At 56.1% G+C, this 57,671-nt stretch carries 45 protein-coding genes and 2 pseudogenes (1 of these 47 running past the window's edge); 28 read left to right on the forward strand and 19 right to left on the reverse strand.

Annotated elements, in window-relative coordinates:
• Nucleotides 1-93 precede the first annotated feature (93 nt).
• The 3 genes from serC to aroG all read left to right on the forward strand — a co-directional run bounded on the left by serC (nucleotide 94) and on the right by aroG (nucleotide 3,898).
• Nucleotides 94-1,182 carry a 3-phosphoserine/phosphohydroxythreonine transaminase gene (serC, locus tag AC3WR3_RS01970; protein WP_492291008.1) on the forward strand — a complete coding sequence of 363 codons (1,089 nt, stop codon included), beginning with the start codon at nucleotides 94-96 and terminating at the stop codon, nucleotides 1,180-1,182.
• Nucleotides 1,183-1,353: 171 nt separating this feature from the next.
• A complete protein-coding gene (aroA, locus tag AC3WR3_RS01975) occupies nucleotides 1,354-2,634 on the forward strand; it encodes a 3-phosphoshikimate 1-carboxyvinyltransferase (RefSeq protein WP_492291009.1) in 1,281 nt (426 codons plus the stop codon).
• A 208-nt stretch (nucleotides 2,635-2,842) separates the two neighbouring features.
• Entirely contained in the window at nucleotides 2,843-3,898 is a 1,056-nt protein-coding gene (gene aroG / locus AC3WR3_RS01980) for a 3-deoxy-7-phosphoheptulonate synthase AroG (RefSeq protein WP_265437431.1), read from the forward strand.
• Between the two features lie 82 nt (nucleotides 3,899-3,980).
• Here aroG and AC3WR3_RS01985 read toward each other — a convergent pair whose 3' ends face one another.
• Nucleotides 3,981-4,703, reverse strand: coding sequence for a TerC family protein (locus tag AC3WR3_RS01985; RefSeq protein WP_404838290.1), 723 nt, complete (start codon nucleotides 4,701-4,703; stop codon nucleotides 3,981-3,983).
• A 118-nt stretch (nucleotides 4,704-4,821) separates the two neighbouring features.
• Between AC3WR3_RS01985 and AC3WR3_RS01990 the strand changes: the two genes are divergently transcribed.
• The 3 genes from AC3WR3_RS01990 (at nucleotide 4,822) to AC3WR3_RS02000 (ending at nucleotide 8,088) form a co-directional block, all read left to right on the forward strand.
• Nucleotides 4,822-5,937, forward strand: coding sequence for an ATP-NAD kinase family protein (locus tag AC3WR3_RS01990; protein WP_492291010.1), 1,116 nt, complete (start codon nucleotides 4,822-4,824; stop codon nucleotides 5,935-5,937).
• 108 nt (nucleotides 5,938-6,045) lie between these two features.
• On the forward strand, nucleotides 6,046-6,324 hold the full coding sequence (locus AC3WR3_RS01995) for a YfcL family protein (RefSeq protein WP_005332956.1): 279 nt from the start codon (nucleotides 6,046-6,048) through the stop codon (nucleotides 6,322-6,324).
• Between the two features lie 99 nt (nucleotides 6,325-6,423).
• Nucleotides 6,424-8,088 (forward strand): AMP-binding protein, encoded by a 1,665-nt coding sequence (locus tag AC3WR3_RS02000; RefSeq protein ID WP_492291011.1) that lies wholly within the window; start codon nucleotides 6,424-6,426, stop codon nucleotides 8,086-8,088.
• Between the two features lie 128 nt (nucleotides 8,089-8,216).
• Here AC3WR3_RS02000 and cdd read toward each other — a convergent pair whose 3' ends face one another.
• From cdd to AC3WR3_RS02015, 3 genes are all read right to left on the reverse strand, one after another.
• Nucleotides 8,217-9,098: a cytidine deaminase gene (gene cdd, locus AC3WR3_RS02005; protein WP_492291012.1), complete on the reverse strand. Its 882-nt coding sequence runs from the start codon at nucleotides 9,096-9,098 to the stop codon at nucleotides 8,217-8,219.
• A 233-nt stretch (nucleotides 9,099-9,331) separates the two neighbouring features.
• Nucleotides 9,332-10,018, reverse strand: a complete 687-nt coding sequence (locus AC3WR3_RS02010; protein WP_368230123.1) for an LrgB family protein — start codon at nucleotides 10,016-10,018, stop codon at nucleotides 9,332-9,334.
• Nucleotides 10,015-10,374: a CidA/LrgA family protein gene (locus AC3WR3_RS02015; RefSeq protein WP_139435327.1), complete on the reverse strand. Its 360-nt coding sequence runs from the start codon at nucleotides 10,372-10,374 to the stop codon at nucleotides 10,015-10,017. The genes AC3WR3_RS02010 and AC3WR3_RS02015 overlap by 4 nt, the downstream gene beginning before the upstream one ends.
• Before the next feature lie 130 nt (nucleotides 10,375-10,504).
• Here AC3WR3_RS02015 and AC3WR3_RS02020 point away from each other — a divergent pair, with 130 nt between their 5' ends.
• Nucleotides 10,505-12,220, forward strand: coding sequence for a glycoside hydrolase family 36 protein (locus AC3WR3_RS02020; RefSeq protein WP_492291013.1), 1,716 nt, complete (start codon nucleotides 10,505-10,507; stop codon nucleotides 12,218-12,220).
• A 58-nt stretch (nucleotides 12,221-12,278) separates the two neighbouring features.
• Here the strand turns inward: AC3WR3_RS02020 and AC3WR3_RS02025 are convergent, their stop codons facing one another.
• On the reverse strand, nucleotides 12,279-12,785 hold the full coding sequence (locus tag AC3WR3_RS02025; protein WP_139435331.1) for a hypothetical protein: 507 nt from the start codon (nucleotides 12,783-12,785) through the stop codon (nucleotides 12,279-12,281).
• 146 nt (nucleotides 12,786-12,931) lie between these two features.
• Nucleotides 12,932-14,347 carry an exodeoxyribonuclease I gene (sbcB, locus tag AC3WR3_RS02030; protein WP_492291014.1) on the reverse strand — a complete coding sequence of 472 codons (1,416 nt, stop codon included), beginning with the start codon at nucleotides 14,345-14,347 and terminating at the stop codon, nucleotides 12,932-12,934.
• A gap of 188 nt (nucleotides 14,348-14,535) precedes the next feature.
• Here sbcB and AC3WR3_RS02035 point away from each other — a divergent pair, with 188 nt between their 5' ends.
• On the forward strand, nucleotides 14,536-15,729 hold the full coding sequence (locus tag AC3WR3_RS02035; protein WP_492291015.1) for a tyrosine-type recombinase/integrase: 1,194 nt from the start codon (nucleotides 14,536-14,538) through the stop codon (nucleotides 15,727-15,729).
• 35 nt (nucleotides 15,730-15,764) lie between these two features.
• Here AC3WR3_RS02035 and AC3WR3_RS02040 read toward each other — a convergent pair whose 3' ends face one another.
• Nucleotides 15,765-15,974, reverse strand: coding sequence for a helix-turn-helix transcriptional regulator (locus tag AC3WR3_RS02040; RefSeq protein ID WP_492291016.1), 210 nt, complete (start codon nucleotides 15,972-15,974; stop codon nucleotides 15,765-15,767).
• 482 nt (nucleotides 15,975-16,456) lie between these two features.
• On the opposite strand from AC3WR3_RS02040, the gene AC3WR3_RS02045 reads away from it, so the two are divergent.
• Nucleotides 16,457-16,945: an SVAGG family GlyGly-CTERM protein gene (locus tag AC3WR3_RS02045; RefSeq protein ID WP_492291017.1), complete on the forward strand. Its 489-nt coding sequence runs from the start codon at nucleotides 16,457-16,459 to the stop codon at nucleotides 16,943-16,945.
• The gene (locus tag AC3WR3_RS02050; protein WP_492291018.1) at nucleotides 16,905-17,831 is read left to right on the forward strand and encodes an SVAGG family GlyGly-CTERM protein; all 927 of its coding nucleotides are present in this window, start codon (nucleotides 16,905-16,907) and stop codon (nucleotides 17,829-17,831) included. The genes AC3WR3_RS02045 and AC3WR3_RS02050 overlap by 41 nt, the downstream gene beginning before the upstream one ends.
• A gap of 237 nt (nucleotides 17,832-18,068) precedes the next feature.
• On the opposite strand, the gene AC3WR3_RS02055 is transcribed toward AC3WR3_RS02050, so the two are convergent.
• Entirely contained in the window at nucleotides 18,069-18,992 is a 924-nt protein-coding gene (locus AC3WR3_RS02055; protein WP_492291019.1) for a BrxR family helix-turn-helix transcriptional regulator, read from the reverse strand.
• A gap of 100 nt (nucleotides 18,993-19,092) precedes the next feature.
• Between AC3WR3_RS02055 and AC3WR3_RS02060 the strand changes: the two genes are divergently transcribed.
• Both AC3WR3_RS02060 and AC3WR3_RS02065 read left to right on the forward strand, forming a co-directional pair.
• A complete protein-coding gene (locus tag AC3WR3_RS02060) occupies nucleotides 19,093-19,383 on the forward strand; it encodes a DUF4258 domain-containing protein (RefSeq protein ID WP_492291020.1) in 291 nt (96 codons plus the stop codon).
• Between the two features lie 6 nt (nucleotides 19,384-19,389).
• On the forward strand, nucleotides 19,390-20,028 hold the full coding sequence (locus tag AC3WR3_RS02065; RefSeq protein ID WP_492291021.1) for an ADP-ribosylglycohydrolase: 639 nt from the start codon (nucleotides 19,390-19,392) through the stop codon (nucleotides 20,026-20,028).
• Between the two features lie 38 nt (nucleotides 20,029-20,066).
• Here the strand turns inward: AC3WR3_RS02065 and AC3WR3_RS02070 are convergent, their stop codons facing one another.
• The gene (locus AC3WR3_RS02070; RefSeq protein WP_492291022.1) at nucleotides 20,067-20,723 is read right to left on the reverse strand and encodes a hypothetical protein; all 657 of its coding nucleotides are present in this window, start codon (nucleotides 20,721-20,723) and stop codon (nucleotides 20,067-20,069) included.
• A 514-nt stretch (nucleotides 20,724-21,237) separates the two neighbouring features.
• On the opposite strand from AC3WR3_RS02070, the gene AC3WR3_RS02075 reads away from it, so the two are divergent.
• The 8 genes from AC3WR3_RS02075 (at nucleotide 21,238) to AC3WR3_RS02110 (ending at nucleotide 34,084) form a co-directional block, all read left to right on the forward strand.
• A complete protein-coding gene (locus AC3WR3_RS02075) occupies nucleotides 21,238-21,684 on the forward strand; it encodes a hypothetical protein (protein WP_492291023.1) in 447 nt (148 codons plus the stop codon).
• A 187-nt stretch (nucleotides 21,685-21,871) separates the two neighbouring features.
• Nucleotides 21,872-24,340 carry a type I restriction-modification system subunit M gene (locus tag AC3WR3_RS02080; RefSeq protein WP_492291024.1) on the forward strand — a complete coding sequence of 823 codons (2,469 nt, stop codon included), beginning with the start codon at nucleotides 21,872-21,874 and terminating at the stop codon, nucleotides 24,338-24,340.
• Nucleotides 24,340-25,674 (forward strand): restriction endonuclease subunit S, encoded by a 1,335-nt coding sequence (locus AC3WR3_RS02085; RefSeq protein WP_492291025.1) that lies wholly within the window; start codon nucleotides 24,340-24,342, stop codon nucleotides 25,672-25,674. Before AC3WR3_RS02080 ends, AC3WR3_RS02085 begins: the two co-directional genes overlap by 1 nt.
• On the forward strand, nucleotides 25,674-27,125 hold the full coding sequence (locus AC3WR3_RS02090) for a DUF262 domain-containing protein (protein ID WP_492291026.1): 1,452 nt from the start codon (nucleotides 25,674-25,676) through the stop codon (nucleotides 27,123-27,125). Before AC3WR3_RS02085 ends, AC3WR3_RS02090 begins: the two co-directional genes overlap by 1 nt.
• Nucleotides 27,118-29,205, forward strand: a complete 2,088-nt coding sequence (locus tag AC3WR3_RS02095) for a DUF262 domain-containing protein (RefSeq protein WP_492291027.1) — start codon at nucleotides 27,118-27,120, stop codon at nucleotides 29,203-29,205. The genes AC3WR3_RS02090 and AC3WR3_RS02095 overlap by 8 nt, the downstream gene beginning before the upstream one ends.
• Entirely contained in the window at nucleotides 29,202-32,306 is a 3,105-nt protein-coding gene (locus AC3WR3_RS02100; RefSeq protein ID WP_492291028.1) for a type I restriction endonuclease subunit R, read from the forward strand. The genes AC3WR3_RS02095 and AC3WR3_RS02100 overlap by 4 nt, the downstream gene beginning before the upstream one ends.
• The gene (locus tag AC3WR3_RS02105; protein ID WP_492291029.1) at nucleotides 32,306-33,019 is read left to right on the forward strand and encodes a M48 family metallopeptidase; all 714 of its coding nucleotides are present in this window, start codon (nucleotides 32,306-32,308) and stop codon (nucleotides 33,017-33,019) included. Before AC3WR3_RS02100 ends, AC3WR3_RS02105 begins: the two co-directional genes overlap by 1 nt.
• Complete coding sequence (locus AC3WR3_RS02110; protein WP_492291030.1) at nucleotides 33,020-34,084, forward strand: hypothetical protein; 1,065 nt, start codon at nucleotides 33,020-33,022, stop codon at nucleotides 34,082-34,084. It abuts the gene before it with no gap.
• Between the two features lie 137 nt (nucleotides 34,085-34,221).
• On the opposite strand, the gene AC3WR3_RS02115 is transcribed toward AC3WR3_RS02110, so the two are convergent.
• Both AC3WR3_RS02115 and AC3WR3_RS02120 read right to left on the reverse strand, forming a co-directional pair.
• On the reverse strand, nucleotides 34,222-34,380 hold the full coding sequence (locus AC3WR3_RS02115; RefSeq protein WP_162901958.1) for a hypothetical protein: 159 nt from the start codon (nucleotides 34,378-34,380) through the stop codon (nucleotides 34,222-34,224).
• A gap of 1,426 nt (nucleotides 34,381-35,806) precedes the next feature.
• Nucleotides 35,807-35,947 (reverse strand): hypothetical protein, encoded by a 141-nt coding sequence (locus AC3WR3_RS02120; protein WP_166464545.1) that lies wholly within the window; start codon nucleotides 35,945-35,947, stop codon nucleotides 35,807-35,809.
• 188 nt (nucleotides 35,948-36,135) lie between these two features.
• On the opposite strand from AC3WR3_RS02120, the pseudogene AC3WR3_RS02125 reads away from it, so the two are divergent.
• A pseudogene (locus AC3WR3_RS02125) lies at nucleotides 36,136-36,634 on the forward strand (IS3 family transposase); the annotation flags it as partial.
• A gap of 65 nt (nucleotides 36,635-36,699) precedes the next feature.
• On the opposite strand, the gene AC3WR3_RS02130 reads toward AC3WR3_RS02125, so the two are convergent.
• The 3 genes from AC3WR3_RS02130 to AC3WR3_RS02140 are packed head-to-tail and all read right to left on the reverse strand — an operon-like array spanning nucleotide 36,700 to nucleotide 41,689.
• Entirely contained in the window at nucleotides 36,700-37,548 is an 849-nt protein-coding gene (locus AC3WR3_RS02130; protein ID WP_492291031.1) for a hypothetical protein, read from the reverse strand.
• A 3-nt stretch (nucleotides 37,549-37,551) separates the two neighbouring features.
• Entirely contained in the window at nucleotides 37,552-39,483 is a 1,932-nt protein-coding gene (locus AC3WR3_RS02135) for a hypothetical protein (protein WP_492291032.1), read from the reverse strand.
• Nucleotide 39,484: 1 nt separating this feature from the next.
• Nucleotides 39,485-41,689, reverse strand: coding sequence for a hypothetical protein (locus tag AC3WR3_RS02140; RefSeq protein ID WP_492291033.1), 2,205 nt, complete (start codon nucleotides 41,687-41,689; stop codon nucleotides 39,485-39,487).
• A gap of 147 nt (nucleotides 41,690-41,836) precedes the next feature.
• Between AC3WR3_RS02140 and AC3WR3_RS02145 the strand changes: the two are divergent.
• Nucleotides 41,837-41,965 (forward strand): annotated as a pseudogene (locus tag AC3WR3_RS02145) (IS3 family transposase); the annotation flags it as partial.
• A 36-nt stretch (nucleotides 41,966-42,001) separates the two neighbouring features.
• Here AC3WR3_RS02145 and AC3WR3_RS02150 read toward each other — a convergent pair.
• Nucleotides 42,002-43,206, reverse strand: a protein-coding gene (locus AC3WR3_RS02150) for an IS3 family transposase (protein ID WP_492291034.1) whose coding sequence is annotated in 2 segments (ribosomal slippage) — nucleotides 42,002-42,888 and nucleotides 42,888-43,206 — 1,206 coding nt in all. Because the reading frame shifts where the segments join, the coding sequence is not laid out codon by codon here.
• 416 nt (nucleotides 43,207-43,622) lie between these two features.
• Here AC3WR3_RS02150 and AC3WR3_RS02155 point away from each other — a divergent pair.
• The 5 genes from AC3WR3_RS02155 (at nucleotide 43,623) to AC3WR3_RS02175 (ending at nucleotide 52,380) form a co-directional block, all read left to right on the forward strand.
• The gene (locus AC3WR3_RS02155) at nucleotides 43,623-46,790 is read left to right on the forward strand and encodes an ATP-binding protein (RefSeq protein WP_492291035.1); all 3,168 of its coding nucleotides are present in this window, start codon (nucleotides 43,623-43,625) and stop codon (nucleotides 46,788-46,790) included.
• Between the two features lie 22 nt (nucleotides 46,791-46,812).
• Nucleotides 46,813-47,502 carry a hypothetical protein gene (locus AC3WR3_RS02160; RefSeq protein WP_128318358.1) on the forward strand — a complete coding sequence of 230 codons (690 nt, stop codon included), beginning with the start codon at nucleotides 46,813-46,815 and terminating at the stop codon, nucleotides 47,500-47,502.
• A gap of 220 nt (nucleotides 47,503-47,722) precedes the next feature.
• A complete protein-coding gene (locus tag AC3WR3_RS02165; RefSeq protein WP_492291036.1) occupies nucleotides 47,723-48,583 on the forward strand; it encodes a hypothetical protein in 861 nt (286 codons plus the stop codon).
• On the forward strand, nucleotides 48,570-49,535 hold the full coding sequence (locus AC3WR3_RS02170) for a hypothetical protein (protein WP_492291037.1): 966 nt from the start codon (nucleotides 48,570-48,572) through the stop codon (nucleotides 49,533-49,535). The genes AC3WR3_RS02165 and AC3WR3_RS02170 overlap by 14 nt, the downstream gene beginning before the upstream one ends.
• Before the next feature lie 49 nt (nucleotides 49,536-49,584).
• Nucleotides 49,585-52,380, forward strand: coding sequence for an Hsp70 family protein (locus AC3WR3_RS02175; RefSeq protein WP_492291038.1), 2,796 nt, complete (start codon nucleotides 49,585-49,587; stop codon nucleotides 52,378-52,380).
• Nucleotides 52,381-53,278: 898 nt separating this feature from the next.
• Here the strand turns inward: AC3WR3_RS02175 and AC3WR3_RS02180 are convergent.
• From AC3WR3_RS02180 to AC3WR3_RS02195, 4 genes are all read right to left on the reverse strand, one after another.
• A complete protein-coding gene (locus AC3WR3_RS02180) occupies nucleotides 53,279-53,995 on the reverse strand; it encodes a metallophosphoesterase (RefSeq protein ID WP_492291039.1) in 717 nt (238 codons plus the stop codon).
• Between the two features lie 203 nt (nucleotides 53,996-54,198).
• Nucleotides 54,199-54,969 (reverse strand): ABC transporter substrate-binding protein, encoded by a 771-nt coding sequence (locus AC3WR3_RS02185; protein ID WP_139435351.1) that lies wholly within the window; start codon nucleotides 54,967-54,969, stop codon nucleotides 54,199-54,201.
• Between the two features lie 53 nt (nucleotides 54,970-55,022).
• A complete protein-coding gene (locus AC3WR3_RS02190; protein ID WP_492291040.1) occupies nucleotides 55,023-55,838 on the reverse strand; it encodes a carbon-nitrogen hydrolase family protein in 816 nt (271 codons plus the stop codon).
• An 8-nt stretch (nucleotides 55,839-55,846) separates the two neighbouring features.
• Nucleotides 55,847-56,998, reverse strand: a complete 1,152-nt coding sequence (locus AC3WR3_RS02195) for a methionine aminotransferase (protein WP_319913785.1) — start codon at nucleotides 56,996-56,998, stop codon at nucleotides 55,847-55,849.
• Between the two features lie 114 nt (nucleotides 56,999-57,112).
• On the opposite strand from AC3WR3_RS02195, the gene AC3WR3_RS02200 reads away from it, so the two are divergent.
• Nucleotides 57,113-57,671, forward strand: the 5' portion of a protein-coding gene (locus AC3WR3_RS02200; RefSeq protein ID WP_429107875.1) for a LysR family transcriptional regulator. Its footprint extends 332 nt past the window's final position; only the first 559 of its 891 coding nucleotides appear in the window; its start codon is at nucleotides 57,113-57,115; the stop codon falls past the right edge of the window.

The raw sequence follows: 57,671 nt of genomic DNA on the forward strand, positions 1-57,671 counted from the left end.
CGCTGGATCCCAAAAAGCCTTTGCCCCCACGGGGGCCTGTCGTGTAAAAACATTCAAGTCATCGATCACACTCATCCATTCACGGAAAGCGTCATGAGCAAACAGATTTACAACTTCTGCGCCGGCCCCGCCATGTTGCCGGTTGAAGTCATGGAGCGCGCCCAGCGCGAATTTTGTAATTTCCAGGGGCTGGGAGCCTCGGTCATGGAGCTGTCCCATCGCGGCAAGCCCTATATGGCGGTCGCCGAGAAGGCCGAAGCGGATCTGCGGGATCTGCTGGCGGTGCCGGACAACTACAAGGTGTTGTTCATGCACGGCGGCGGTCGCGGCCAGTTCTCTGCCGTGCCCATGAACCTGCTGGGCGGCGCCAACAAGAAGGCGGATTACCTGCTGAGCGGCGTCTGGGCCCAGAGCGCCGTGGATGAGGCCCAGAAATACGGGGAGATCCAGACCTTCCAGGGGGTGGCGAAGAACGAGCAGGGGATAAGCCACCTGTTGCCGACCCCGGCGTTTCGCGCCGACGCGGCCTATGTGCACTACTGCCCGAACGAAACCATAGATGGCATCGAGATGTTCGACATCCCGGCCACCGGCGATGTCCCCCTGGTGGCGGATCTCTCCTCCACCATCCTCTCCCGTCCCATCGACGTGAGCCGCTTCGGCATCCTCTACGCCGGTGCCCAGAAGAACATAGGCCCCTCTGGGCTGGCCATCGCCATAGTGCGGGACGACCTGCTGAACCAGGCGAGAACCGACGTGCCCTCGATTTTTGATTACCAGCTCACCGCCAAGAACGACTCCATGTTCAACACCCCCCCCACCTACGCCTGGTATCTGGCCGGTCTGGTGTTCGAGTGGCTCAAGGAGCAGGGCGGGCTGGAGGCGATGGAGGCGCGCAACAAGGCGAAGGCCGATTTCCTCTACGGCTACCTCGACGACTCCAGCTTCTACGGCAACAAGGTGGACGCGGCCTGCCGCTCCCGCATGAACGTGCCCTTCCAGCTGAAAAACGAGGCCCTGGACAAGCAGTTCCTGGCGGAGTCGGAAGCGGCCGGTCTGCTGGCGCTCAAGGGGCACCGCATCGTCGGCGGCATGCGCGCCAGCCTCTACAACGCCATGCCGCTGGAAGGGGTCAAGGCCCTGGTGAGCTTCATGGATGGCTTTGCCAAGCGCCACGGCTGAGGCCTGTTCCCCGATAGCGAGGCGCCGGGGACTCCCCGGCGTCTGTTTTTCCAGAAGATCCTGACCGCCAGCCCGGTTGCCCCGGTTTTGTGCCACAGACGGTCTTGCCGCGCGGGGCGCGGGCTGTTAACGTCCGGTCAGGTGATTTACTTGAGATTGTACAGGAAGTCTATGAATTCGTTGCGTTTGGAACCCATTTCTAGCGTGGCCGGGGTGGTCAATCTGCCTGGCTCCAAAAGTGTCTCTAACCGTGCCCTGCTGCTGGCAGCCCTGGCACGAGGCACTACCCGGCTGACCAACCTGCTCGACAGCGATGACATCCGCCACATGCTGGCGGCGCTGACCCAGCTCGGGGTCAAGTACAAGCTCTCCGCCGACAAGACGGAGTGCACAGTGCATGGCCTGGGTCGCAGCTTTGCGGTATCGGCACCGGTCAACCTCTTCCTCGGCAACGCCGGCACCGCCATGCGCCCGCTCTGTGCGGCGCTCTGTCTGGGCTCCGGTGAGTACATGCTGGGGGGCGAGCCGCGCATGGAGGAGCGTCCCATCGGTCATCTGGTGGATGCCCTGCGCGAAGCGGGTGCCCATATCCAGTACCTGAAAAAAGATGGCTATCCGCCCCTGGTGGTGGATGCCAAGGGGCTGTGGGGCGGTGACGTGCACGTCGACGGCTCCGTCTCCAGCCAGTTCCTGACGGCGTTTTTGATGGCGGCCCCCATGGCGGCGGGCGACACCCGCATCCACATCAAGGGGGAGCTGGTCTCCAAGCCCTACATCGACATCACCCTGCACATCATGAAGCAGTTCGGGGTGGTCATCGAGCACGACGACTACAAGGTGTTCTACATCAAGGGCAACCAGACCTATGTCAGCCCCGGTGACTTCCTGGTGGAAGGGGATGCCTCCAGCGCCTCCTACTTCCTCGCGGCGGGTGCCATCAAGGGCAAGGTGCGGGTCACCGGCATCGGCAAGCACAGCATCCAGGGGGACATCCACTTCGCCGACGTGCTGGAGAAGATGGGCGCCCGCATCACCTGGGGTGACGACTTCATCGAGGCCGAGCAGGCCCCCCTGCACGGCGTCGACATGGACATGAACCACATCCCGGATGCGGCCATGACCATAGCCGTGGCGGCGCTGTTTGCGAAGGGGCCCACCGCCATTCGCAACATTTACAACTGGCGGGTGAAGGAGACGGATCGCCTGCACGCCATGGCGACCGAGCTGCGCAAGCTGGGGGTGGACGTGGAGGAGGGGCACGACTTCATCGCCGTCACCCCGCCGGATCAGCTCAAGCACGCGGCCATCGACACCTACAACGATCACCGCATCGCCATGTGCTTCTCCCTGGTGGCGCTCTCCGATACCGCGGTCACCATCAATGATCCGGGTTGTACCTCCAAGACCTTCCCGGACTACTTCACCAAGCTGGCCAGCATCAGCCAGGCCTGAGTCCGTCGGGCCCGCCTTGTGCGGGCCCGTTCGTTTCTGCCTCCCGTCTTCTCCCCGGTTTGCCAACGCCCTTTAGCAGTATTATCCAAACTTGCAAGGCCCACAGATAAAATTCCTTGCCAAAGAATGTAATTTTCTATTTACACCGTCCCGGTCGCGGGCTAGATTGAAGTTTCTTCATCGCAGTCATTTAGCAGGAAACTTGGTCATGCAGCATCAAACCGACGACGTTCGTATCAGTGAAATCAAAGAGTTATTGCCCCCGGTTGCGGTGCTTGAGAAGTTTCCGGCGACCGAGACCGCCTCGTCCACCGTGTTTGAATCCCGTCAGGCCATCCACAACATCCTGGCCGGTGACGATCAGCGCCTGCTGGTGGTGATAGGTCCCTGCTCCATCCATGATCCGGTGGCCGCCCTGGAATACGGCAAGCGCCTCAAGACCCTGCGCGACGAGCTGAAAGATCAGCTGGAGATCGTGATGCGGGTCTACTTCGAGAAGCCGCGCACCACGGTCGGCTGGAAGGGGCTGATCAACGACCCCTACCTCGACAACAGCTGCCAGATCAATGACGGCCTGCGCCTGGGTCGCAAGCTGTTGCTGGATCTCAACGACATGGGGCTGCCGACCGCCTCCGAGTTCCTCGACATGATCACCCCGCAATACGTGGCGGATCTGATGAGCTGGGGTGCCATCGGTGCCCGTACCACAGAATCCCAGGTGCACCGCGAGCTGGCCTCCGGTCTCTCCTGCCCGGTGGGCTTCAAGAACGGCACCGACGGCACCATCAAGGTGGCCATCGATGCCATCGGCGCCGCCAGCGCCCCGCACCACTTCCTGTCAGTGACCAAGTACGGCCACTCCGCCATCGTCTCGACCGCCGGCAACCCGGATTGTCACATCATATTGCGCGGCGGCCGCGAGCCGAACTACAGCGCCGCCCACGTGGATGAGGTGGTGAAGGGGTTGGACAAGGCGGGTCTGCCGCAGAAGGTGATGATCGACTTCAGCCACGCCAACAGCAGCAAGCAGTTCAAGAACCAGATGCTGGTGGCCGAGGACGTGGCCGGTCAGCTGCGCGCCGGCAGCAAGGCGGTGTTCGGTGTCATGGTGGAGAGCCACCTGGTGGAAGGGCGTCAGGATCTGGTGGAAGGGTGCGAGCTCACCTTCGGCCAGAGCATCACCGATGCCTGCATCGGCTGGGCCGATACCGAGGTGCTGCTGCGCAATCTGGCCGATGCGGTCGCCACCCGCAACGCACTCTGAAGCCGGGGCGGGGATGCCCCGCTCACGGCAATAAAAAAGCGCGACCTCGGTCGCGCTTTTTGTTGGCTCGGGAAGAGGGGGCTTACTTGGCCCGCTCCTGGTGGCCACGCAGGCGGATGTTGATCATCTCCACCACCAGCGAGAAGGCCATGGCGAAGTAGATGTAACCCTTCGGAATGTGCAGATCCAGCCCTTCGGCCATCAGGGCGACCCCGACCAGGATCAGGAAGGAGAGGGCCAGCATCTTGATGGTGGGGTGGGTGTCGACGAAGTCGCCGATGGCCTTGGCGGCAAACATCATGACACCGACGGCGATGACGATGGCCAGCACCATGACAGGCACGTGGTCCGCCATGCCGACGGCTGTGATGACGGAGTCCAGGCTGAAGATGATGTCGAGGATGGCGATCTGCACCAGTGTCGACATGAAACCGGCGGTCTTGCTCACCATGCCGGGCTCCTCGGCGGCACCCTCCAGGCTCTGGTGGATCTCGTGGGTGCTCTTGGCGATGAGGAACAGGCCCCCCACCAGCAGGATCAGGTCCCGGCCGGAGATGGCTTCATTCAGCACGCTGAACAGCGGCTCGGTGAGGCGCATCACCCAGGCGAGGGAGAGCAGCAGCAGGATGCGGGTGCCCATGGCGAGCCCGAGTCCCAGAATGCGCGCCTTCTGGCGCTGGGCTTCCGGCAGGCGCCCCACCAGGATGGAGATGAAGATGATGTTGTCGATGCCCAGCACGATCTCGAGCAGGGTCAGGGTGGCGAGCGCGACCCAGGCGGAGGGGTCAGCAATCCATTCCAGCATGATAGAACCTTGGTTGAACTTTGATTGAGGGGTGAAGTCGCGCATTCTAGCAGGGGGTTATGGCTTGTCCCAGTGGCGGGAAAAGATAAAAATGGCAGCCATCCAACGGGAGGAAAACATGTTTCGATTAGGGCTCATCATCAACCCCATCGCCGGCATCGGCGGGGCCGTCGGTCTCAAGGGCAGCGACGGCATGGTGGCCGAGGCGCTGGCGCGGGGCGCCGTCCCCAAGGCCCGGGAGCGGGCCCGCCAGGCCCTGCTGCCCCTGTGCGAGCTGACCACGCCGTTCGAGCTGCTGACGGTGGCCGGGGAGATGGGGGAGACGCTCGCCGCCGAGCTGCATCTGCCTCATCGCATCGTCTACCAGCCAGCCGGGGCCCAGACCTGCGCCGAGGACACCCGGGCCGCCGCCCTGGCCCTGCGGGAGGCGGGGGTGGATCTGCTGCTGTTCGCCGGTGGTGACGGCACAGCCCGGGACATCTGCGCGGCGGTGGGGGAGTCCTGCCACGTGCTCGGCATCCCGGCGGGGTGCAAGATCCACTCCGGGGTCTACGGGGTGACCCCGGCGGCGAGTGGCCGGGTGGCGGCGCGGATGATAGCGGGTGAGCTCCTGAGTCTGGTGGATGCGGAGGTGATGGACATCGACGAGGAGGCGTTTCGCGCCGGCAAGGTGCGTGCCCGCCACTACGGCCAGCTGCTGGTGCCCGGGGATCTGCGCTACGTCCAGGCGGTCAAGCAGGGGGGACGGGAGTCCGAGGAGCTGGTGCTCGCCGATCTTGCCGCCGGGGTGGTGGAGCAGATGGAGCCCGATACCCTCTACCTGATGGGGTCGGGGAGCACGGTGGCCGCCTGCATGGGGGAGCTCGGTCTCGAAAATACCTTGCTCGGTGTGGATCTGGTGGAAAATGGCCGGCTTATCGGGCAGGATCTCTGCGCCGCCGAGATCCTGACCCGGATCCGCGGCCGTCGCTGCCGCCTGATCATCACCCTGATCGGTGGCCAGGGACATCTGTTCGGGCGCGGAAATCAGCAATTGAGTCCAGACGTGATCCGGGCCGTCGGGCGAGACCATATCCAGGTGCTCGCCACCAAGTCCAAGCTGGCGGCTCTCGAGGGCCGTCCGCTGCTGGTGGATACCGACGATCCGGCACTGAACCGGTCGTTACGTGGTTATCTGCGCATCACCACGGGATACAAGGATCAGGTCATCTACCCGGTGGCCAACCCGGAATAGGACATCAAGGATGCGGCTGGCCTGGCGCCAGAGAGCCGCGATCAACCGGATCGCGGTTCCACTCCCCCGAATTTTTTGCCGGCAATCCCGGAAATGAGGCTGCGTTAAATGACGATTCACGATTTTGAACACAAGTTGTTAGGACTGATCGACGCCATGGTCGCCACGGCCAGCGAGGACGAGCTGTTTGCGGGCGGCTACCTGCGGGGTCATATCTCCCTGGCGGTGGCGCGCGCCGAGCTGGAGGGCAAGACGCTGGTGCGGGACGTAAAGAGCTATGTGCTGCGCAGCCTGAACGAGGCCATCCTGCAGGGGGAGCTCTCCGAGCAGGACGAGGTGCTGGTGCAGGAGATGTGGAAGCGGCTGCAGCAGCAGGCGGAAGCTTGATCCCATTCGCAATTCAAACAGAAGTTTAAGTAATCTGCTTCCCTGAGTGTTATCAAAAGGTTAATAATGAGGCTCGCCTTTTGTTTCAGGGATTAAACTATGGCCTCCACCTCACGCATTGCCACCAAACTGCCGCTCGAGATGCTCTATCACTGGGAGCGGCAGTGTCCCGACCGGATCTATCTTCGCCAGACCATCCACCGCGAATACGTCGACTTCACCTGGGGTGAGGTCGCCGACGAGGCGCGCCGCATGGTGACGGCACTGCGTCATCTGGGGCTGGTGCCGGGGGACAAGGTGGCCCTGCTCTCCAAGAATTGTGCCCAGTGGTTCATCGCCGATCTGGCGATGCAGATGGGGGGCTACGTGAGCGTGCCCATCTACCCGACCGCCAACGTCGACACCATCGAATACGTGCTGCGCCACAGCGAGGCCAAGGCGATCTTCGTCGGCAAGCTGGACGACTGGAAGAGCCAGGAGGCGGGGGTGCCCGCGGATCTGCTGCGCATCGCCCTGCCGTACGACACCATGCCGGCTCCCCACCAGTGGGACGCGCTGCTCGATGCCCATGAGCCCATCCCGGACAGCCCGGTGCAGGCGCCTGACGCCCTGCTGAGCCTGGTCTACACCTCCGGCAGCACCGGCAAGCCCAAGGGCGCCATGCTGAGCGTGGAGCGCTACGCCTGGTCCTGCGAGAAGCTGGTGGAGGCGGTCTCCCTGACGGCGGCGGATCGCGGCTTCTCCTACCTGCCGCTCGCCCACATCACGGAGCGGGTCTACATCTACGGCGGCAGCCTGTTCAGCGGCGCCACCATCGCCTTCCCCGAATCCCTCGACACCTTCATCGAGGACGTCAAGCGCTGCCGTCCCACCGTCTTCATCTCGGTGCCGCGGCTGTGGGCCATGTTCCGCATCAAGATCCACGAGAAGCTGCCCCAGAAAAAGCTGGCGCTGCTGCTCAAGATCCCGCTCATTTCGGGTCTCATCAAGAGCAAGCTGCAGAAGGGGCTGGGGCTGGATCAGGCGCGGGTGCTGGGCTGCGGCTCGGCCCCGGTGGCCCCGGCCCTGCTGGAGTGGTATCACAGCATAGGGCTCGAGATCACCGAGGCCTGGGGCATGACCGAGAACCACGCCTACTCCACCCTCAACTTCCCGTTCCGGGCCGACAAGATAGGCACCGTCGGCAAGGCCGGGCCCGGGGTGACCATCAAGATCTCCGACGAGGGGGAGATCCTCTGCCGCTGCGACGGCATGATGCTGGGCTACTACAAGGATCCCGAGCACAGCCGCGAGGCCATCGATGACGACGGCTGGCTCCACACCGGCGACATGGGCAAGCTGGACCGGGAGGGCTACCTCACCATCACGGGCCGGATGAAGGACGTGTTCAAGACCGCCAAGGGCAAGTACGTGGCCCCGGTGCCCATCGAGGGGCTGCTGGGGCAGGAGCCCATCATAGAGCAGCTGTGCGTCATCGGTTACGGCATGCCGCAGCCGGTCGCCCTGGTGCAACTGGCCGAGAGCGCCATGAAGGGGGACAGGGGAGCGGTCGACGCCCAGCTGGAGGCCGCCCTGACCCGGGTCAACGGCCAGCTCGAGTCCCATGCCCGCCTGCGCGGCATCCTGGTGGTCAAGAGCCCCTGGAATATCGAGAACGGGGTGCTGACCCCCACCATGAAGATCCGCCGTCACCTGCTGGAGCAACAATACGCGGACATCGGGGAACGCTGGTCCGGTGTCCGGACCATCATCTGGGAGTCCTGACAGGGCCGACGAGGGACCTCCCAGGCCCCTCTGGGCATTTGGTAAATCAATGCAAAGCGCCACATCATTAAAAAATCAAATGACAAAGGGGAGCCAGTGGCTCCCCTTTTTGCACTCAACGAACCGGTCTAGACGGCCTGGTACTCCAGCTCCACCAGCCCCAGCGCCTTGAGGGTCGACTGGGCCGAATCCCGCTGGCTGATCTGGCCATCCTTGCTCTCCAGCAGCACGGCGCGGCGCACTGTGGTGAGCGCCTCGCCATTCAGTACCGCGTGGGCGCAGGCCATCTGCATGGGGGGCAGGCTTGGGTTGAAGGCGGCGTTCTCGGCGTAGCGGCCGCAGAAGATACGCCCGTCCTCGAACTGCAGCGCCACCGCGGCATAGCCCTGGCTGTAGGGGGCATAGCTCTGGCGGGCGGCGGCGAGCGCAGCCTGCCACAGGGGGTCGTCGCTCTCGAGCTTGAGCTCGTCGTGAGCCTGGGGGCTCATCAGGGCATCGGTGATCTCCAGATCGGCGGGGCCGAAGGAGTGGGGCAGGAAGGATTGCAGCTCGCTCAAGTCATCCGGCAGGGAGACTTTGAGGGTCTTGGCGGTGCTCAGCTCGTTCATGAACTGGCGGCAGTGACCGCAGGGGGTGTAGTTGACGGTGATTTCACTGATCCCGGTCTCGCCGCCGAGCCAGGCGTTGGAGATGGCGGACTGCTCGGCGTGCACCGAGTGGAACAGCCCCTGGCCCGCAAACTCCATGTTGGCGCCAAAATACCAGGCGCCGCTCAGGCCGCAGGCGATGGCGCCGACGAAGAACCTGGAGATGGGAGCCACCGAGCAGGCGGCCGCCAGCGGCAGCAGGGCCAGGCGCAGGGCCCGATCGTCGAGCCCGGTGGCGGCTTTCAGGGTCGCCACTTGCTCAGGGGTGAAACGGGCCTGGAAATCGTCCCCCAGCATGGGCAGCAGGGCGGCCTGGAGCGGGGCAGAAAGGGTCTCGAATGGCTTGGCAAAGCGGGGATGCATACTGTGTCCTCAAAGGCCAATTGGGGGGCCATTGTAGGGAGCAAGCGCGGCGAAATGTGTGAGCGCGCTCACGCCTTGATGGGCAAAGGGGCGGGGATGGTAAAGGAAACGTTTGTCTTTCGCAATCTGTGCGCTTGCTCGCAGCATCAGGAGAGTGGCTGTGTCCTATGGCTGTGATTGAAGGGCAAGGAGGCCATGGCCGCAGGGGCGACCATGGCGGAGGGGCGCCGGGCTCAGATCAGCCAGTGATAGAGGGCAAACAGCAGGGGGGCGACGGCGGCGGTCAGCACACCGCACACCACCATGGCCAGCGACGAGAAGGCCCCCTGGGTGACCCCCTGCTCGGCGGAGGCTGCGGTGCCGATGGCGTGGGCGCAGGCCCCCATGGCGAGTCCCTGGGCCTCGGGGTCGGTCACCCGCATCAGCCTGAGCAGGGGATAGCCTATCAGGGCCCCCAGTATCCCCACCACCACCACCACGGCGGCGGCGATGGCGGGAATACCGCCGAGGGACTGGCTGACGCTCATGGCGAGCGGCGTGGTGATGGACTTGGTGGCGATGGAGGCGAGCAGCGCCGGATCCGCCCCCATCAGGTGGCCAATGCCTAAGGTGGTGCAGACCGAGATGAGCACAGAGGTGAGGGTGCAGAGGACGATGGGCTTGAGCTTGTCGCGGATCTGGCGGGCCTGCTGGTAGAGGGGCAGCGCCAGCGCCACCACGGCGGGCTCCAGCAGGGCCGTGATGGGGGCGGTGCCACGCTGGTACTGATCCAGCGGCAGATCCAGCCAGAGCAGCAGGCCTATGATGGCGGCGGTGGGGATCAGCACCGGATTGATGACGGGCCAGGGCAGGCGGCGGTAGAGGGCCCGGGTCATGAAATAGAGTGCCAGGGTCAGGGGCAGGGCGAACCAGAACATCATTCTCTGTTCATCCTCTGGTAGAGGTGACCGACGGCGCCCAGGATCAGCACTATGCCGAGCACGACGCAGAGCATGATGAGGCCAAACGACTGGCGCAGGGGCTCGAGCCAGGCCACCAGACCGACGGCGACCGGCACGAACAGGACCCCCATGTGACGCAGCAGCAGGCCGCCCCCCTGCTCGACCCAGGAGAAGCGGATCAGCTGCAGGGAGAGCAGCACGAACAGCAGCAGCATGCCGAGGATGCTGCCGGGGAAGACGAAGGGCAGCAGGGCGGCCAGGGCCTTGCCCGCCAGCAGGCAGGCGATGATGACCAGAAAATCACGGAGGTAGCGCAAGGCGCGTTGCAACAACACGGGGGCCTCATCTTGGCAACTGTGAGCGAGGTCGCAGTTTAACAGGCACGGGGGGCATGGAACAGGGTCAACTGACCCGCAGGGGATACAATGGCCCCGGCATCATCCCCATTCACCAGAAGGAGTTCCCATGTCGTACACCTCTCTCCTGGCCAGGTTGCGCCAGTTGCCCGCCGATCCCGCCCTGCCTCCCCAGCTGCTGCAAACCCGTCAGTGGGACGGCCCCCTGTGCCGGGTGAGGCTGGACAACAGGGGGGACAGCCCCGAGGCCGTGCGCCACTGGCGGCTGTTTGAGGGGGATCTTGGCCTCTCTCCCGACGCAGCCATCTACGGGGAGGGGTTCCAGATGCTGGCCCAGACCGGGGGACGCTGGAACGCCCCCGAGCACCTGGGCCGCTGCCCCGATGCGTCTGTCTATCGCATCACGGACGACGACGGCTACCACACGGTGCACAACCTGCTGCTGGTGGCGCAGGAGGGGGGCTGGCTGCTACTGGCGTTCGCGAGCTGCCAGCGCTTTGGTGGGGAGTTTCGCCTCTACCCGGACGGGCGCCTCGAGATAGTGATGAACGCCGAAGGGCGCACCCTCGCACCCGGCCAGCACTGGCAGAGCGAGGCGCTGATCTGCCTGGAGGGGCCGGACAGGGAGGTCCTGCTGGGGGCGCTGGCGGACTATATCGAGGCCGAGCACCCTTCGCTGGTGAACGAGGTGCCCGCGCGCCCGAATGGCTGGTGCTCCTGGTATCACTACTATGCGGACGTGAGCGCCGCCGACATTCGCGAGAACCTGGCGGTGCGGGCGATGCGTTTCCCGGCCCTGCGCTACGTGCAGATAGACGACGGCTATCAGGCGAAAATGGGGGACTGGCTCACCCCTTCCCCCAAGTTCGAGCAGGGGGTGGCAACCCTGGCCGGGGAGATCCGCGCCGCCGGCTGCGAGCCCGCGCTCTGGGTCGCCCCCTTTATCGCCGAGCCGGGCTCCCGGGTTTTCCAGCAGCACCCCGACTGGTTCGTGAAGGGGGAGGATGGCCTGCCGCTCCCCTCGGAGCGGGTCACCTACGGCGGCTGGCGCTGCACCCCCTGGTATGTGCTGGACGGCACCCATCCCGAGGTGCAGGCCCACCTCGAGCAGGTGTTTCGCACCCTGCGCGAGCAGTGGGGCATCCACTACTTCAAGCTCGATGCGAACTTCTGGGGCGCCATCCACGGCGGGCGCTTCCACGACCCCGCCACCACCCGGGTCGAGGCCTATAGACTCGGCATGGCCGCCATCCTGCGCGGGGCGGGGGAGGGGGCCTTCCTGCTCGGTTGCAACGCCCCCATCTGGCCAAGCCTTGGCCTGGTGCACGGCATGCGGGTGAGCGATGACGTGGAGCGCCAGGGCCGGCGTTTTCGCCAGATAGCGCGGGAAGCCTTCTGCCGCGCCTGGCAAAACGACAGGCTCTGGGCGCTGGATCCCGACTGCGTCTGCCTGCGGGATATCCCGGGCCAGCACGCCAGCCGCGCCGAGTACGACTTCCACCTGGCCGCCCTGGTGGCGAGCGGTGGCATGGTGCTGGCGGGGGACCGATTGCAGGATCTGGACGAGGGGCAGGGGGCGCACCTTAGCAAGCTGCTGGCCCTGTGCGCGGCGCGCACCCCGGCGGCCCGCTTCGATGACATGGGGTTTGGCCGCGCTCGGGTGGCCCTGCCGGGGGGCGGCGAGTTGCTCTGCCTGTTCAACTGGGACGAGCAAGCCACAAAGATGGTGCTGCCGGCGGGGGGCAGGGATTTCTGGGACGACACCCCCCTGGGGGAGACGCTGGAACTGGCGGGGGGACAGGGGGCGGTGATCCGCTACTCCTGAATGCCGCACTCAGCAAAAAGGCTCCCTCGGGAGCCTTTTTATCGGGTGGGGTTGACCCCTAGAAGTGCCACTCCATCCCGATGGCGTAGTTGGCGGAGCCATAGCCCGGGATCTCGTTGCTGGAGGCGAGCGCCTTGAGGGTCAGGCGGGCGCTGAGGGGAATGCCGAGCCCCATGCCGATGGCGACCTCGTCGCTCTGATCCCCCATCATGTCCACCCGCAGGGTGCGGTAGAGGGAGAGATCCTGGCTCATCTGGGCATAGATCTGGGACGACTTGTTGTAGAGCTGGCCGAAGATCTCCATCTGGAAGCCGTTCTGGGGCGTGATGGCCAGGGGAATGCCGGCGAAGCGATAGAGATCCGAGTGGTTGAAATAGCTGTTGGTGATCTGGGGGGTGAAGTCGGTCTGCTGATAGAGGGTATTGAAGTTGCGCTCGATGAGCCGATAGGTCTGCTCCGGCAGACGCAGCAGATAGTCCGGCACTTCGAAACGTACCCCGGCCAGGGTGCTCTGGGGCAGCAAGGCACAGGCGACAAGGGTGAGAGCAGGCAGTACTGAGCGCATAAAACGTGAGATCCCCAACAGTCGAGGCGCGGCATCCATGCCGGCAGCGCATGTAATTATCAAACTATCAGGAGCTTGGCTCCCCTGCTCATTATGTCGCGAGCGCGGGGAGCCGACAGGGTTTTATGTGTGAAACGCCTCACATCTCATAGATCTTCCAGGTAGTGATAGAGACTCTTCAGGATCGCAAAGTTCCGTTCGTTACCCTGATTCTGCTCCGCCAGCGCCTCGAGACGGGGCACATAGTCCGGCAGACGGCGGCTGAAGTAGTCGCTGCAGTGCAGGCGCCAGCGCTTCTGCTCCGCCTCGCTCAGGGTGTGGGGCCAGTTGCGGGCGCGGTAGCGGAACAGCATCTGGGGCAGGCGCGGGTCGCTGAAGGCAAACTCCCGCTCACCCAGCAGCTCCGCCGGGGTGGCGCGCACCAGATCCATGGTGGACTTGTCGCCGTGGCCGAAGAAACCGGCGTAGAGCTGGGTATCGGGATCGCCGTCGTTGCTGCCGGCAAACTCCTGATTGAACACCTCCACCAGTTTTTCCCGCACCTCTGGGTGGGCCCGCAGCAGATCCAGGCTCTTGCGGCACTGCTCCCGGTCGATGCCAAGCTGGTCGGCCCGCTCCGGGGTCAGGGTGGCGGCTGGCGCCAGCACCGGACACTTGTTGATGTGCACCAGCTTCACCGGAATACCCGCCAGATCCCCCAGCTCCTCTTTCCTGGTGTAGAGGCGCTCGCGGATCTCCTCGCTCGTGAGCTCGATGAGGGGGGTGGGGTCACGGGTCAGATCCACCATGATCACCGCGTTCTGGTTGCTGGGGTGCCAGGCGAGCGGCGACACCCAGCTTGCGCACCCCTGCCAGGGGGAGAACATGCCGGAGACGTGCACCAGCGGCTTCATGGTCACCACGTCGATGAGGGCCTTCACCTTGTTCTTGTTGCGCAGGGCAAACAGGTAGTCAAACAGCTTGGGCTGGGCCTTTTTCACCAGCTTGGCCATCTCTATGGTGGCCAGCACGTCCGAGAGCGCATCGTGAGCGTTGGCGTGGGCCACGCCGTTGGCCACCGTCAGCCTCTCCAGCTTGAAGCTCGGTTTGCCCTCGTCGTCCTGGGCCCACTCTATCCCCTCCGGGCGCAGGGCGTAGCAGGCCCGCAGCATGTCGAGGATATCCCAGCGGGAGTTGCCGTTCTGCCAGGCGTAGGCATAGGGGTCATAGAAGTTGCGATACAGGGTGTAGCGGGTCACCTCGTCATCGAAGCGGATGCTGTTGTAGCCCAGCACACAGGTGTTCGGGGTGGCGAACTGCTCGTGGATCTGGCGAATGAAGTCCGCCTCGCACAGCCCATCCTTCATCGCCTTCTGCGGCGTGATGCCGGTGATGAGGCAGGCTTCCGGCTCCGGCAGGTAATCCGCCGGCGGCTTGCAATAGATCACCAGCGGCTCGCCGATGAGGTTGAAATCCGCGTCGGTGCGAATGCCCGCAAACTGCGACGGCCTGTCCCTGGCGGGACTGATGCCGAAGGTCTCGTAGTCGTGGAAATAGAAGGTAGGATTTGTCTGCTGGTTCATTTCGTGGTTCTGAATTGTGTCTATATGCTTGAAAAACAAGTCGTTATACGGAGTGTTATCTCAGATTGTCTCACTTTGTCCGATCTTGATTCAGTCCGTTTCAGACCAGTTTGGTACATATCTGTGTACACGTTAGGACGCGTTAATGTGTCAGTGAAAAATCAGATGACCAGTCACAGGAGAGTCATATGCCACTTACTGATACGAAGCTACGGGCCCTCTATGGTAAGCCCTACTTTGGCAAGACGGAATTGTCAGACCGTGATGGACTGTCAGCTCGGGTCACCGAGCGAGGCACCATCTCGTGGCAATATCGCTATCGCTGGCAAGGAAAAGCAGCGAGACTCAAAATTGGACGCTATCCCGACCTTAAACTCGCTGATGCCAGGGCGTTGATCCCTGCTATCCGTGGTGTACTTGAGCGTAATGAACATCCCAGAGTTTTCTGGGATAAGCTCCACCAGAAGCATGATGTCACACTGAAACAGTGCTGCGAGCATTTTCGTGAGCACCATCTGCCCAAGCTGCGGCCCCGTACGGTCATGCTCTATGAGCATACCATGCAGCGCTATTTCGAACCTCTGTTTATTGGTATTCCGGTTGAACAGATCCCGTTTTCGAGCTGGCTGGAGTGGTTTGATAAGATTGGCAAGAAAAAGCCGAAAAACGCTGGGCATTTATTGCGCAGGTTAAAATCCATTCTTAGTTTTTGTATTCGGCGTAATCTCATTGGCGGTTCCCCGGTGTTGAAATTACGCACCGAAGATGTTGGCTCTCAACCTGAGAGAGGTACTCGTGTGCTGACCATGCGTGAACTCGCTCAGATTTGGATTGCATTCGAACAGAGCAGGGCCAGCCGCGGATTAAAATTGGCTGCCAAACTGGTGATCCTGCTGGGCTGTCGTAGCGGCGAGGCATTGGGGGCGCAGTGGAGTGAGTTTAATCTGGAGGAGCAAATTTGGACGGTTCCCGCTGCTCGTGCCAAAAGCGGGGCGCCAATACGTCGGCCTATTCCTACCCGGGTGATGATGTTGCTGCAAGAAGCGGCGGCGAAATCTCGGCTAAAGGGCGGCCCTGTATGTCGCTCACCTGTGAATCCAAAAATGCCATTAAGTAGTGCATCTCTTATCCAGCTTGCAGAGCGAGTGCGAGAGAAACTGGATCTTCCGTATTGGCGTATGCATGACATGCGTCGTACGCTGAGTACGCGTCTATCGGAGGAACGAGTCATGCCACAGGTAACCGAGAAAATGCTTGGTCACAGGATGGCCGGTGTCATGGCTATTTACAATCTCCATGATTGGATTGATGAGCAACGTGAGGCATATGAGTTATGGGATACAAAAATAATGGAGGCAGTAAAATCCTTGCAGGATATTTAAATATAACTGAACCATAAGATGGTGTGATTCATCATCTAAGATGAGTGTTTTTCCCTTGATATCCAGCTATTTACCGCTGCGGCCGAATAAAAGCCTTTATTGATAGGTGGTGGAAATTTGTCTTCTTTAATCCATCTGTACAGCGTCGATCTGGATATGCCAAGTTTTTTAATAATGTTTTTGTCCTTATTAGTGCTGGTTCGTTGTTGTTCATATAGCCTCCTGTTTTTTAGGAGGTTAAACATGATTGGTATATGTGTCAATTTACCATATTTTTAGACGGCTTGCTTTTATGATATAGAAAAACAAGTCGTCATTTTCATACTGCTAAAATCAATTTAATAATTGTTTTTGTGTATTATAGAAGCAATAAAAAAGGCTATGGAACAATATGGCTTATGGTCATGACATGTAAATTTTAATAACAATTATGGCTCGTTTTAGCTCTCGATAGTTGGGTATAGAGTGTGTTCGTGTTGTTAAGTCAACGGGTGGCTCTATTCATTATTGGTAAAGTTGTAAAAGTGATTGGATAGGTTAGCCCCGAGGGGTAATAAAGTGGGGGTTAAGCAGAGAGTTAATAAAGTCTTTGTGTTTCATGGGATTGTGAATCCGTTCACAAATCATGACGTTTTTTTAAAAACATCATGCCACGCATTGCAAATGGGATTCGTTGGAATATTGTTTGCGGTTTCATATGGTTATACTAGTTCCGGAGAAACTATTGATGTCAAAGCTACTCCTTATGGCTGCAACCTTGGTTGCAAGCAATGCGGTGATGGCCACTACGGTTATTGATGTAAACGTAATGGTTCCTAAATCCATCGTTGATCAAGATGGTGCCGAAAAAGTGTTTAACACTATTCACCAGCGCGTAGCGGCTATGGACGAGTATTACACTAGTCAACGCACCGGCATCGTCAAAAATGGCAATCCTGAGAACCTGCATTTCGAGGTGAAGCAGATCCTCGTTATGAGCGATACCGTCCTGAACCCGACGTGTAAAACAGGCTACTCAGCCGCGGTTGTTCTGCTCAACGAAAAGGTTATCGGTGTTCGTAGCTCATATGGCCCGAACTTCGGCATCATGGCGCCTCCGCTGTGGGACGGTGTATGCACTAACGAGCAGGACATTCAAGACCTGACCTTCGCTGCGCACAGCTCTGGTGCCGATTATGTGGATCACCACCAAGGGCGGCCCAGATGGCAAGTTTGATGGGATGGCTACTTCCGGCGCTGATTTTATGGTGAGTCGTTATGACACCACCCCTGATACCTACGCACATGAAGCATTCCACCTGTTCGGCGCAGAAGATCTTTACAACCGTAAAGGTGCAGAAGGATTCTGCGACCAAGGAGGCATCTGGGCTGGTCGTCTGATGTGTGGTTACGGTGATCTGACCAAGAACAACATGTTCGGTGGCAGTCCTTCTGCCATTGACCAAGGGGATATTTACCCTTACGGTCCAAGCGAGAGGTATTTACTCCAAAACTTCTACAACAACCCTGACAGCCCTGATGCCGCTCGCCTGTTGACGATGCCAGATGGCAACCTCCGCGCTTACTACGGATGGACAAAAGGCACTGGTGCAGGCGTCATGCCGAGTGCAGACGTTGCTGATCGCACTTTCACAATGAAAGTAGACAGCACTACCCTGACTAATGCGAAGCCGTACATCGATGTTACCATCACTGCCTCTGGCACTGATGCTGCCGGTAAGCGTCTCTCTGTAGAGCTGTATAGCGAGTCTGGCAGCGCGGTTGTGGGCCAGCACTACAACGATGGTATCTCGCAACTGGTGCGCTTTGACCCGACTACTGGACAAACTGCACTGGATGCCGCAGGCAACCCGACCTACACAGTGCGCGTGACAGCGCGTGACCTGGCGTTCGTCGGTTCCAAGAGCTTTACCCTCGGCCTGCGTAGCGGTACTGGCGGTAATGTGATTACCCAGCCAATCGTTATCACTGTGCAAGGTGCCAACACTGATGATGGTCGCAACGATGGTGGTGACAACGGTGGCGGTGGTTCGACAGGACCGATCTCATTGCTGACTTTGGTTATCTGCGGGTTGGTTCGCCGGCTTAAAATGAGCCGATAAGCCTTGTACCAATACCTTTCATCAATATGGCAAGGTGGCCAAGCTGCGTTGGCATGGTGAGTCGCCAAAGCTAAGAGATGTTATGAGTGTTGCCGGGAATCATTACGGGTGTCCCCATAATACGAATTCCGATTAAATGTTTTATTACAATCAAGGCTCCCGCCATGTCGGGAGCCTTTTTTATTTCTATCTCTCTTTGCCGGATGTGCGGAGAAGCCGGACATCATGGCGCCAGGGTTAACCTGGTCGCATTTGTAGGTCTGCACTCTTGAGCTTGAAGGTACAGCCTTGCTGGATGAGCTCCTCCCGGTTGGCCAGCACCAGCGGGTAGAGCAGGGGATGTTGTTGGTGTTCACCGTTATAGCTCACTTGCATCCGTTCTAGTGCATAGTGCATCAAAGGGATGCGCTGGCTGATCAGCATCTTGCCATCTGGCATGGCGTAGTCGCTGGCAATGATGGCTTGCTGCCCTTGACTAAGACTTGAATTGGGAACGACTACCGCAGTCACCTGGGTGTTCCACTCCAGATCCTGCTCCCGGCCGTGAGGAGAGGCATCCAGCAGATCCGGTTCGCCCCGAAAACGACTCATCACAAAATCCAGATATTCCCCTTTCTTCTCGCAGTAGGCACGTACGTGCCAGCGGATCCCGTCATAGACCAGAGTGTGAGGCACGATATTGCGGCCGCTCTGCTCCTCTGAACTGAGGGATACGTAATCGACATCGACCCGCAGTTGGCCGCGCGCCGCCTGCACCAGACCCCGCACAATCTTGGGGTCGATATGGCGGTTCGGCACATCCAGGATCTCGATATGGCCGTAGCGCAAATCCATCAGCGGCAGCGTTAACAGGCCCGCTTCATGTTGGCGCTGGTGCTGCTTTTCACGGTGTAGCAGCATCAGGTACTCATCCACTTTTCCCTCACTAAAGCGCGGGACAAAGTGCTCTGTGGGTTTGTATCCCTTCAGGCTTCTGTCATAGACCAGCCCTTCCGGTGAGTAGTGGGTCAGGTAGTGGTTGATATCCCGCGACGCCTGTTGGCGGCCGATATTGAAGGCGGTCATCAAATGATTGGTGGTCAGCCGTCCTTCCCACTGCAAGACGATCTCCAGCAGACGAAAACGCAGGGTTTGATCCCAGGTGAGCTCTTTGGGTGCCATACGTGCTCCAAAATGCGACATGTTTATGTAACCAGTATCGTCATGAGTGTACAGGCTACATATAATGAGTCCATCGAAATGAGCGCCAAAGGAACATGTCATGAACGGGAAGCTGGATAGTGCGTACAGCTATCACGCCGCGTGCCGGATGCAGCAGCGCGGTATTGCTCCCGAGCTGGTAGAGCTGCTGCTGAGCATTGGACGTTCTTCTTATCACCAAGGGTGCGAACTGGTTTATCTCGATCGCAAAGGAGTGGCCATGCTGCAAGCCGAGTACGGATTGCCAGCGGAATGCTGCCAGCGTCTGCGCCGTCACTATCTGGTCCTGCAAAACGGCGAGATTGTCACCGTCGGTCATAAAACTACTCACTTCAAACGCGATCGTCACTGAGGCGCTATGAACTCAAGACTGTTATCGGATCAGGCGGCCATGCCCCTGATCAGGGGGATCTATTGCCTGCTGTCAGCCGAGCGGGCTAAGGAGCTGACCGCTCTGCTTGCCAAAGGCGCGTTTCACCAAGAGGGTGAGACTTCACCGCTGGCGGTGGTGACGGCCTTGGCTATCCATGTCGAGCAACATCGGCTGGATTGCACGTCACAGCTCATCTATCTGGGGCGTGAGCAACTGATGGCCGGTGCTGCCGATTTGCTGGGGGAGGATGTCCGCTTTGAAGAGCAAGATGCGTTTCGTCTGTTGGCGCTGCTACTCGACAAATTACTGCGGGGAGGGCGCGGCAGCCGTCAGGCCAAGCTGGATGGACTTACGCCAAGCGTGATGGAGCAGCGGGCGCTGGCGGCCACATCCCCGAATAGCGGCGCTGTGGTGCGCGGCAGTTGGCGGCGCAAGTCACGCAATCAGCTGGGCCATGCCAGCTGGCTGGATGTAGTGGAGGCAGCCCTCTGGTGCTTCTGGCATGGTGACGATTTGGCAAGCGGCGAAGTGCTACTCGGTGTGCAGCTGGGCAGGGATGAGCGGGTGCGGTTGGTCTATGGTCTGTTAGCCGGGGCTTTCTATCTGTCAGATCGGACGGATTGAAGCCGCGGAGCCATCGCAGCCCGCCATCTTGCGACTGATTAACCAGCCAGCTCAACCACCGGATAACAGGCATCTCCCCACAGGGTATCGGGATGGGTCATCATCAACTCGATGATCACCGGCACCAGTTTGCCGAGCAGGTTGGCACAATCCTTCAGTTGTTTGCGATTGACCGAGCTGTTCCAGGTCGCACCGCCATGAACTAACTGGTTGCGCAAGGTATAGAGGCGGTTAAACACCACGCCCAGCAACTGTGGGGTGTTGCTGCTGGCGAGGGCCTGGTTTGCCATCTTCTTGCCTTGTGCCAGCCGCTCCTTCCACTGGGCTTCGCTTATTTTGCCGCTGTGATAATCCCAGAAGCCTTGCAGTACAAACGGGGTATCCAGCAGTATGCGGATACTGCCAGAGAACTCCTGCCAAACCAGATGCTCGATCTTTTTGTGCTCATCCAGGTCGCACAGTTTCTCCAGAAAGCCTTTGAAGGTCTCCTGTTCAGAGAGGCGACGATCGTCATCGATTTCAGTGGCATAAGCCGCATTGAACGCAATCCAGAGAAAGATAAAGCGGCCATCTTCATCTTCGGCCATTTCAGCACGTTGCAGCCAGCTTAAGGCACGATGAACTCGCAGGTTGAGGTTGCTGGGAGAGTGTTCACGCAGAGTCCGGTGACGAGTTTTCAACTGTTCAAAATTCAACGACGATCTCCTTCTCAAGCAGATGAATTGCCAGCTTTGACAACCATACTCTCTGTCCTGCTGCTTGATCATCAGGTTGGTGAGGAACTGGCTGGAATAGCAATGTGGTGATAGCAGTGGCTACGTGCGGATGACACCCTTCAGCGTTGCAATGGCCAGCTCCACCATGGTGGCCGACGATTGTTCCAGTGGGGCATGGTGGCACTCGGGACAGGCCTCAAACCAGGTGTGGCCACGTACCATAACGTCGCTCTTGGGAACAACCGTCTTGTGCCAGCCACATGTTGGGCAGCGATAAGTAGAAGGGGGTGGTTGTATCGGCATGATATCCCTCAGGCAAGTTCCATTTGGCCTAGAGTAACACGGCTCAAATTATTGCAGTGAGCTCCTTGTTCACACTCTTTAGAGTCAAAGTTGTATCCGCCTGAAAACACGACATGTGCAAAACCCCAGTATCGAAGCTGTGCGGCTGGCCCGGTATAGTCAGCCGAGTTCACGTCAGAGGGGATATGCGATGAGTAACCAACCCGGCTTTTGGTTAGCGACACGCCAGTTGTCACTGGCCGCACTGCTGCTGTGTCTAACGCCGCAAATCGTGTTTGCCGCCGACTGCACCTATCGGGAAGATGCGTTGGGCAATACCCGTTATCAGTGTGACGATGGCAAAGAGGGCACCCTGCGTGAGGATGCGCTTGGCAACATAAAAGACTCGGGTACCGGCATTACTTGGCGCACCGATCCGTTGGGCAACCGCAAGGGCAGCGATGGCACCACCTACCGCAAAGACGCACTGGGCCATGTGCGCGGCAGCAATGCCAAAACCGGCGAACAGGTGACGTGGCGTGAGGATAGTCTCGGTAACCTGCGTGCCTCTGATGGCACCGTCTGCCGAACCAACGCGCTGGGGCAACTCAAATGCCGTGGCGAGAGCACACCGCCAGCCTTGCTTGAAGGCAAATGATGGCTTTTGCAGCAAACGGTCGGCGCATCACCCTCTGATGTGATATCAGGCATGGTTGCAACAGGGCCAAGTGGGTAAACTCGTCGGCAATGTTTGGCACCGCAACCGGTAAGGTTGTGAAGCTCTGCCTCTTTTCGTTTTCCATGCGCGCTTGGCGCAAACTGACTCTTATCGGAATACCTGACTCATGGCTATCAAGAAGAACGAACTCTACTCCTCCCTCTGGGCTGGCTGCGATGAGCTGCGCGGCGGTATGGATGCCTCCCAGTACAAGGACTATGTGCTGACCCTGCTGTTTGTGAAATACGTCTCCGACAAGGCCAAGGGCAACCCGTACGCCATGATCGAGGTACCAGCCGGGGCGAGTTTTGACGACATGGTGGCGCTCAAGGGCAGCAAGGAGATAGGCGAGGGGATCAACACCATCATCAGTGCGCTGGCGACCGCCAACGATCTGCAAGGGGTGATCACCATTGCCGACTTCAACGACGAGGACAAACTCGGCAAGGGCAAGGAGATGATCGACCGCCTCTCCAAGCTGGTGGCCATCTTCGAGGGGCTGGATCTGTCGGCCAACCGTACCGAAGGGGATGATCTGCTGGGTGATGCCTACGAATACCTGATGCGCCACTTCGCCACCGAGTCGGGCAAGTCCAAGGGGCAGTTCTACACCCCGGCCGAGGTGTCTCGTATTCTGGCCAAGGTGATTGGCATCAGCCGTCAGACCCCGCAAGATGCCACCGTCTACGACCCCACCTGTGGTTCTGGCTCCTTGCTGCTCAAGGCCAGCGACGAGGCTGGCCCCAAGGGACTGAGTATTTACGGACAGGAGATGGACAACGCCACCAGTGCGCTGGCGCGGATGAACATGATCCTGCACGACAATCCCACCGCAGCAATCTGGAAGGGTAACACCCTGGCCGCGCCCCAATGGAAGGAGGGCAACAACCAGCTCAAGACCTTCGACTTCGCCGTGGCCAACCCGCCCTTCTCCAACAAGAACTGGACCAGCGGTCTCGATGCCGAACACGACGAGTTCGGCCGCTTTGTCTGGGGCGTGCCGCCAGAGAAAAACGGCGATTACGCCTTCTTGCTGCACATCATCAAGAGCCTGAAGAGCACCGGCAAGGGTGCCGTTATCCTGCCCCATGGTGTGCTGTTTCGCGGCAATGCCGAGGCGCGTATCCGCGAGAACCTGCTGAAGCAAGGCTATATCAAGGGGATCATCGGTCTGCCTGCCAACCTCTTCTACGGCACCGGTATTCCCGCCTGCATCATCGTCATCGACAAAGAGAGCGCCCACACCCGCGCCTTCAATGGATTGGCTGACCATGACCATGAGCAAGGGCTGTTTATGATTGATGCCAGCAAAGGCTTTATTAAAGATGGCAACAAGAACCGGCTGCGCGAGCAGGACATCCACAAGATTGTCGATACCTTCACCCGTGGCCTGATGCTGGAGGGTTACAGCCGCTGGGTACCGCTCAATGAAATCGCCAGCAACGACTACAACCTCAATATCCCGCGCTATATCGATGGTAGCGAAGGGGAAGATCTGCACGATCTGGCCGGTCACCTGCAAGGGGGGATCCCCGAGCGCGATATCGCGGCACTTGGCCCCTACTGGCGGGTATTCCCGACCCTCAAGGCCACCCTGTTTGCCCCGCTGCGACCCGGTTACAGTGAGGCGCGAGTAGCCGCCGCCAAGGTCAAGGGCACCATACTGGCCTGTGAGGAGTTTGCCCGCTTCAAACAGGCGGCGCTGGCTCCGTTTGATAAGTGGTTTAGCGAGTGTCAGTTCGGCGAGTTTGCCAAGGGCGACTCGCCCAAGGCGTTGATTGACGAGGTAAGTGAAGCGCTGCTTGAGCACTACCGCGTGAGCGCCGAGGCGACCGGTGAGCTGCTCGACCCCTACGCCATCTATCAGCTGCTGATGGACTACTGGCAGAACCAACTGCAAGACGATCTTTATGTGCTCTCTCAGGATGGCTGGTCAGCGGGTCGGGTACTGCGCGAGCTGATTGCCGACAAGGGAGAAAAGATCAAAGAGAGCCCGGATCTGGTGATTGGCAAGGCCAAGTACAAGGCGGAGCTGATCCCGCCCGCCTTGCTGGTGGCCCGCTTCTTTGCCAATGAACAAAAAGAGCTCGATACCCTGCAAGCCGCGCTGGATGAGGCCAGTCAGGCTCTGGAGAGCTTTATCGAGGAACAGAGCGGGGAAGAGGGCGGACTGGTCGAAGCGATGAACGACAAGGATAAGGTGACCGCCGCCAGCGTCAAGGCGCGCATCAAGCTCGCCACCGACAAGGAGGAGCTGGCTGTACTCAAGCAGGCGCAGCAGCTGTTCGACGCCGAAACCCGCGCCAAGAAGACCCACAAGGAGGCCAGCGAATCCCTCGATAAAGCGGTGTTTGCCCACTACCCCAAACTGCAGGATGGCGAGATTAAAACCCTGCTGGTGGAAGATAAATGGCAGGCGAGCCTGCGTACGGCGCTGGAAGCCGAGATTGAGCGGGTTACCCAGCAACTGGCGAATCGGGTCAAGGAGTTGGAGGAGCGCTATAGCAGCTCCCTGCCACAACTCACCCAAAACGTCAGCGAGCTGGAGGCAAAGGTGGCAGCCCATCTAAAGGCCATGGGGCTGGAGTGGGCATAATGGCAGATCAGATGATGCAGCATAAAGCAGATGAATTGGCCGCCAAGCAAACTATTCCGGCAGGCTATAAGCAGACCGAGGTGGGAATCATCCCGAATGATTGGGGAGTTAAATGCTTAGGTGAACTAGTTGAAATATCTAGTGGTGAGAGTCCATCTAAGTTCACATTTAATTTATCTGGAATTCCATATTTCAAGGTGGAGCAACTAAATAATGGTTTGGTATATGCTGAATCAACACCTTATTTTATCGATTCTAGAAAGAAAATAACTTCAGGGAGTTTGATTTTTCCAAAAAGAGGTGCGTCAATCTTATTGAATAAGATTCGAGTTCTTAAGTATGATTCATATATGGATACAAACTTAATGACGCTGACTTGTTCGTCAGAGTTGAATGAATTTTATCTTTATAATCAGCTGATTTATAAAGAGCTGAGTTCAGTTGCAGATACGACCTCTATCCCTCAAATTAATAATAAGCATATAGTTCCCTACACAATCCCTTATCCGGACAAAGCCGAACAAATAGCTATAGCTACGGTTCTTTCCGATAGTGATGCACTGATTGTTGGCTTGGAACAGCTGATCGCCAAGAAACAAGCCATCAAGACAGCCGCCATGCAGCAACTGCTGACCGGCCGTACCCGCCTGCCGCAATTCGCCCTACGCTCCGACGGCACCTCAAAAGGTTATAAATCCAGCGAACAGGGGAAAATCCCGGAGGATTGGGAGTCATACTCTGTTAGGGATATAGTTCAGCGAACACAACTCGGTGGAAACTATGAAAATACAGAGACTGCTACAAACTATCCATTAATTAAGATGGGTAATTTAGGTCGAGGCTTTATTAGTTTAGATAAAATTGAGTTTATATCTGGCGTGCCATTATCTAAAGATCGTCTTTTCTTTGGTGATGTTTTATTTAACACGAGAAATACGCTGAACTTGGTGGGTAAAATTGCAGTCTGGAGAAATGAATTTGATGAGGCGTATTTTAATTCAAATATTTTGAGGTTTGACTTTAACAAGGATTTGGTTGCGGATCACTTTTTTATGAATTATGCCATGAATACCAAGGAATTCATAACTCAGCTATCAGGGATCGCTACTGGAACAACAAGTGTCGCGGCAATATATACTAGGGATTTGTTTTCATTGAAAATTGCTATGCCGGGAAAAAAAGAACAAACCGCCATCGCCACCATCCTTTCCGATATGGATAGCGAGCTCACTGCGCTGGAACAGAAGCTGGCCAAGGCCCGTGATGTGAAGCAGGGAATGATGCAGCAGTTGTTGACCGGCCGTATCCGCCTGCCGCTACCGCAGGAGGCGTGATGGAGAACATCAACAATCAGGTGCGGTCGGTACGCCAGTTGCTGGCCATTCCCCAACTGGCCATCCCAAGCTATCAGCGACCTTACCGCTGGGGCGCCAAGAATATCTCGGATCTCTTCACCGATCTGGCGACCCATCAGGACAAGAGCGCCTACCGGCTGGGCTCGGTGGTGTTTCATCAGCACACCGATAGTGAGCAGGGCGAGATGCTTGATATCGTCGATGGTCAGCAACGTACCCTGACCCTGATGTTGACTGTCAAGGCGCTGATCGAGGTGCTGGATGGCGAAACTCGCAGTGGCAAAGAGAAGAGTATCCGGTTTCAACGTCAGGATCTGCGTGAGCAATTGCAGACCTTGCGTGGACCTATCGATGCGTTTATGCAGCGCCAGCGCTTCCCCAGCCGGGATTCGGAGTACAACCTCAGACGCAATTATCTGGAACTGCGTCGGCTGGTGGCCCGCCCTGAATTTGACGAGCAGCAAATCGACTTTCTGCTCAACCGCTGTCAGGTAGTCTGCTTTGTGCTGCAGGATATCTCGGAGGCGTTCCAGTTCTTCGATTCGCAAAATGCCCGGGGACGCGATCTGGCCCCCCACGATTTGCTCAAGGCATTCCACCTGCGCGAGTTTGCCGGTCATGAGGCCAACCTCAAGGCCGAGGCGGTCGCCCATTGGGAGCGCCTGCCAAGCGACGAGCTGGCCAATCTATTCGCCCTCTATCTCTATCGGGTACGCCAGTGGGCCGAAGGGAAGTCGGCTCGCTACTTTGGCAAGGGGGAGGTTGATCTCTTCAAGGGGGTCAACCTCGACCGGGTAGGGCACTTCCCCTACGTGGAGTCGCTGCGCATCGCCCACCACTTTGTCGATGAGTACAACGGCCAGTACCAGCGCAAGATAGACGGCCAGCGGATGACGTTTCCCTTTCATCTCGACCAGATGATCATCAATGGCCGGCGCTTTTTCGAGATGGCCGAGTACTACCAGACGCGGGTCGCCGCCATCGTGGCCGAGGAGTCTGACTCCGGCAAGACGCAATCTGCCACCCTGCTCGGCGAAACGCTGACGCCGATGGCCAGCAAGGTGCTCTCGACCTTGGGCAGCTACGAGCGCCGCCACCGCACCGGGGATCGTTATGTGAGGGCCATGTTCGACTGCTCCCTGATCTTCTATATCGACAAGTTCGGCAGCCAGGGGCTGTCACTGGCCATCGAGAAGTGCTTTATCTGGGCCTATCGCTGCCGCATTCGCCAGCAGGTGGTGCAACTGGCGACCATGGATAACTACGTGCTGGAGCACAATCTGGTCCGTGCCATTCGTGATGCCCGTCTGCCGGGAGACCTGCACGGCTTCCCTTTGCCGAGCATGAGCAGTCGAGAGAACAAGAACAATCGCAACGGCGCCGAAGATGAACTGGTCGGGCTGTTTCGGGAGATGAAATATTATGAGTGATGCAGGCGTTTGCCCCTTTTCCATCCGTGCACTGCTCGAAGACAGCGCCCGCTATCTGGTGCCCATGTACCAGCGCAACTATGCCTGGGGCGAGGGAGAGATCACCCAGCTGTTGCAGGATGTGCTGGATTATCAGCAAAAATTGGTCAGTGGTAAGGGGCCGCAAACCTACTATATCGGTACCCTGGTGGTGTTTGCCCGGGACGATGGCAGTTTCGAGGTAATCGATGGCCAGCAGCGCTTTACTACCCTCTCTCTGCTGGCCAATTGGCTCAAACACTACGCGAAAGATGCAGTGGATTTAAGCTGGTATCGTGCTATCAACCTCGCTTTTGAAAGTCGTCCGATATCGAGCCATACCTTCGAGCGCTTATGGCAGGGGGTGGCACCCCACGACTTGCGGGGAAGTGCCTTCAATGAAGGTCTGGTGAACGGTTTTGAACTGATTGGCAAGGCAATGGCGGATCTTGGTTTGGTGGGGGCTAAACTGACAGCCTTTTGTGACTACCTCTTCACGCATGTGCAGATCTCTCGTATTGAGGTACCCAAAGATACCGATCTTAATCACTTCTTCGAGGCGATGAACAATCGCGGCGAGCAGCTGGAAAAGCATGAAGTGATCAAAGCGCGGCTGATGGAGACGCTAAACCAGATACCCGAGGAAGAGCATCGTCGCCAAAGTATTCATATCCTGACCCGGGTATGGGATGCCTGCGCCAATATGGAACGCTATATCCAGTACGGTTTTACCCCAGAGGAGCGTCATCGCCTGTTCGGTGAGAAAGACTGGGGTCAGTTTGTTCCCCGGGATTTTGCCCATCTACTTGATCTGCTGGCACCCTCTTATTGCCCCCCTTCTGCAGATAAAAGCGATGATGATGTGATTGACGCCAGCCAGGGGCGCACCTTGTTGGCCATTTTGCAGGATGACAATCTCGATGGAGAGCAGAAGGTGGAGGAGGAGAGTGCAGGCTCCGAGCGCTTTAATAGCGTCATCAACTTCTCCAACTTTTTGCTCCATGTGCTGCGACTCGTTAGCCGCGACCCCATGAATACAGAAGGGGTGCCGCTCGATGATAAACAACTGGTCGATCAGTTTGAGCTGCGGGTGATCGGGCAGACTGACCCGGTAGCGGCAGTTCAACGTTTTATCTATGGCCTGGTAAAGAGCAAGTATCTGTTTGATCACTTCATCATCAAACGCGAATTTTACGATCGTAAAGATGGCTGGAGTTTGAAACGACTTCGTGGGTACTCAAAAGGCGATACCCAAAAAATCCATACCGTTGGCTACCTCAATACCTTCGATGAGAACGAAGGCGGGTTTGATGGTGTGAACCGGCGGATCTTGATGTTGCTATCGGCGTTTCATGTGTCGACCCCGACCCAGGTTTACAAACACTGGCTCAATGGTGCTCTGCGATATCTGTTCGACAATTGTCACCCTGAGCAACCGGTGGAGGCTGGGGCTTATCTGTCCTATCTGGAGAGTCAGGCTCGCCGCTTTGTCTTCCAGCGCTTTTTGGCGCCTGGTGAAGGGGCTTCCTATTACCAGATGCTCTTTGGTGATCATGTTTTGTTGCCCCACGCCGAGGTCAACGATCATTGGTGTGAAGCGATTAAATCCAAACTTACCTATGGCCAAATCGCGAACAACTTTGTTTTCAACTTCCTCGACTATCTGCTGTGGGTGCTGTCTCACAATCAAGATAGAAGGCACGATTGGGAGGTGTTTCACCGTTTCGAATTTACGTTTCGAAGTTCAGTGGAGCATTTTGCTCCTCAGCACCCTATTCATAATGCGCACGAGGTTGAGAATGAGTCACTCCATTCGTTTGGCAACCTTTGCCTTATCAGTCACAGCAAGAACTCGCGCCTGAGTAACTTCCAGCCCCAACAGAAGCAGGAGCACTTTGAAGCGAGCCTTGCCAACAACCAGATTGATAGCCTCAAGTTGCTCGCCATGATCCGTTTGATGAAAGAGAAAGGTCGCTGGCAGGAAACCGAGATCGCAGAACACCAGGAGCAGATGCTGGCCGTGCTGGCTACAGAGGCTGCCAAGATGAGGGAACAACCATGAGTACGGTTGGACAACGTGAACGAGCTACCCAGCAGCGAGTCGTCCGTTTTTTTAGCGAGACGCTGGGCTATCGCTATTTGGGTAACTGGCATACCCGCCCCAACAATCGCAATGTCGAACCTGCTCTGCTGACGGACTGGTTGATGGGCCGTGGTGTGGATATTGCGCTCATTCCCCGAGTCCTGCGCCAGCTGGAGCGGGCGGCCAGCCTGGGGGAGGGGCGTCAGCTCTATGATGCCAATAAAGAGGTCTACCGCCTGTTGCGCTATGGCGTGAAGGAGAAGATCGGGGCAGGTGAGCAGAATCAAACCGTCTGGTTGGTGGATTGGGCCAATCCAGAGGCTAACGACTTTGCCATCGCCGAGGAGGTGACGGTCGCTGGGGAGAATACCAAGCGGCCGGATCTGGTGCTCTACGTTAACGGTATTGCGCTAGGGGTGATCGAGCTCAAGCGATCCACCGTCTCTATCGGTGAAGGGATCCGGCAAAACCTCGATAACCAGAAACAGGATTTCATTCGCAACTTTTTCACCACCCAGCAGTTGCTCATGGCAGGCAACGACAGCCAGGGCCTGCGGTACGGCACCATCGAAACCCCTGAGAAATATTATCTGGAGTGGAAAGAGGCCGGCTCTTCGCAGGATGGAAATCCGTTGGATCGCCACCTGGCCCAGCTCTGCGAGAAGGGGCGCTTTCTTGAGTTAATTCACAACTTTATTGTCTTCGATAGTGGGGTTAAGAAAACCTGTCGCCATAACCAGTATTTCGGGATCACGGCAGCCAAGCGGTTTATTGAACGTCATGAGGGCGGGATCATCTGGCATACCCAGGGCAGCGGTAAAAGCCTGACCATGGTGTGGCTGGCCAAGTGGGTCCGAGAGAATGTCGCTGACAGTCGGGTCTTGATCATCACTGACCGTACCGAACTCGATGAGCAGATAGAGAAGGTATTTGCCGGGGTTGAAGAGGAGATCCTGCGTACCAAGAGTGGGGCCGATCTGGTTCGCCGTCTTAACGAGGCACACCCTTGGCTGCTTTGTTCTTTGGTACACAAATTTGGCCGACACACGGAAGAAGAAGATGAGACGGCTGAGCGAGATGACGATGAATTTATCGCCGAGCTCAAAGCCAGCCTGCCGGCTGATTTTGCGGCCAAAGGCAAACTCTTCGTGTTTGTGGATGAGTGCCACCGTACCCAGTCGGGCAAGTTGCATGGGGCCATGAAGAGCATATTGCCCGAGGGACTTTTTATTGGCTTCACCGGCACACCCCTGATGAAGAAGGATAAGAAGAAGTCGGTGGAGGTGTTTGGACCCTTCATTCACACCTACAAGTTTGACGAGGCTGTGAGCGATGGGGTGGTGCTGGACTTGCGTTATGAGGCCCGCGACATTGACCAACGGGTCAAGTCCCAGGCCAAGGTGGATGAATGGTTCGAGGTGAAGACCAAGGCGCTCTCCCGACTTGGTCGCCAGCAGTTAAAAGAGAAGTGGGCTTCGATGCAGAAGCTGCTCTCGAGCCGCTCACGACTTGAGCAGATCGTGGCCGATATCCTGCTCGATTTTGATCGTAAACAGCGCCTGGCGGATGGCCGTGGCAATGCCATGTTGGTGTGCGCCAGCGTTTATCAGGCTTGCAAAAGCTATGAGCTGTTCAGTCAGGCGGGATTTGCAGATAAGTGTGCCATCATCACCAGCTATCAACCCAATGCCAGTAACATCAAAGGACAGACGACCGGTGCGGGGTTGACCGAAAAGCTGGCGAAATACCATATCTATCGCAAGATGCTGGCGAACTTTTTCGGCCAGAGCGAGGATGAGGCCGGCAAGCGGGTGGAGGAGTTTGAGAAAACGGTCAAACAGCGCTTTATCAAGGAGCCTGGTCGGATGCGGCTGCTGATTGTCGTGGACAAGCTGTTGACCGGTTTCGATGCGCCGTCGGCGACCTACCTTTACATCGATAAAAAGATGGCCGATCACAACCTTTTTCAGGCTATCTGTCGGGTCAACCGGCTCGATGGTGCCGATAAGGAGTATGGCTATATCGTCGATTACAAGGACCTGTTTCGCTCTCTTGAGAAGACCGTCAAGGATTATACCGCCGAGGCCTTTGAAGGCTATGACAAGGATGATGTGGCTGGGTTGCTGAAAGATCGCTTGGCACAAGGGAAGCAAGACCTTGACGATGCCCTGGAGGCGGTGCGAACGCTATGCGAACCGGTCAAGGCACCCCGCGAAGAGTTGGATTATCAGCACTACTTCTGCTGTGCTCCGGGGGCAGACGAAGATGAACTGCTCGACAAGGAGGCGCTGCGTCTAACCCTCTATCAATACGTCGCCAAGCTTATCCGTGCGTTCACCGCGCTGGCGGGGGAGATGGAAGAGGCCGGTTATAGCGCGAGCCAGGCCGCCATAATCCGCCGTGAGGTGGAGCACTACAGCAAAGTGCGCGACATGATCAAAGTAGCCAGTAGTGATCACGTCGATATGAAGCAGTTCGAACCGGCAATGCGGCAGATGCTGGATCTCTATATCGATGCAGACCCCAGTGAAACCCTGATGGACTTTGAAGAATTGGGATTGTTGGAGCTGATCATCGAGCGGGGTGCTGAAGGGCTTGAGGGGGCACCCGAGGGGCTGCGTAAAGACCCCGAGGCCATGGCTGAGGCGATTGAAAACAACGTGCGACGGACCATCGTCGACGAGAATCCGGTTAACCCCAAGTACTACGAAAAGATGTCGGTGCTGCTCGATGAGCTGATTGAGCTGCGGCGCTCCCAGGCTATCTCTTACCAGGAATATCTGGAGAAAGTGCGAGAGCTGGCTATGAAGGTGAAACGTCCAGCCAGTGGGGGGGCAGAAACCTATCCTGGAAGTGTCGATACCTCAGCCAAGCGCGCGCTCTATGACAATTTGGGCCGCGATGAAGTGCTGGTGACCAAGATCGATACTGCCGTCAGATATACCAAAAAGGCGGACTGGCTCGGTGATCGCTTCAAAGAGCGGGAGGTTGCCTTTGCTATTGCCGAAGAGATCAAAGAGTACAATGTGACCGTCGCGGATGTGATGACCCTGGTAAAAGCCCAGCCGGAGTACCATTGATGGCGTTGGTTACCTTTGGTGAGCTGACTGTCGAGTTGCAGCGCAAGGGCATCAAAAACCTGCACATCAATGTATTGCCTCCTGATGGACGGGTGCGCGTATCCGCGCCTGCTTCTTTGTCAGATACCGCCATTCGGGTTGCAGTGGTGCGAAGACTGGCCTGGATCCGACAGCAGCAGGCCGCATTTGCCGCACAACCGCGCCAGAGCGAGCGCAAGATGTGTAGCGGAGAGACCCATTATCTTTGGGGACGAGGCTACCGGCTGGATGTGATCCCGACCGATGGTGACCATAGTGTCAAGTTACAGGGGGGCTGGATCCGTATGCGGGTGCCTGCACACTATGACGCAGACCGCCGCGAGGTGTTGCTCCTTGAGTGGTACCGCCAGTTGCTACGCCAGCGCTTGCCAGATCTTATCGCCAAGTGGCAGGAGGCGTTAAAGGTGTCACCTTCCTTTGTGGGTATCAAACGCATGAAGACCATGTGGGGTAGCTGCAAAACAGAAACTGCTCGCATCTGGATCAACCTCGAGTTGGTCAAGAATCCCCCTGAATGCCTGGAGTTTATTGTTGTTCACGAGATGGTGCATCTGTTAGAGCGAAAACATAACCTGCGATTTATCTCCCTGATGGATTTGCACTTGCCAAATTGGAGGGAGCACCGAGAGAAGCTGAACAAAATGCCGCTGGCGTTTAATCGGTGGGGGTATTAAATGTTTCTTTATGATCCATCGCAGTTTATCGAATGGCTTGGTTTTCCTTCACAAGGGGGATTTTTCAGGAAAATATCTACTTCTCCGCGCATAAATAAAGACAAGCTGCATCCTCCATGTGCCAAAACACTAAACAAGTATTTTTTATCATCAGGGGATGAGTGCCACAGTACTCAGTCAGAAAAATTCATCAAAAGATTGAAGGATATCTCAGTAGCTAGGGGGGTTAGTGCTGATTTTTTTGATACGCCATCTGAACCCATACTAATATCGCAATTTGCGATTCGTGTGAAATGGCCAAGCATCTTCAAAGGCCTTCAAATCACAGGTTATTACCCACAAACGTGTGCGCAAGCAGAATGTTTCCTATATGAATTGCAGATTTTATTGGATAGCCTAGATGGTCTTCGTGGGAGAAGTCGAGCCAAGAAAGTTTTAGAGAACGACTGGCTGAGAGCTAGTCTAATGGAGTTGAATGTAGAGTTGCGATTAAATGATAGCGATTATAACATGGGGCCTGAACAAAACAGGGTCCTGTTTAGAACTCTACATTATTTCAATGTATATCTTTTTATTAAGATGCTAGCGGCGTTTGATGCTGATTTTAACCGCCATGTGTCGATGGAACACAAACAATCGATATTTCTTAAAATGATGCCCACATCCCCACTAGATAAGTGGGTGCCTCATAGGTCTGGATTGTTCGAACCTCTTCTGAAACGTTTTGTATCCAAGTCAATAGGCTATCAGGCTTTTGCCAAGTACGCGGGTTGCAATGAAGATTCTATCGCAACCAGTTTACGTCAGTTTTATGCAAGAAAACGAAATCTAAAATTTAAAACGGTTAGAGAATGGTTACGTGGAGCGCTTGAAGAGTTAGCCAAGACAGAATATTTTGATGTCGAGGAAGTTCTTCACTATTGTGAGCCGATGTGGGGCATAGCGGATATATTATCTGGATGGATTCATGTAACTGGTGATCCAGAACTGGATCATGAGGTTGTTACATGTTTTAGCCATTACAATCGATTTTATAATGAAGCTATAGGCAGCAGGGAGCCATAGGCTCCCTGAAAAAGTCATTCATCATCTTCATCATCAGGGCGCTCATCGTAGCCCCGACTCTGCCAGTAGGCATCGTGCTCGGGGTTTAATTGACGCGAGCGGTTATCGTCGTCATCTTTTTTAGACATGTGATTTCCTTACTTTTTAGTTTCCGGTTTTGGCGGGGTGACTGCAGCGGTTTTTTGTGCACGAGCGGTGAAACTGTCTTTACTAACACCACCTCCGTTACTCCGCGCTTCAGCACTATGGATACGAGATACGGCTTCTGTGGTCATTGGTTTTTTGCTGTTGCTCATCATAGATCTCCTTGTCATCTCCAGTGGATGTACTGGATAGCGACAATGTATGAAAAATGAAGCCATCTAACAGGGGGCAAAAAATGGAAATTTCTGTAGGGTATGGTGCAGAGGGGGGGATGTCGAAATGTTGTGGTCGATAAAACTGACCCCGTTTTCAGTCTGTATTCACCAATTATCGGCTGCTTTACTCCTGAGTAGCCAAGTTGAATAGGTCTGTATATTATAATTACCAGAATTAGATATTGATGGAATCGTTGTTTTCATTATATTTCAGATGCAGACTTATTCAATTCCCACTCTGGGCAACAATACGTAATTTATTGGTTTTTTGCCAGCAGCTAAAATTCATAGCCATATCACTTACCTTAATCAAACAATCAAACAATCAAACAATCAAACAATCAAATAATCAAATAATCAAATAATCAAATATATCATCACAGTGTGACACAAAGTGAGATAATATATGTGATCACTCAGCATTCATCTTGTTTAATATGGTTTTCTATATAGGTCGTATTTCATTTTGAAATACAGGGGTGTAAATGAAGGTCAGAATGAAAAGGTATAATTCTTGAGCATCTACAAGATAGCGTCGAAGGCATACATGAAATGCATAATAAGCCACCCTTTGGTTGGGATTCGATTGGGTGCAAAAAGGGCGGCTTGGTTATAATTAATGGTATCCCATTGTACTATCTTGGAACAAGATGCTGAGATGAGTATGGAGGGGTTAGTTATTGCATACCCAGTCGCTTTATCTTCATAATTTGATGGTTTTTCTGAGTTGTCTGTATGGTGAACAGGCTCAGCAAGTCGTTGGGTATAAGTGTCTGCCACCATATGGCAGCGCCAAATGTTCATTGCCATATAGTGGCACGGATTTTTGACATTGAGATAATAGTTTCATTAGCTTAAGGCCTTGTTTTATAAAACGCCATTCTTTAATGATTAGGGTTTGTGTACATGATAAAACCATAACGATTTGCATGAAAAAATCTGGGGAATTTTTCGATAAAAATTGCCATAATATGGCAATAGACCCTTCATATGCCATCAAGCAAGGCTTGGAATTAACCTGTATGAAGAATGGTGTTTTAATGGTGCTAGCTTAGTTTGTGGATGTTACATCGCTACGTAACATCTTGCCCATAATTGGGGACAAGATCTTCTTGTTGATATTTATTGGCTGGGAGTCCGGTTAGACTGTTTTTTCGATGGCCTGTGACAACGGAATATTACTACCTTTGCTTAATGCTAATGATTTTATCAAGTTCGAGTTAAGGTTATATTTTAGGATATGTGCTATAGACCTTAGTAATTGAGAAAGTATCGTTTGGCGTTAAATTTATTTCCCAACGCAGTATTGTGCTTGACGGCCCACGCTTGATTTCTTCGTAGTGTTGTTGCCAAAATCAACCTGTCAGTTATGACTTTCTCTGACCATGTTGACCGCAGCACTCGTGGCTTTCTTGTCGACACTGACCTTGGTACAGATACTGATCTGGCGAACAGAGAGGTCAGCCTCCAACCGCAGTCGCAGCACTTCACGAATTTTACGCATTGCAATCCTCTTGACAGATATAGGCTCTTCCCTTGCAAAAGGGAGAACGTATCAAAGGTTGTTAAATCAATGCGTTAATGATGATTCCGGTGAATGTGAACAGTGATTCCGGGATGTAGAACACTGTTTCCGGAAAGGAGGAGCAAAGTGTTCAGGTTGAACCGGAATTGGTGTTCATGATCGGCCGGAATATGCAGTGGTGTGGCGATATCACCTACATCTGGGCAGGTGGTCACTGGCATTACCTAGCAGCGGTTCTTGACCTGCATAACCGGCGGGTTGTGGGGTGGGCAATGTCAGATAAACCAGATGTCGAGCTGGCCGTGAAAGCACTTGAGATGGCGTATCAGCAACGAGGTTGTCCATCAGGCGTGCTGTTTCACTCTGACCAGGGCAGCCAAGTATGGCCGCCGTGCATTTCGGCAACGACTGTGGCGCTATCGTATGACCCAGAGCGTGAGCCGATGTGGCAACTGTTGGGACAATGCGCCGATGGCGCGGTTGTTCAGGAGCTTGAAGACGGAGTGGCTTCCGGCGACGGGTTACATGAGTCTGCGGGAAGCTAAACGGGATATCAGCCACTACCTGATGGATTACTACAACTGGCAGTGTCCACATCAATACAATGGTGGAATACCGCCAGCACAAGCCGAGACTCGGCCTAACCAAATGTCCGGATTTAGTTGACCACTACATACACAACTCAAAATATAATGGCTCTATCGCGTTAGACGCCATGCGCTTTAGCCCTGTCAGGGAGCTAAATTTTTCCAGATGTCATAGCCGATATATGCCAGCGTTGAGGTAGAAAATAGGGCAAAAATGATGACAACGTAGCGGAATCCCCTCTGACTTGCGGCAATTTGCGCCTCCAGATGGCTCTTTTGCTCGCTCACCGCCTCGGTCAACGCCCGCAGGCTGGTTTGCAGATACTCAATAGCCTGGGTTGGCGGGATCAAATGCTGCGCCAGTGCAGCCTGGACGTCGGTGGACAGCGTTTCAAGGCCGCTTAACACTTCCCGCCGCTCGCTTTCTAGCCGTTCAGCCAACCGCTGGTCACGCTCTCGCGTCGACCGTTGCTCGCAGGCATTGTCGACGCTGGCGTCCTCCAGGGATTGGTTAACCGCCAGCAGTTGCTGCGACAGGGCCTCAGCGCCGTCGATAACCGTTTGCTGATACCGCTGGATTGCATCACTTTGCTGTCCAAGCACCTCTGACAGTTTTTCAAAGACCTCACCGGTCGCGGCTTTCAGCTGGCTATCATAGTGCGCCGATTGTTGGATAAGTGCGGCGCTCATATCCTGTTTTTTTTCTTCGACCTGAGTCGAAATAAACTCCCGCAGCTTGCTTATCGTCCCAGGAATATCGTCATCTTGCAGCTCACGTAACGATCTTTTCAGCGGAGTAATGATTTCTTCGGTGTTTGTGCCTACCGCATTAATGGCGTAAGTGATTTCCTCAACCTTATCTTTGGTGTCCAGAACCTCTTCATGGAGTTTTTTTAATGAACTATCAAGGGGGGTGAGCGGCTCCTTAAGTATTTTTACCATTAACTCGGCGAGCGTTTTTTCTTTGTTTTTTATTTCACTGGTCACGTTCATGTCTTATCCAGAATACTTTTCAGTTAAATTCATTAAATCTTCCCGCTGGTTTTTTAACGCAACGCAGGATAAAATTTGCAATAACGCATCACAATTATCACGCTCCTGAAAAGCCGAATCCAGGTGCGTATTTAATATATTGAGATACTCCTCATCAAGAAAGTGAACAAACTGCTCGCAGCGAGCAAGATCCTCTTGTGATTCAACGGCAATTTTCTTTAACTCGTCTTCGCACGAGGCGACCTGTTGCTCAAGTGATGTCTGCTGCCGCAGGGACTTATTCTGCTCTAACCGCAGCACATCGAGAGTCATCCGTGCTTTGGTGAGTTCGCTTTTGTATTCAGTATGGACGTTCTCTGCGGCAGCCAGCCATCGTGACGTCCACAACCGAATGACTTCTACTTTGGCATTGTCAGCGGCATTGATGACGCTGTTTTTATCAGATGAATAATTCGCCGAACTAAGATAGGTGTCGATCCAATAGTCATTGAGTGTATAGCGAATGGTGCTGAAATTTTCATCAAGAATATCCTGCACAGACTGTCTCGTAGGCTCAACATTCTTGCGGGCCACTTTTTGCCAGTAGATCGTCTTATTTCCCACATCTAACTGGATATTTTTAATTTTAGAGCAGTAGTCGGTGATCATATTGTGTAAAGTCGTACATTTTTCGCTGCTGTAACTTCCCTCCAATTTAAAGTCTGCGGCCTTTTCCGCCGCTTTGTCGATAAGCAGTTGGCTGACAGGTAACGCGTTATCTTTTAATAAAATCTCCGTTTGGTTTATTTTTTGCTGCGTTTGAGTAATAGCGCTTTCCCAAACCGTCAGTTTATCTTTTGTCTCTTGTTGCTGTTTTTTTAGCCCCAATAGTTCTCTTTCGATCGCTGCCGTTTTTTTCTCCTGGATATATTTAACGCTGAGGTGGGTATCTAGGGTGCTTCGCAGCCGTCCGAGTGGGCTGGTCGATGTTGCAATTTGTTCCAACAATTCGCTACGCAAGCGGCTGACCATGGGGGCAACCCGGGCATAAAGGGCAGTATCATTTTCGGCCATACTCAGCCAACTGCAACCAAACTCGAGCGGAAAGTAGAGGTTCCGATCTTTCGCCGCGTCACTCAGGCTGTTAAAGCGTTCAATCTGCTCAATAAGGCGCTGACGTAGCTGCGTGATATCGAAAGCCGGATCGTTGCGAATCAGCGTCTTCACCGACTGGGCTGAGTAGGAATAGGTCGTCACGATGCGAAACCGGTGCGGCATTGCCTGCCAGTCCTCAATACCCGGCAGGGTGATAACCTCCGGCTGCAGGAAGCTCAAATCGTCGCCACGCCCAATCAGCAGGACCAAATCAGCGAAGGGAAGATAGGTCTTCGCCATTTGATTTACATGCTTTTGCTCTTGCATATTGGCGGGATTATCACCAGGCAGATCCAGAATACGCACGCCGGGCGCACCCGAGGTTTGTATCCTGAAAAAACGCCCCGGAATATGCACAATACAGGGGGAATCGACAACCAGTTCCCCCCGTTCCATTTGTTGTCTCAGCTGCGCTAATGCCTGTGCCATCGCGTCGTCAGAGGTAAACCAACGCTTTTTCGATTGCACAGACAATCCCCAGCGAGCGTCCGTTGAACGGCGATACTCCATGGCGGTGGCAGTGGCCGATTTCCCGGCTTCGCGCCCGCCGCGCAGCACCTGCGATAGCGTTGCCATCTGCTGCAGATCGATGCCCATCAGGTCGAGCAGTAAGGTGGTTTTTCCGACCTGTGTCTTACCAAAGATGACCACGTACGGCTCGGCATTGCTTTCCCTGAGCTGTATTCTGTCCTGGACATCAGAACTCAATGTTTTAATCAGCCGATCGTAGGCGCGAAAAGCCCACTCCGACTGCCGTGACTCCAACCGCTGCCAGTAATCGATAATCTTCCCAGACGTCATCTCACTCACCACGGCTGGTGATTAACACTTGCAGACCCGAAGCCGATGAACCCAGCTCAGTGCGCAGGTCGTCGATGAGAGCATTGACATCGGCAATAGCTTTCGCGAGCCGATCTTTGCGCATCAGCATTTCGTCCATGTGATAACGTGCACGTAACGTTTCGCTAATCCGCTTACGCGCCGCGTTCATCGTCTCATCGAACTGATTACGTAAATGCTCAATATGGTGGTCATGAACACTGGCAAGCATGACATGTGCCTGAGTGCTCGCTTTTTTCTCGACGGTGCGCATTCGCGTGACCGCAGCCCCGGTCACGTAGGCCGCCGCCACAACGGCGGTTACCGCAACGGCAGCAGGATGCATCATCACCGGTGCGGGGGGAAGAGGTGAACCCGCCGGGTCAATGGAAGGCTGATCCTGGCCAAAAAGCGCGCCGAGGATATCAGAATCGCCGTCGCTTACCGCGTCAATCGCCAGCACCGCCGCCAGCGACTTTATTGCCGTCTTGCCAAGATCAACCCCTGCGTTGAGGGTTTGAACCCCTTCAGCAGCGATGTTACCTGCGAATGTCTCGCCGTCGTCCTGATCAAGCGTGACGTAGGGCCGCAGGTCTTTACAAATCTCAGGCATGGCGTACACAAGGCGGGTGTACTCCAGCGAAAGCACCGGGATCAATTCCACGCTTTTCCTGAACTGTTTATTCACCACCGTGGTGTTTTGCACATTCGACGTGGGGCCAGGGTTTAGCAACATTTTGATATTGTTTACTTTTTCTTCATTCAATTGTTCGTGCTGCACGGGCTGCCCGGCGCTATTCATATAGCCAAGTGCTACCAGCTTCTCCAGCTTCGGTGGTGCAGGCAAGGTTGGGCGATCGTTGCCGTTTGGTATGGGCTTGAGTTTCGCCGCAGTCAGTTGTTGCAAGCTGTTCACATAGTCGTCGAAGAAATCCGCTGATGCGTCCTGCCATGAATCCTTAACAAGTTGCTGCAATTTGCCTTTTGTTTCACTGGTGGTATCAAATGCATTCAATACCCAGTTGGCAAATCCCTCATGCTCTTTGACCAGCCTGAAGTCCATTTGCTTCTTCGCCTCTTCAAAGGTTTTAGCGATGCACGTTTTCACCTTTTTGGTGTGCTCTTCCCGCAGTTCCTGCGCGGCGCCGTCAAATACTTCCAGGGCTTCGGCTAGCACCTGGCTGCCATCGTCCTGGCCGCCTTTATCACTGTGGTAATACAGACGTGACTGGGTGCGGATCATATTCATGACGCGCGGCAGATCCTTACTGACGATCTCGGTAAGATGGGTTAACTGGAGATAACGGTTGGTTTGTCCGGAAAAGTTAAGGTCGTCAATGGCCCGGCGCAGGTGCGGCATCCATTCTGTTATGTATTCCGGATCGTCGGTGCCGGTTAAAATAATGTTTTTATCTGTATACTCGGCAGCGACATTGAATGTTTCAGCCGCGCTTTTTCTTAATTCAGCTTGCCGTTGAGGATTATGGCAATACGCTTCTGTCTTGGAGATTACAATATAAGGTTTACAATTCTTAAGCTCTTTTTCCAGCATATCTTTGACGATTTCGAGCTGCTGCTGGTTTGCCAGTCGCGTTTCGTCGGTCACGATGATACAGCCGCCTGCCGCGATCATCGCCTGACGCATCAGTTCCTGCCATTCACGATTCTCACGCTCTTGTTTTTCATAGCCAGGCAGCAGTAACCAGGCCTGGTTATTGCGGGTAAAATAACGCTGCGGTACTTTCAATACCGGCAGTAAATCCCCAGCATCAGGATCACAGACCGCGCGCTGAAACTCGTTGACGTCGACGCTGACATCCTCCAGCGTCAAATCAATTCCAGTTTCTACCAGACGGCGGACATAACCCTGCGCCACTTTAGTCTCACGACTCTCGAGGATCAGTACCGGCATTTTCTCGCCGCGTCCTTCATTACTGCGTAACCAGCCGCTACTGTCATGATGTAGGTCATACAGGCTCGCCATCAGCGTCGTTTTACCCGCTCCTTGCGAGCCGCCTATCGCTACAATCCAGGTATCGGCGAGCACCTCAGCAAGCAGCAGTCGTCGCATGACCTCAAGTAATTTTTCATCAAGCTCCTCGCCGTCAAGTGCGGAACATGCCCCACGTAAACGACGCAAAGCATTATTCAGCGCCTTGAGCTGGATTTCAGGTGATTCCATTGTCATTTGTTATCCTCGGCAGGTATTAAAATTTCGAAACCTGATTTTATCAGGCTCTGTCGCGTTAGGCTTGCGAACATCGAGGCAAGTTTCGCGCATCCAGGGGGCGGATTGGAAAACGGAAATTATCCTACGCTAAGCCTGTTTTTTTGAGAAGGCATGAGTCGGCGTGGCAACTGCTGGGATAACACCCTGATGGAGTTGTTGTTCAGAAGCCTGAAGTTAAAGTGGCTCCCGGCAACGGGATACATTAGCCCGCTGGAAGCGAAACGGGATATCAGTGGATTTGACCCCATAGATCCAGACACTTTTTCCCGCTTAGGGTTGTGATACCCGACTGCGCAGAAATTCCCGAGGTGAACGGTATCCCAAGGCGCTGTGCGGGTGGTGTTCGTTATAATGCTCAAACGCGATGGCCAAGTTGCCTACCGCTGTTCGGCTATCTGGTTTCGGCATAATCTCGATATAGTCTCGCTTCATCGTCTTGACGAAGCTCTCCGCTATACCGTTGCTCTGTGGGCTTCTCACCGCAGTCGTTCTGGGCTCCAATCCGATTTCTCGTGCAAACGCGCGGGTCTCATGGGCGCGATACGCCGAGCCATTATCAGTCAGCCACTCCACCGGTGATGCCGGCAACGAATCCCCGAAGCGTCGTTCGACAGACCTCAGCATGACATCTTGCACCGTGTCACTGTCGTACCCCCCGGTACTGGCAGCCCAGTCCAAGGTTTCCCTGTCACAGCAGTCCATAGCGAACGTGACTCGTAGTTTTTCACCATTATCGCAGCGAAACTCGAAGCCATCTGAGCACCAACGTCGATTGCTCTCTTTGACGGCAACACGCCCCTTATGTGCCCGCTGGGTCAATGGTGCAGCCGGTTTTCTTTCCAGCAGCAGGCCATGATCGCGCATGACGCGATATACCCGTTTGGCGTTTACCACAGGCTGTCGTGTTGCCTCTGACTGACGCCGTAACAGCGCCCAGACTCGGCGATAGCCATAGGAGGGAAGCTCAGCCATCGCCTCCATGATCCGGCCAAGTAAGGCTGCATCATCATGCTGGCGATGATGACGACCATCTTGCCAACCTGGTTTTCGATAAACACGAACGGATAGCTGCGCACGCGATACATTAAGGGCCTGGCTCACAGCACTTAATCGTCGTCCCCCGGCAACAAGGGCGAATGCGCAATCCATTTTTTTGCTCGACCATACTCCACGGCTTCTTTGAGGATCTCGTTCTCCATGGTCTTCTTCCCGAGCAGACGCTGGAGCTCTCGGATCTGCTTGATGGCAGCAGCCAACTCGGAGGCTGGAACAACATCCTCACCGGCGGTGATCGCCGTGAGAGACCCTTCCTGGAATTGCTTACGCCATTTGAAAAGCTGGTTGGCGTTGACGTCGTGCAAGCGAGCGACATGAGAGACGGTCATTCCGGGCTCAAAGGTCTGCTGCACGATGGAGATCTTTTCCTGCGGAGTCCGGCGTCGACGGCGCTCAGCCCCTGTTAACACTTCGACCATCTTCTCGTTGCGACTAGTACTGAACATAGTTCCAAGACTACCTCTTAAGTTAAGAGGGGCGAAGTGTCTGGATCTTCAAGGGGCCAATCTAATCAGTTACTACCTGATGGATTACTACAACTGGCGGCGCCCACATCAACACAATGACGGGATGCCGCCAGCCAAAGCTGAAGATCTGCCTAACCAAGTGTCCGGATTTAGTTGACCACTACACACCAACTTCTGCCTGAAAATGTGACATGTGAATTTATACACCCTTAAAAGGATCGAACACCCTCTGTATACTGGTTCCAGTAGACGCTTGTTTGGTTATCGGCAAGTTAAGTTATAGCGACACGTAGTTGTTCGTGAGTGGCACATCAATGATGAAGTTATTTTGCGATTTCTCTGTCTGAGTTTTCAAAAAAGGTAATCGAATGTCTCAAGAGACCATGATGACAGTGACCGATGCTATTCTTGGCTCCGGAAGCTACTTATTGCAGGACATCAAGTCGTTATCTGCACCTGCCTTGGCACAAATCCCATTATTGCTACCTAATCTGCGCTTGATGCGGGTTGAAGAGATCAATGATGAAAAAACCAGTACCTATCGTAATGCATTGGCGAATGTTTATGCGACTCTGGAGTATGAGCAGGGAATTCAGTTTGTTTATCTGCTGGATTGCAGCTTGGACGGTGTCTCACTCTATTTTGGCGTAAGCCAGTTACAGCAGAATGCCGACGGCCATGAGGCGTTAAAGAACTTCAGAGGCGCACTGGAGGGTCAATTACCAGGCATCAATCTATCCAGTCTCGCTAACCACGATAGCCTTATTGAATGTCTACAACAGAGTCGTTACCAAGGGGTCGTGCTCGGTATACCAACGGGACATTCTGAAGAACAAGGCCAGCAAGAAGACGATTTTCAAGGGATAGAACGACTGGTGCGTACGCTGCTGGTCGGCAGCAAGTCTGATACCCAGAATTCGTCTCGTTGGCAGATGGCGGTAGTCACCCAGCCGCTGACCCGCGATATGGCACGTGCCTATCTGGACGGTGCTTATGATCTTGCCAGCGAACTCTCTCTATTGGTTAAAACCAGCGTGCAGGCAGGTAGCAATAATAGTGAGCAGAAAGGGGTGAGTACTAGCGTTGGAACGACGGAGGGCACCAATACGGGGCGCACCGATACCAAAGGTAAAAGTGAAGGTGCATCTGATACGAGAACTTACGGTAAAAATAGCGGTTCAAACTCATCTTCTAGTTCTTCGGGTACCAATAGTAGCAAAGCAGAAGGCAAAAACTGGGGTAGCAATACCAGCGTAGCCGAGTCAAAAGGCAGCAGCTTGTCTTCCTCGCAAAACGAGTCGCACAGCCTGAATTACACTTCAGGTAATAACCTTGGGGTGACGAAAGAGGTCACCGACAAACGCGCTCAGCATCTGTTGGACCATATCGAAAAGTCCTTGATCCCTCGCTTACAAAAAGGGGTGACCAAGGGGTTGTTTGGTTCATCTATCTATGTGGCTGCGGATACCGCCTCAACCTATCGTCGCCTAAAAAACACACTGTGTGCGACCTATCAAGGGGGGGAAATCACAGTCAGTCCGCTAGAGGTGCTTGATCTGAAGGCTGCCAGTGCAGCACAGATACTACAATTGCCGCACTTGGCAGAGGATATCGATCCTAAAGCGGCGCTGTTTCACAGCGTGAATGGAAGCAAATCGACACCATTTGGTAACCTGCTGACCACAGATGAACTGGCGCTGATTGCCGGTTTGCCACATCATGAATTGCCGGGTCTGCGGCGGCGTAAAACGGTGGAATTCATCGTCGACCTGCCTCGTATCAATGCGAGTGACGCCCTCGACCTAGGCGAAGTGATCGACCGGGGGCGTAGACAACGCACCAACCGTGTGAGCCTTAACAAGGCCGATTTTAACAAGCATATCTTTGTCACCGGGGTTACTGGGGCGGGTAAAACCACAACCTGTTTAAACCTGCTGATTGAGTCGGCATTGCCTTTCCTGGTGATCGAGCCCGCCAAGACAGAGTACCGGGCGCTGCATCAATATATGCCGGGCCAGGTTGATTACTACCGCCCGAATGGTGACGAGCACCGTTGCCTGCGGCTCAACCCCTTTGCATTGGTTCATCCGAAACAGAAAATCAAAAGCCATGCCTCTTTTTTGCGCAATGTTTTTGCCGCAGTTTTCCCGATGGAGGCCTCCATGCCCTATCTGGTTGAGCAAGCCATTTTGCGCGCCTATGAGGAGAAAGGGTGGGATCTGTCCGATAACAGCTGTCTGTTGGGAGACAATCCGTTTGATCCCGCCCTGCGTGCCTGGCCGACCATGAGTGACATGATCCGTCAACTCGATACGCTGATCCCGGAACAGGGGATGGGCAAAGAGTTTGAAGAAAAGTATCGCGGTTCGCTGGTGTCACGGCTGACCAGTCTGACCCACGGCGTACTGGGCGATATTCTCGACGTGCCGCAATCCCTCGATTTTGATGCCTTGTTGACCCGTAACGTAGTGGTCGAACTGGAGGAGATTAAAGATGGTGAGGGCAAGGCGCTGATGATGGCTCTGTTGCTCGGGTCCATCAGCGAGGCGATACGCTATCGGCATGGTAAAAATAGCGCCTTCCGCCACCTGACGCTGGTCGAAGAGGCGCACCGTCTATTATCGCGTCCGGAGCCTGGTGACAAGGCTCGCGCCATGGCGGTCGATGCATTCTCCGACCTGTTGGCTGAAGTGCGTAAATATGGTGAAGGCTTGATCATCGCGGATCAGATCCCGGCCAAGCTGGTGCCCGATGTCATCAAGAATACCCACACCAAGATCGTCCATCGCCTGTTTGCCGAAGATGATCGCCGCGCCATGGGGGAGGCGATGATGATGGATGATGATCAACGCGACTATCTGCCCAATCTTGCCACCGGCGAAGCCGTCATTTTCTGCGGCGGTTGGCATGGCCCGACCCACGCGATGATCCGTGCCGACCTAGCCCAGACTGATGGGCGGCCACTATCTGATGAGGATGTAGAAACACTTGCGATTGACCTGCTATGGCGTGAGCGAACCAGATATTACCCAGGTTTGACATGCCTGGGTTGGTTGAACCGTGAGGAAGACAAGGTACTTTTTGCCGACTTTGCGCGATCAACGCGCAAGGCGTTCCAACTGCTGCTCTCTGTGAATCCGAAGGTGATGACAGCTGGGAAACAGATGCCTCTCCAGCAGCAATATAAGGCTAGGGCGTTCAAGCAATGGCTCGAATATTGGCAACCTCTGGCCATCAACCGCCCTGTCACTGACGAACAGTGGGATAAGTGGGGGCAGTGCGCCAAACCGGGTCAACCATTGACCGCCATGATGCTAGCGGTGATGCGAGATGCTAATCCCCTTGTCCGCACCAACGCCAAGATCGAGATGCCTTGGCCTTTCCCCTTCAATGAGATGGCGCTCTGGTGCGCTGCTCTTGATGAGTTGTTTGAACTGCTTGCCAAAAGTAATACGGATGATTTTGTGACCCAGCTGAACAAAACCTCTTCGCGTGACTTGAGCAAGGTGCTTGATGTTCTTCGCTTCTATCAGTAATCAGCCTTAAAAGGAAAATCGTATGGGATTCTTTGGTTTTGTATGTGGTGCTGTGAGTGCGTGTGTCTCTGTGGTCAGTAGCTTGGGAAGTGCGCTCTCCTCGTTTGCCAACGGTATAAGCGCAGTGATTGGTGCTATCAGCAGCGCCTTACCGAAATTGGGTGAGGCTCTTGGTCAGTTTGCCAACGCTTTGCTGAAGGGGCTGGGTATCCTCAAGCCTGATGAAGATATCGAGGAGCAAGGGGAAAGAGCCTTGCAGGCGGCAGAGCAGGGGATCACGGCCGATAAATTCGACGACTTTGATGACTATGTGGCGGCCCTGCGCAGCTTTGAGCTCGATCCGGATAAAGCGGACAAGCGTAGCCGTGCAGAAAAGCTGTCTGCAGGCATCGGCATTGGCACTGTTGCACTTGAGAAAAAGTTTGAGCTGGAACAGGGCTCCCTCAATGGCATCTGGTTATTGCCGCTTGCCAACCCGGAATATTTTACCGCCGCACGGGTGGGGGATCTGGTGAGTGGTGGAAAATTTAGCGGGGATATCCATGCCTATCTGGAGCGTCGTCTCAGCGTGGGTGAGGGGCATCGCTTCGAAACCGCACTGGCAAACTCCGCTGGTATGGGGGAGAAGCAGAGCTTGTTCCAGGCTCTCGATAAAGCCTGTGACAACTGGACAGACATCCAGGCACAGTTGTCCCAGAAACTGGAAAGGTAGGGGGAAACGATGGGATTTTGGTCATCAGTATCATCCTCTATTGGGACAGTATCTGTCTCGCCAAGTCAGGTCGATACACCATCTATCTGCGAAGAAGATGCCTTATTTAGCGACTTCGACGAGACAGTTGCCCGTTTGAAAGCCTTTGATATTGACGCGGGCATCGAACAGGAGGAGGAGAGTAAGCTCTCCTCTTTGCCGACCATTGGAAATAATCAGCATGACGTCAAATAGCTCTCCCCAAACCGGCACCTTGGTGGTGCTGATGTTGCAACACCATTTGGCTGCCTGGCAGGCTGCGCCACAACAGCCAGTGCACGATCTACCTATTGAAGGGGAGATAAATTGGCTGCCAACCAATGCCCGGGCCAGCTGTGTGCCCCAGTCACTCGCCGACCTGGATGAACGGGTCGGGTGCCAACTCCCCCTGCTGCTGGTCTATGATGCAGCCAGCCAGCCAATGCTGGAGGAGGCTTTGCCTCAATCGGTTGCACGGTTCAAAGGGCGTAACTGGCAGATCGTCTCTTATGACAAGTGGCGGGAACGTTTTGCTATAGGCCTACTTGAAACTGCTTTACCACCCCGCGACTGGATTGCCGAGCAGTTGTTGCCCATGTTGCTGGCGGCAGATGATATTAGCGAGCGCGAGCGTCTGCGGGAGGCCACTCGTCATCAGCATGAGTCATTGAGTGAGCAAATGCAGCTGGAGCGGCAGAGCCTGGAGCGAGAGAACGAAATCCTGCGAAGACAGATAGCTGCATTACGAACAGTCGATGCCGAGCGGTTGATCACCTTTCTACCAGCTCTTTTCCCTCGAGTGTTTAGTGTGATCAATGGCCGGGATCTGGCCCTGTTGACCGGGCGCATCGAGCCTTATGCGCTGCCTAACCCTTATCCGGAGCCCAGTGAAGAGAGCCTCTTTGTGCTGCAACGCAAATTCAGGGTGCTTCCCCGTGAACAGCAAGCACAGATTGTCGCGTTTATGGCGGAATTACCGCAGCGGCAACTATTGAAACCTCGTTCAGAGATGCGGGAGCTGGTACTTGTACTTGAGAACGAGGTGCTTAATGGAAGAGGCTAATCGTATGGCTAAACCGGGTTTATCTGGCAAACAACAAAAACGTCTGGATGAGTTAGCCAGAGAGTGGGAGGTTGAATCCAGAGGGATGTCAATTGGTTTTCACACAAGTGATTTGCATTTGTTGCTGCAGCATTTTGCGCCGCTGCAACAACTGATCCGCCAGTTAGCCGCTGGCGGTGAGGGGACAGTGCAAACGAACGTCATACAGCCTGCATCCACCACTTATTGTGATGACGCCTTGACCCTTGCCCAACAGTCTGCATCAGTTCAGCCGGATCAACAGAATGAACTGACGACCCGGCTGAAACAGGAACGTGACCAGCGTGCTCAGCTTGAAAATAAATTGAGTGAGGCCGCCAGCCACCTATTGCAATCGCAGCAGCAATGCCAGCGGCTAGAGCAGGCTCTGCGGCAAGAGCAAGCCTTACGGCATACAGCACAAACCGAGCTAAGCGAGACGGCATCTCGTTTGCAACAATTGGAACAGCAGCAGCGCCATCATGCCGAGCTGGATGCGTTGCGCCAAGCCGGACAATCCCCCGTGGTCAAGTTGCTCTGTCAGGATATCAGTCTGGCCACCGATCTGGGGCTCGATGGCATGGGGGCGGATGGGAGTGCAGATCTGGAGCGTTGTGTCGCCGTGCTCTCGCAGCTCGATACCATCAGGCTGCTCTGGGATCTGCTAAAAGCACGCTGTGAACAGAAGTTGCGCCCTGCAACTGATGGTGAGCTGACGCTGCTTGGGAGTGCCCTGGCATGGCATAACCACAACTGGCGGCAAAAACCCTATCAGCTCTATCAGCCAGCCTTGGCGAGCGGTTTTGACTTTAACAAAGCGCAACGCGCGGTGGGCTCTCCCCCCTCCGGTGAGTCACTGCGCGGGGTCTGGCTACCCGGGATCAGTGATCACGCAGGTCGTTTGCAGAAAAAAGCGCTGGTGATCACCGGCTAATAGCTATGCATTCAACTCATCCAACTAACGTTATGCGATATCCATTACTATGAACAACGATACGACTACCCCGTCTCGGCATCAGCCAGACTTTATTGCGCACTATCAAGATGTGCTTGTCGATTTTACCAACTCACTCGGCCGCCATCGCTTCTGGCATATCTGCCCGCTAAATAGTGAAGAGCCTTGTGGCCTGTTTGATGCCGAAACCGGGCTAAAATATCCGCCCTTGCATCAGCTCAAAGCTTTTATCAAAAGTAATCCCTTTTTGTATGTGCTCGACCATCAGCAGAAACAGTTGGCAACGTTTGAGACGAAACACCGTCTGCTGTGGCACAACGATGGCCAATTATCAATTCGTCACACGTATTCAACCGCTATCGAGAAGATGAAGCAGTATCAAACGCCAGGGCTAAGTGGTTGGATGGTTCCTTCGATTGAGGAGTTCAGAGCCTTCTGGGCACTACCTGGTAACCCGCATAGAACTGGGGTGCGTTTACACGAACAGTATGCTTGGTTTACAAGGGAATATCGTTGTGATATTGACGATTGGACTCTGTCTGATGTTAACAATACTAACGGCGGTTATATCTATGCGCGTAGTAATGAGTGGCAGCAACTATCCATAGCCAAATTGATGGCTGCCATGGTCAGTTCGCAACATCGTTTGATTACTCCGGATACCGAAACCAGCTGGCCGACCGAAGATAATAGTTGGCAGCCATTGAGTCATGAAGCTCTGCTGCGTGAGATCTATGAAGCGGGGCTCTGCCTGAAAGGGGTGGATATCCAAAAACAATTCAGCAATCCCATCAACGAACTGTATCTATTGGATTGGACGCCATGCCGTTTGCCGAAGCTGGAAACACCACGTCTGTCCGATCCCAACAAGGGGCTCTGGGAGCTATGGGGGGCGGATAAGTCAGAGCTCGATACCCTGGGGCTGGTGGCGCACGACCCTGCTCGCGATATCAAACTTCACAATGTGGCCATCGACTTTGGCACCAGCAGCACTGTGGTTGCCTATTGTGACGAACACGGCGCCCGCCAATTATTGCGGATCGGGGTGCGGGACTTTTATCAGGCGCCGCAAGCGAGTCACTACGAGAACCCGACCGTGCTGGAACTCCTCGACTATCAGCAGTTTATCGCTATATGGCAACAGCAGGCCTATCGCCCGGCGCTGGATTGGAGCTGGCTGCGCGCCTCACACGAGGCGAGGGAGAGTTTTAGAAGCAACCCCGGCGACACGCGGGTAATTGCCAGTATCTTGCCACGTATCAAACAGTGGGCGATGCGCTCGGAGAAGGAGCGGCTGCGCCTGACTGACTATCAGGGGTGGGAAATGGTGCTGCCGTCCCTTACCGAACGCAACCCGGTAGGTGGGGAGCCGATGCAGGTCAATGAACAATACCTTTTTGATCCGGTCGAGCTCTATGCCTGGTATCTGGGGATGGCCATCAACTGGCGCGAGCGCGGCCTCTACCTCAAGTACCATATGACCTTCCCGGCCAAGTACGAACGAGCCACCAAAGACAAGATCCTCGCCAGTTTTCGCCGCGGCTTGCAGCGCAGCCTGCCGATCTCGCTGGTCAACCAGACCGAAATCCTGCGCCAATTCGAGGTGCGTGAACTGGCTTCAGAGCCTGCGGCCTATGCCGCGGCCGCGTTGCCCCAGCTCGAGCTGACGCTCGATGATGAGGGGCTCGCCTATGCGGTCTTCGACTTTGGCGGTGGCACCACTGATTTTGACTTTGGTCTTTGGCGCTGGGCCACTGAAGAGGAGGAGGCTGAGGGTTACGAACAGGTGTTTGAGTCGATCCACTCCTCTGGCGATAACTTCTTGGGGGGGGAGAACCTGCTGGAACATCTGGTCTATGACGCTTTCCAATACAATCTGGATGTATGCCGCGAGCACAAGATCCACTTCACTCGCCCCATTGATGGTGAACGCTTTGCCGGGGATGAGGCCTTCGTCCAACCGACCCAGGCGGCACAGACCAATACAGCGATGCTGGCTTCAGCGCTGCGCCCATTTATGGAGGGTGAAGATGGCAAGCTTGAGGGCCAGTTAAAGATGACCTTGCTGGATGTGGATGGTCAACTGAGGCAATGTGAGTTGATTCTTGATAAAGAGGATCTGGACGATTTACTGGAGGATCGCATCGAGGATGGGCTGATAGCCTTTCTGCAAGAGTTGGCGCATGTTGTCGATCAATTTGCTGGTAAAACGGTACATGTATTGCTTGCTGGTAATGGCAGCCGTTCCCGTCATCTTGCCCAACTGCTTGATGCGAATCTGTTGCAAGAGCTGCTGGTTGATGTGTTTGGGGAGACGCCGCCCAAGCTTGAAATTCATCCTCCGCTGGCCATCGATGAAGAGGATCACCATTCACCCACGGCCAAAACCGGGGTTGCACTCGGCTTGCTGCGTCTGTGCCCCGGTGAGGGGGTCAAGCTGATAGACCGGGTTCGTTCATCCTGCAGTGATGAGGCACCCTTTCGCTATTATGTCGGTGGGGTTCGTCGCGGACAGTTTGATGCCAAGCTAACCCCGACCAGTGGCAGGGAAGGTTGGACAATGTTGGGAGTGATGCCCCAGAAGGTGTTCAAGCTATGTTATAGCCAGAGTCCACGGGCAAGGAGCGGGATGGCTGAGGGGGATCCAGAGCTGCTTACTCGGCGCATCGATTTTCCTGCTGCACCACTTGGCGCTAAGATCTTTGTGCGGGCGATCCAGCCTGGCATTATGGAGCTGGCCGTCGCACAGGATGAGTCGGCGTTGAGAAACAACACCATTGCTCATCAAAAAATCGATTTGGATACTGGGTTGATGATGAACTGAATAGGGAGTGAGGTGCCGTGATATCCTGTGGTTCCTCACTCTTGGTTGTTCATGTTATTCACCAGACCCTGACATTTTGGGTTGGATCATCGAGTAAAGGCTCCCGCCATGCCGAGAGCCTTTCTTATTTACATCTCTCTTTGCTGGATCTGGTAGAAGCCGCCCTCTGGTGATTCTGGTATGGGAACAATTCGGCAAGCGGCGAGGTATTGCTTGCCGTATTGCTGGGGCGGGATGAGCGAGTGCGGCTTGTTTATGGTCTGCTGGTGGGTGCTTTCTACATGGGTGAGTTATTAAGATTCGATCGAGGTCGTTTGAATTCTGCAGCAAGTGCTTTAAATATAACAGGAAAATGAACTTCTGCAGTTTATGTCCACGAACTTCTGCATGTGGTGTTTCAAATATGAAACAGCTGGACGGGTCTGGCTTGGCTCTATTACGGCAAAAACGGGTGAAGTTCTGTCGGTTTAGTTGCTCAGTCGAACACCGTTGCTTTTTGTAGCAATGATCCTCAAATTTCACCACGTCCTAATTGTGTACCACTCTCATCAGCGTTAGAGCCATAAACCTTTATAAATCAGGATATTAAAAAATATATATTGCAAAACGTGGAAGTAGAAGGTGGGCTCGCTGCCGGGCTGTGCTGTTTTGCTCATGTTGCTCATGTTGCTCATGTTGCTCATGTTGCTCATGTTGCTCATGTTGCTCATGTTGCTCGAGGTGAGGTGTCCGATGGCGGCGCCATGGCGCCTGGGTGGGCGGTGCCATGCACCGCAGTTGCCAGCATGGTAAACCATAGCGCAGGCAGAGCGAAGCCCGGGCGCCCTGGCTGCCGGTTTATTGAACGCTCAAGGGGGGCGGCTCAGGGGGCTGTGCAGGATTGCGGCTGGATGGGGGATTATCGGGCCGTACCCGGGGGCAGCGGCATCAGGGTGTGGAGGTCGAGCAGGGTGAAGTAGCCGCCTTCGTCGGGATACCAGCCGCCGGTGTCTATGTAGTAGACGTTGCCAAGACGGGCCGGGCGGCCCACCGGGGTGTGGCCCACCACCAGGGCGACGAGATCCTCGACACCGCTCTCGTCCATCCGCTCGATGCGGCGCCTTGACCAGAGGCAGACGTTCTTGATGGCGCGCAGCCTGCCGCCGCTCACCCCCGCATCCAGTTGGTCCAGCAGCCCCTGCCAGGAGGGGAAGGGGCAATCGGCGTGGAGCAGCCCGACCGGGCCGGCCGGGGTGGCCACCTCGATGGCAAGGGGCAGGGTGCGGTAGTGGGCGGCGAACGCCTCCTGCTCGTCCGGGGTCAACTGCTGAAACCAGCCGCCGCCGTTCTGGATCCAGTTCTCCCGATCGCAGCTCTCGTAGCGGCAGACGTAGTCGTCGTGATTGCCGCAGACAGGGTGAAACCAGGGCCTGGCCAGCCACTCGAGCACGGCTGTGCAGTCGGGGCCGCGATCCGTCAGATCCCCCACGGAGAAGAGGCGATCCCGAGCGGAGTCGAATCCCGCCTGGTTGAGGGTCTGTTCCAGCCGCGAAAAGTAGCCGTGGATATCGCCGACGGCAAGATCCCGCCCCAGAGGATTGCGGGAGAAGCGTCTGATCAGCGGGGACGGGTTCATGGCTAGCCTCCTTGCCTGGTCGGTGCGCGACAACGGCGGTTGCGCGATGACCCGTTAATGGCCCATGGATAGCTGCAGCATGGCACGCTTGGCCTCGACCTTGAAGAGGTAAACGCCGGCGTGCCCGGACGCGCCGCCTCACCGGGATAAAAAATGCCAGTCGGTGTCGACTGGCATGGTGTGAGGGCGGTCCGTCGTCGGGATCAGAGCAGATCTTCGAGCTGGTACTTCTTGAGCAGGGTGTCGAAGGTGCCGTCGGCCTTGACGCTCTCGATGGCGGCATCGAAGCGGGCCTTGAGCTTGTCATCGTTCTTGCGCAGGGCCACCGCCACTCCTTCTCCCAGGATCTTGTCCTGGGTGCCGTTGAACTGGGGACCGACGAAGGCGAACTGCTTGCCCATCTCCTTGTCGAGGAAGCCCACCTTCAACTGCACCATGTTGCCGAAGGTGTAGTCGGCGCGGCTGGACTGCAGATCCAGCATGGGGGACTGGGCGTTGACGTAGCGCTTGATCTTGGCCACCTCGCCGTAGCGGGCGGTGATGAAGTTGTCCTGGGGGGTGCCCTCCTGCACCGCGATCACCTTGCCCTTGAAGTGCTCAGGGGTGTCGGCAAAGTCGCCCGCCTTGTCGCTGCGCCCCACGAAGCGGTTCTGCATCATGTAGTAGACCTGGCTGAAGGCGACCTTCTGGCGCCGCTCGTCGGTGATGTTCATGGAGGACATGATGGCGTCGTACTTGCGCACCTGCAGACCGGGCAGCAGGGCATCCCAGGGCTGGTTGATCACCTCGCACTCGGTCTTCATGGCCGCGCACAGGGCGTAGGCGAGATCGACCTCGAAGCCGCCGAGCTTGCCGCTGCTGTCGACCATCTCGAACGGGGGATAGGTGGCGTCGGTGGCGATCACCAGGGGTTTGGCGGCGGCCTGGCCGGTGGTGGCCAGGGCCACCAGCATCATCAGTGTGTTGAGTTTCATGGTCAGTCCCTTGAAGTGTGGTGTCATTCCTAGCGTGCTAAAGGGTGCCGGCCTCAAGGGCCGACGGCTATCTTGCGATGGGCGAGGGCCGGCAGCTGGCTGCGCACCCTGCGCTGGGCTGCCAGATCCAGGGTGGCGATGGCCAGTCCCTGACCCTCCTCTACCTGGGCCAGCACCCGGCCCCAGGGATCGATGATCATGCTGTGGCCGAAGGTGCGCCGCCCGCCGGGGTGCTCACCACCCTGGGCGCTGGCCAGCACGAAGGCCAGGTTCTCCACCGCCCGGGCCCGCAGCAGCAGCTCCCAGTGCGCGAGCCCCGTGGTGTGGGTGAAGGCGGCGGGCAGGGCGATGAAGTCGGGGGCAGGCCCCAGGCGAAACAGCTCCGGGAAGCGCAGGTCGTAGCAGATCCCAAAGCGCAGCATGCCCCAGGGCAGGGGATGGCTCACCACCTCCCGGCCCGGGCTCATGGTCGCGGCCTCGTCATACTGCTCCTGCCCTGTGCAAAAGCCAAACAGGTGCAGCTTGTCGTAGCGGCTCGCGAGCGCCCCTTGCGGGTCGATGAGCAGGCTGCTGTTGTGCATCTTGCCGGGCTCGTCGCTTTCAAGGGGCAGGGTGCCCGCCAGCAGCCAGACTCCGAGCTCCCGGGCCAGCTTCCGGGCCCAGGCCAGCAGGGGGTGACTGCTCACGGGGGCGGCCAGGGCCACCCGCGCCCGCTCGTCAACCGGCATCAGGTAGAAGTATTCGGGCAGCAGGGCCAGCTCGGCCCCCTCGGCCGCAGCCTGGCGCAGCAGGGCCTCGGCCTGGGCCAGGTTGTGGTCGAGATCATCCCCGGAGACCATCTGGATAACGGCAACGCGCACTGAATCCATGGTGCCTCCTAGACGCCGCACAGGCGCTCGGCGCCCGCCAGCAGGGTGTCGTCATCCTTGGAGAAGGAGAGACGGATGACCCGCTGATCCGTGCCGTCGTGATAGAAGGCGGAGACCGGAATGGTGGCGACCCCGTGATCGCGGATGAGCCGCTGCACGAAGAGGCTGTCCGGCTCGTCGCTGATGCGCTCGTAGCTCGCCAGCATGAAGAAGCTGCCCGCCGAGGGGAGCAGGGTCAGGCGCGAATCCGCCAGGGCCGAGGTCAGCAGGTCGCGCTTGCGCTGGTAGAAGGCCGCCAGCCCCTGATAGTGGGCCGGTTGCTGCAACAGGTGGGCGAAGCCGTACTGCATGGGGGTGTCGGCGGCGAACATGGCGAACTGGTGCACCTTGCGGATCTCCTCCATCAGGGGGCGGGGGGCCACGCAGTAACCCACCCGCCAGCCGGTGACGTGGAAGGTCTTGCCGAAGGAGAAGACGGCGACGGAGCGCTCCACCAGCTCCGGATAGCGAATGACGCTCTGGTGCAGGGCGCCGTCGAATACCACGTGCTCGTACACCTCGTCCGAGAGAATGAGAATGTCGGTGCCGCGCACCAGGCGGGCGAGGCGCTCCTGATCCCCCGCCTGCCAGACGGTACCGGTGGGGTTGTGGGGGGTGTTGAGCACTATCATGCGGGTGCGCGGGGTGATGCGGGCGGCCACCTCCTCCCAGGGGATGGCAAAGTCCGGCGCCTTGAGGGCGATCACCACAGGGGTGGCCCCCTGCAGCTGGATCATGGGGCGGTAGCTGTCGAACGCCGGCTCGAACATGATCACCTCGTCGCCGGGGTGGACCAGGGCGGTGATGGCGCAGAACAGGGCCTCGCTGGCGCTGGCGGTGATGGTGACCTCCTCGCCAGCGTCATAGTGGTGGCCGTAGCTGGTTGCTATCTTGGCCGCCAGCTGCTCGCGCAGGGCGGGCAGCCCCGTCATGGGGGCATACTGGTTCTCCCCCGCCAGCATGGCCTCGTGGGTCACCCGGATGAGCTCGGGATCGCAGGGGAAGCTCGGCGCCCCCTGGGAGAGGTTGATGCTGGGATGGCGGGCGGCCAGATCCCCGATCACGCTGAAGATGGTGGTGCCCACCTGGGGCAGTTTGCTGACAATGCGGGGGGAAGACATGGCGCCGTCACCTGAGTGTGTGAAAGAGGTCCCTTTTTAGCCCCCGCAAGGGTTGCCGGACAACGGATTATTCGGCATGTTATGCATGAGTTTTTCTCAAGCATGGAGGCTTGTATGTTGTCCGCCCAACCCCGCAGCCAGTTGCCCCTCTATGGCCTGCAGGTTTTCGAGTGTTCTGCCCGCCATCTGAGTTTCACCCTGGCCGCCGACGAGCTGTGCGTGAGCCAGGGGGCGGTGAGCAAGCAGATCGCCCAGCTGGAGGCGCGCCTGGGGCACCTGCTGTTCGTGCGCGGCACCCGCTGCCTCACCTTGACCCCGGCCGCCGAGCGGTTGCTGCCCTTCGTCCGCGAAGGGCTGGCCCGCATGGGGGAGGGGCTCAGCGCCTTGCAGACCCTGCCCCACGAGCAGGCGATCAGCATCAAGGTGCCCTCCTGCGCCAGCCGCTGGTTGCTGCGGCGGTTGCAGGCATTCGAGGGGGAAGCGGTGGAGGTGCGCGGCAGCCACAGCCACGGCATCGACTTCTCCCGGGAGCCCTTCGATCTCGCCATCGTCTATCAGCCCTGCCTGGGGCGCTATCCCCACAGCCAGCCCCTGTTTCGGGAGCGGCTGACCCCGGTCTGCGCCCCGGCGTTTGCCGCCAAGCATCGTCTGTTCGAGCGCGACCTGAACGAGC

It is taken from the genome of Aeromonas sp. EU05-FHT14A05 (assembly GCF_058791175.1).

What these genes read in the sequence shown, in the direction of transcription:
- serC (WP_492291008.1), top strand. Translation starts at nt 94, where the DNA reads ATGAGCAAACAGATTTACAACTTCTGCGCCGGCCCCGCCATGTTGCCG.
- aroA (WP_492291009.1), top strand. Translation starts at nt 1,354, where the DNA reads ATGAATTCGTTGCGTTTGGAACCCATTTCTAGCGTGGCCGGGGTGGTC.
- aroG (WP_265437431.1), top strand. Translation starts at nt 2,843, where the DNA reads ATGCAGCATCAAACCGACGACGTTCGTATCAGTGAAATCAAAGAGTTA.
- AC3WR3_RS01985 (WP_404838290.1), bottom strand. Translation starts at nt 4,703, where the DNA reads ATGCTGGAATGGATTGCTGACCCCTCCGCCTGGGTCGCGCTCGCCACC.
- AC3WR3_RS01990 (WP_492291010.1), top strand. Translation starts at nt 4,822, where the DNA reads ATGTTTCGATTAGGGCTCATCATCAACCCCATCGCCGGCATCGGCGGG.
- AC3WR3_RS01995 (WP_005332956.1), top strand. Translation starts at nt 6,046, where the DNA reads ATGACGATTCACGATTTTGAACACAAGTTGTTAGGACTGATCGACGCC.
- AC3WR3_RS02000 (WP_492291011.1), top strand. Translation starts at nt 6,424, where the DNA reads ATGGCCTCCACCTCACGCATTGCCACCAAACTGCCGCTCGAGATGCTC.
- cdd (WP_492291012.1), bottom strand. Translation starts at nt 9,098, where the DNA reads ATGCATCCCCGCTTTGCCAAGCCATTCGAGACCCTTTCTGCCCCGCTC.
- AC3WR3_RS02010 (WP_368230123.1), bottom strand. Translation starts at nt 10,018, where the DNA reads ATGATGTTCTGGTTCGCCCTGCCCCTGACCCTGGCACTCTATTTCATG.
- AC3WR3_RS02020 (WP_492291013.1), top strand. Translation starts at nt 10,505, where the DNA reads ATGTCGTACACCTCTCTCCTGGCCAGGTTGCGCCAGTTGCCCGCCGAT.
- AC3WR3_RS02025 (WP_139435331.1), bottom strand. Translation starts at nt 12,785, where the DNA reads ATGCGCTCAGTACTGCCTGCTCTCACCCTTGTCGCCTGTGCCTTGCTG.
- sbcB (WP_492291014.1), bottom strand. Translation starts at nt 14,347, where the DNA reads ATGAACCAGCAGACAAATCCTACCTTCTATTTCCACGACTACGAGACC.
- AC3WR3_RS02035 (WP_492291015.1), top strand. Translation starts at nt 14,536, where the DNA reads ATGCCACTTACTGATACGAAGCTACGGGCCCTCTATGGTAAGCCCTAC.
- AC3WR3_RS02040 (WP_492291016.1), bottom strand. Translation starts at nt 15,974, where the DNA reads ATGTTTAACCTCCTAAAAAACAGGAGGCTATATGAACAACAACGAACC.
- AC3WR3_RS02045 (WP_492291017.1), top strand. Translation starts at nt 16,457, where the DNA reads ATGTCAAAGCTACTCCTTATGGCTGCAACCTTGGTTGCAAGCAATGCG.
- AC3WR3_RS02050 (WP_492291018.1), top strand. Translation starts at nt 16,905, where the DNA reads ATGTGGATCACCACCAAGGGCGGCCCAGATGGCAAGTTTGATGGGATG.
- AC3WR3_RS02055 (WP_492291019.1), bottom strand. Translation starts at nt 18,992, where the DNA reads ATGGCACCCAAAGAGCTCACCTGGGATCAAACCCTGCGTTTTCGTCTG.
- AC3WR3_RS02060 (WP_492291020.1), top strand. Translation starts at nt 19,093, where the DNA reads ATGAACGGGAAGCTGGATAGTGCGTACAGCTATCACGCCGCGTGCCGG.
- AC3WR3_RS02065 (WP_492291021.1), top strand. Translation starts at nt 19,390, where the DNA reads ATGAACTCAAGACTGTTATCGGATCAGGCGGCCATGCCCCTGATCAGG.
- AC3WR3_RS02075 (WP_492291023.1), top strand. Translation starts at nt 21,238, where the DNA reads ATGAGTAACCAACCCGGCTTTTGGTTAGCGACACGCCAGTTGTCACTG.
- AC3WR3_RS02080 (WP_492291024.1), top strand. Translation starts at nt 21,872, where the DNA reads ATGGCTATCAAGAAGAACGAACTCTACTCCTCCCTCTGGGCTGGCTGC.
- AC3WR3_RS02085 (WP_492291025.1), top strand. Translation starts at nt 24,340, where the DNA reads ATGGCAGATCAGATGATGCAGCATAAAGCAGATGAATTGGCCGCCAAG.
- AC3WR3_RS02090 (WP_492291026.1), top strand. Translation starts at nt 25,674, where the DNA reads ATGGAGAACATCAACAATCAGGTGCGGTCGGTACGCCAGTTGCTGGCC.
- AC3WR3_RS02095 (WP_492291027.1), top strand. Translation starts at nt 27,118, where the DNA reads ATGAGTGATGCAGGCGTTTGCCCCTTTTCCATCCGTGCACTGCTCGAA.
- AC3WR3_RS02100 (WP_492291028.1), top strand. Translation starts at nt 29,202, where the DNA reads ATGAGTACGGTTGGACAACGTGAACGAGCTACCCAGCAGCGAGTCGTC.
- AC3WR3_RS02105 (WP_492291029.1), top strand. Translation starts at nt 32,306, where the DNA reads ATGGCGTTGGTTACCTTTGGTGAGCTGACTGTCGAGTTGCAGCGCAAG.
- AC3WR3_RS02110 (WP_492291030.1), top strand. Translation starts at nt 33,020, where the DNA reads ATGTTTCTTTATGATCCATCGCAGTTTATCGAATGGCTTGGTTTTCCT.
- AC3WR3_RS02115 (WP_162901958.1), bottom strand. Translation starts at nt 34,380, where the DNA reads ATGAGCAACAGCAAAAAACCAATGACCACAGAAGCCGTATCTCGTATC.
- AC3WR3_RS02120 (WP_166464545.1), bottom strand. Translation starts at nt 35,947, where the DNA reads ATGCGTAAAATTCGTGAAGTGCTGCGACTGCGGTTGGAGGCTGACCTC.
- AC3WR3_RS02130 (WP_492291031.1), bottom strand. Translation starts at nt 37,548, where the DNA reads ATGAACGTGACCAGTGAAATAAAAAACAAAGAAAAAACGCTCGCCGAG.
- AC3WR3_RS02135 (WP_492291032.1), bottom strand. Translation starts at nt 39,483, where the DNA reads ATGACGTCTGGGAAGATTATCGATTACTGGCAGCGGTTGGAGTCACGG.
- AC3WR3_RS02140 (WP_492291033.1), bottom strand. Translation starts at nt 41,689, where the DNA reads ATGACAATGGAATCACCTGAAATCCAGCTCAAGGCGCTGAATAATGCT.
- AC3WR3_RS02155 (WP_492291035.1), top strand. Translation starts at nt 43,623, where the DNA reads ATGTCTCAAGAGACCATGATGACAGTGACCGATGCTATTCTTGGCTCC.
- AC3WR3_RS02160 (WP_128318358.1), top strand. Translation starts at nt 46,813, where the DNA reads ATGGGATTCTTTGGTTTTGTATGTGGTGCTGTGAGTGCGTGTGTCTCT.
- AC3WR3_RS02165 (WP_492291036.1), top strand. Translation starts at nt 47,723, where the DNA reads ATGACGTCAAATAGCTCTCCCCAAACCGGCACCTTGGTGGTGCTGATG.
- AC3WR3_RS02170 (WP_492291037.1), top strand. Translation starts at nt 48,570, where the DNA reads ATGGAAGAGGCTAATCGTATGGCTAAACCGGGTTTATCTGGCAAACAA.
- AC3WR3_RS02175 (WP_492291038.1), top strand. Translation starts at nt 49,585, where the DNA reads ATGAACAACGATACGACTACCCCGTCTCGGCATCAGCCAGACTTTATT.
- AC3WR3_RS02180 (WP_492291039.1), bottom strand. Translation starts at nt 53,995, where the DNA reads ATGAACCCGTCCCCGCTGATCAGACGCTTCTCCCGCAATCCTCTGGGG.
- AC3WR3_RS02185 (WP_139435351.1), bottom strand. Translation starts at nt 54,969, where the DNA reads ATGAAACTCAACACACTGATGATGCTGGTGGCCCTGGCCACCACCGGC.
- AC3WR3_RS02190 (WP_492291040.1), bottom strand. Translation starts at nt 55,838, where the DNA reads ATGGATTCAGTGCGCGTTGCCGTTATCCAGATGGTCTCCGGGGATGAT.
- AC3WR3_RS02195 (WP_319913785.1), bottom strand. Translation starts at nt 56,998, where the DNA reads ATGTCTTCCCCCCGCATTGTCAGCAAACTGCCCCAGGTGGGCACCACC.